Here is a 57,671-nt window from a genome sequence, read left to right as displayed (position 1 = left end):
CTTTATCTTCTTGTTCTAGCACTTTAGTCATGAACTGATCATCTGCATCCGTTCTTGAGCAAAAAAGAATTACATGTGAGGCATCCAGGACCTTCTTCTCATTAAATTGAAAAAAGCCTTGCGTTCCTTTAGCAATACGTTTTTTCCCCTCTTCATTATCCGCAATAATAAAATGCCAAGGCTGAATATTTGTGCTTGAAGGACTCATTCTCAGAAGCGCTTTAATCTTTTCAACATCTTCTGCAGAGATTTTTTTCTCAGGATCAAACTCTTTGGTTGAATATCTCCAATTTAATGTCTTAATAATATCCATTAGTCTACTTTTATTTTGTTACGCCAATTTTTGATTGACTTCAATTAGATAATTACTTTCTATCAGGGCTTAACAAGCTTTTTTATACAAAATATATACAGCTCACTAGCTCAATTTTTTATTGGCTAATAGCAACTATAATTTTTATAGTAACAAATGTAAGTATAGTTTGCTATCTTTGCAATAACGGTCAAAAAGGATAGTATCAAGTTTTTTTAAAAAAAAGAGGCAATATGTATAAAGTGAAAGGCGTGGAATACCCCTGCTGTACAAGTGTTACGATGGGAATTATTGGCGGAAAATGGAAAACGGTTATTCTTGCACATTTAACTATTGATGGGACATTGCGGTATAGCGAATTACGAAAAAAAATGAAAGGAGTAACGGAGCGTACCCTTAGTCTTCAATTAAAAGCTTTGCAAGAAGCCGGAGTGATAAACCGTAAAGTATATACTTCTAAACCACCATTAAAGGTAGAATACTCCTTAACTGAGTTCGGAGAAACTCTTGTCCCGCTCATCAATGCTATCATTGATTGGGGGGAAATGGTAATTGATAATTATTCAGATGAATAGTTTTTTTGGGGCCTCCGCTGCGGCTTCGCCTTGCGGCGCTGCGGTCCGCAGCTCGCAGGCCTGCTCGGCCCTGCGCAAAAAAACAAGTTTTTTGCTTGGTCTGCGGCTTCGCCGCACTGCTCCCCATCGCTAGGCCAAAAGGCTCGCTTCGCTCTCCTTTTTTGCACAACTTTAGTTTTTTCTCTGGGCTTTTTTCTTCGGCACTTAAATTCCCCTTTCAAATAGCGGTTTTCAATTAGCAATGGGGTAAAAAAACAAGGACAAAAATTTCTCTTGGAAAAAAACTGGCCTAATGGCGATGAATAATTTTCTACCACAATTTTTTCTGCGGCATTTCATGGGCCGATGGTTTTAACCATCGGCTCATTTTTTTTGGATGTAGAACGGCCCTCTTTTTTGCTGTGGGTTTTAACCCACTGGTCTAGAAAACCATCAAGAAAACACCCCTTTCAAATAGCGGCTTTCAATTAGCGATTGGGTTAAAAAACAACCGTTCAACCACCCCCAAAAGAAAAATCCCCTCGAATGAGGGGATGATAATTTTTTGGCTAGCCTAGGGCCTTGGCCCTGGGGGTCCTATGAAATTTAAAAAACAAAACCGTTGAATAAAAGAGCTGTTATGTTTTTGTTTTATGGGCTCCTTTAGGTAGTTTTACTATAAGTTTTTAATGATGGAATATATGTAAAATAATATGGATAATATAAAGAAAATGCTTTTGTCTAAAGAGCTTGAGGAGTATATAAAGGTTAATGATAATGTCTCAAAAGAGAAAGACAAAAATGCTTATAACGTATTTACTATATCTTCCCAGAATACTCAATATGAAAATTTTCACTCAGATGTTATAGGGGACTTGTTAAGTCCTAATGGAAAACATGGACTAGGAAATGTTTTTCTTTTAAAATTTATCGATTTTCTAAATTGCCATTATGGTACAGCTATAACCGCTCAGGATTTTTCAGAGGCAAAGGTTTCAAGAGAGTCAGGAAATATTGACATACTCATTAAAACAGCAGAAAAAGCCATAATTATAGAGAACAAGATGAATTTTGCAAATGATATGGAAGAACAGCTAGTTCGATATTATCAAAAATGCAAAGAGGATTATAAACTTAGTGTAGAAGCTATTATTTACCTGAGTTTAGATGGATCTCAAACAGCTCCTAAGTTCGGAGAAATAGATAAAATAGTATATAATATTGCAGCATTCAATGATAAACCTAATGATCTTGTATCAGCTTGGTTAAGGCCATGTAAAGGTTATTGTAGTGATCTAGGTCAGCTCTCTTTTTTACATGAATACACTAAATTAATTCAACATTTAGCACAAAATAGAATGGGAACAGAAAATGAAAGTAAACTGTATGATTTTTTAGCTGAGGATAACCGTATGTCTTCGGCAAAAGAATTAGTAGATTTTTATAATAAAATACCAGTTTATAGACTTGATAGATTGCAGGAAAGACTAAAGAATGATCATCAGCCTTTTAATAAGTTAAAAAGATGGGAACCTACGCAGTTGGCCTTGATAAAATGTAGTAAAAATGGACTTAATTATGAGATATACATATTTACGACTCATGAAGGTGCTACTATATTTTTGGAATGTAAGGGAGACGAGGAAATGGTAAAAAAAGAATTTCCTGAAAAGATTAAAAAAATAGGTATTTCAGAGAAAGACTATAAAATAGATAATTATAGTAGATATGTTTTTGATTTTGGAGGTGCTTTAAAAAAAATAGATGAGGAGATCTTTGATTTTTTACGCAAAATACTAGATCATATAAAGTCTTGGAAATAGACTTTCATGGGCCGATGGTTTTTACCATCGGCTCATTTTTTTGGATGTAGGATAGCCTCTTTTTTGCTGTGGGTTTTAACCCACTGGTCCAAAATCACCAAGAAAAAAAACAACTGTCCAACCACAACCGCAAGAAAAATCCCCTCGCAAGAGGGGATGACAATTTTTTTGCTAGCCTAGGGCCTTGGCCCTAGGGTTCCTATGAAATTTATGTGGGATGAAAAACACCCCTTTCAAATAGCGGCTTTCAATTAGCAATGGGGTTAAAAAACAAGGACAAAAATTTTTTTTTGGAAAAAACTGCGGTGGTCTGTAGGTTGAAACCTACAGCCAGGCAACAAAAAGGCATTTCATTTTAAATGGAGGTTTAAAAACCTCCATAAAAAAACAGGGATGAAAATTTCTCTTGGGGAAAATCAATGGACCAAAAATCATCATGTTCAAAGCGGCAGAGGATTTTAATCCTCTCCGCACTATAGATGTAGAATGGAATTGTTGTATGGCTGTGGGTTTCAACCCACAGGTTCAAAACAACAACCGCAAAACCGCCGAAGAAAAAAGCCCAAAGAAAAAAAATGGATGAGCGGCCTAGCGATGTGCAGCAGTGGCCGTTAGGCCAGACCAAGCAAAAAACTTGTTTTTTTGCGCAGGGCCGAGCGAATAGCGAGCTGCGAAACGTAGCGCCGCAAGGCGAAGCCGCAGCGGAGGCCCCAAAAAAAAACAACAGAAAAAATCCTATTTTAAGGGGCCTAAAATGAAATAGATAAAGCAGAATGATGTGGAGACCGATTAAGCCATTTTTTAGTTATCATTTTGCTTTGGAATAAAAAAGCAGTAAAGATGGAAACAGCCTTGAAACTAGCAGAATTAAAAGCCGCTTTTCTAAAAGAATGGCCCTTAGAGCGACTCGAAAAAATGAGTCTGGAGGAATATAGTGATGACTCAGGCAATTCTTTTTGCGATTGGCTAGATACAAAAACTATTGAATTGGGGCCAGTGTCTAGAGGGTTAGGCCATCAGTTTGGAATTGTTTTTCATTATATGGAGGATGAGCATTATTGTCCAATGGAAAAAGGGTGGAAAGAAAAAGAGGGCTATGCTTTTCCCTCTTTTTTTGGAGAGGATTTAAAAACGGCCTACGAAACTGTTCGAGCTGAAATTTTGAGAATTGCTAAGGCGGCCGAAAATGGAGATTGGGAAACCATAGCAGAAATTAAGTTAGGCAGCCATGAAGAGGTCTATTTAGGTGACAAAGAGGATGGGAAACAAGCTTTTAAATGGAAAATTGCTTTTTTATATGATAAAACTAATTATTTGCCCCCTATTTTTCGATTGGATGAGCTAAAAGCAGCCGTGAAAAAATTGGGAGGAAAGGCAGAGGATAATTATTTGGCCAACTATGAATACCTAGCGAAAAAAAGAGGAGCTGAAGATGTATACCGTTTTAGCGAAGATCTACAGTATCTACCTCTTATAAAAGTGCTATCAAACTATAAACAGCAGGCTTTGCAGCAACTTTTTGAGGCCCTGAAAGAAAAATTCCCTTCAGAAAAAGGGCGATTTCCTGCAAATGTGGTTTTTACGATTAATAATGACAAAAAAATTCAGCTCAATATAAATGGAGGGGCTATTTCTGAGCTCTGGTCTAAAGAAGGAGATTTTTTAAGAGCCAATTTTGATGAATGCTTAGTAGAAAGACAGGCTGAGAATAAATCCATTGCTTATCAACCCAATAATGTTCGCAATTTAGAGCGAATGGTCTATGACATAAATTTTAGAGAAAAAATTTTGGATAAATTAGATGTTCAAAGCTCAACAGATAAAGAAATGAAAAAGAACGGCCCAAGCAAAAGTCTAGAAAATAAGCAGCCCAACAACCAAATTCTTTTTGGCCCTCCTGGCACCGGAAAAACCTACAACAGCATCAATTATGCACTGGCCATTTTGGCGGGAGTAGATTTGGAAGAGCTAAACGCAATAGAAAAGGAAAATAACTTAGAAAAAGCCCAGCAGATTTTTTCTGAGCTTGATTTAGAAGGCCCTTTTACTACTGGTCGAGAAATTTTGCGGGCAGCTTATACGCAGTACAAAAAGTTGGGACAGATTCAGTTCACTACTTTTCATCAAAGTATGAGCTATGAAGATTTTGTAGAGGGGATCAAGCCTGTATTGGAAGAAGAAAGTGAGGGGAATTTGTCCTATGAAATTAAGGCGGGGATTTTTAAGCAGTTGGCCCAACTTGCTGCACAAAATTACTCGGGCGAAAATCGTCTGCATGCCGAAAGTAGTTTTGATGCTGCCTTTGCAAAATTTTTGGCGGCTTGGGAGGCCGATCCAAAAATGGCCTTTTCTTTACGTCGAGCAAATTCAGAATTTCAAATTTATGCGATCGATCAAGAAAGGGGGCGGATTCATTTTGAAAAAGCTAGTGGTAGCCGAACACACTATTTGAGGCTAGCCACGCTAAAAGAAATATTTACTGGCGAGCGAGACTTTAATTTAAAAGAAGGATTGGGAATTTATTATCAATCCATTTTGAATACCTTAGAGCAATATGCTACGGATTCAAAAATAGAGGCGCCCAAAAACTACGTCCTCATCATTGATGAGATTAACCGCGGAAATATTTCAGAAATTCTGGGCGAACTCATCACTTTATTGGAAGAAGATAAACGTTTGGGCCAAAAAGAAAGCCTAGAAATTGTCTTGCCCTATAGCAAAGACGAATTTTCGGTGCCACCCAATTTATATATTATTGGAACGATGAACACGGCGGACCGCTCCGTAGAAGCTTTGGATGCCGCTTTGCGCAGAAGATTTAGTTTTGTAGAAATGCCGCCTCGTCCAGAATTGCTTGAAAATATTTTGGTTTATGGCTATGCGATGGAAAAATTGCTATGGACCATCAACCAACGGATAGAGCGGCTACTGTCTAAAGATCATTTGATTGGCCACAGTTATTTTTTGCCTATAAAAAATGCGGAAGCGCCAGAAAAAGAGTTGGCCTTGGTCGTGCGGCATAAAATTCTTCCACTTTTGCAGGAGTATTTTTATGGCGACTTTGGAAAAATTGGGTTGGTTTTGGGCCAGGGATTTGTCCGTAAAGAAGAAGAAACCCAAATTTTTGCCGCTATGGATTATGAGCCCTTGATGGAAGAGGAGCGTTTTCAGTTGATCCCTTGGGCGGAAGTAGATTTGGAAATTGCTTTGGCGCAGCTTGGGCTAGAAAAAGAAGCATAAAATAAGGCCTTATGAACAAGCAATTTACTGTTTATGAGCATGAAAAATTGTATTTGGGCGAAAATGGCTTGACGAAAAAGCAGTTGGAGCAACTACAAGTTTTTCATGAGCGGGGCGGACATCCTTATTTTTCTTTGGGCCATAAATATGTCAAGTTTTGCGAGCAGGTAGGTGTTTTGCAACTGGCTGATTTTAGCATTGAAATTTTGCCCAAGGCCGATAAATCAGCGGATAAAAATCACTGGCGAAAAATGTTGATTGATATTTTGCGTGCTGTGGATAGTTTGCCCATTCAAACGCCCAGCAGCAGCCAGTTGAAACTCAAACCCAATGCAATTTTATCGCTTTACTTTGATTTATATATCAAAGAGTTGCAGTATTTATTGCATAGAGGATTGATTAAGCGCTACAAAAAAGTGGAGCGAAATCAAACGGCATTAAAAGGGAAGTTAATTTTTGCCAAGCAGCTTCAAAAAAATATTTGTCAGCAGCAGCGCTTTTATGTTCGCCACAGTCAATATAATAAGGAGCATTTTATTCATCAGATTTTGTACAAAGCCTTGATTTTATTGAGTAAAGTTAATCGAGAGGCAAATTTGAAGAGTAAAATTGGCTCGCTATTGCTTGATTTTCCGCCCATGCCCGATCTTTTTATTTCGGAGGCCAGTTTTCAAAAATTTTCTTTTCATCGCAACAATGAGCATTATCGGCGGGCGCTGGCCATTGCGCGGCTATTATTATTGCATTATCATCCAGATTTGCAGCGGGGACAGCAAGAAGTTTTGGCCCTGATGTTTGATATGAATGCTCTTTGGGAGCGCTTTATTTTTAAGAGTTTAAAAAAACAATTGGGTCCTACTGATCACATTTGGGCCGAGCCGCGAAAAAAGTTTTGGCAATTTTCGGATCAAAATTCATCCGTTTACATGAAGCCCGACATTATTTTGCAGCTCAACAACAAAAAGTATGTTTTAGACTGCAAATGGAAGCGATTGGAGCAATCCAAACCTTCTCCGCATGATTTGCGGCAACTTTATGTCTATCTAGATTATTATGAGGGCCAAAAAGCGGCTTTAATTCACCCCAATGGAGTTTCAAAATTAGGTTTTTTTCAGTCACAGAAAAAATCGGCTGCAAAAGACTGTAGTATTTTAGGCGTTTCTATTCCCCACGATAAAAATATAAGGGCTTGGCAGCAAGAAATATTTAGGCAGGTGAAAAACTGGGCGGAGGAATAATTTTTTGATTTTTTGGGGCCTGCGCTGCGGCTTCGCCTTGCGCCGCTGCGGTCCGCAGCTCGCAGGTCTGCTCGGCCCTGCGCAAAAAAACAAGTTTTTTGCTTGGTCTGCGGCTTCGCCGCACTGCTCCCCATCGGTTACTCCCTTTGGTCGTCGAACTGCGCCCTAAAGGGCTTGTTGTGGCCGCTCATCGGTCTTTTTCTCTGGGCTTTTTTCTTCGGCCCTTAAATTCCCCTTTCAATTAGCGGCTTTCAATTAGCAATGGGGTTAAAAAACAATAGAATTTTTTCTTCGGCGGAAAAACTAATGGATCCAAAACCATCAAGAAAAAAACAACCGCCCCAAAAAAGCGAACAAGGACTTTAGTCCGCTCTTTGCTCAAGTCTACAAGCCTAGGCTTCAGCCCAGGGCAGAAACAATAGCAATTGTTTTTATCCCTGAATTTTTTAGGGCCATGGGCTAAAGCCCATGGTTGCGGGTTTATGCAAACTGGCGGGCTGAAGCCCTTGTTTGCTGAAAAATGGGAAAGGATTTTAGTTTAATTTTCATGGGCCGATGGTTTCAACCATCGGCTCATTTTTTTGGATGTAGAATGTCTTCCCTTTTTGCTGTGGGTTTTAACCCACAGGTCCAAAAAAATTTCAAACAACAACCACCCCAACCACAACCCCAAAAAAAATCCCCTCGCAGGAGGGGATGACAATTTTTTCCTTAGCCTAGGGCCTTGGCCCTGGGGTTCCTATGAAATTTATGGGGCAGAAATAATAGCAATTGTTTTTACCCCTGAATTTTTTTGTGGAGTTGTTTTTTATGGCCATGGGCTGGAAAATGGGAAACATTTTAGCTCCAAGAAAAAAACAAAACCAAAACCGCCGAAGAAAAAAGCCCAAAGAAAAAAAATAGATGAGCGGCTGAGGGATAGATAGCAGTGGCCGCAGGCCAGACCCAGTTTTTTTGAGCGCAGCGAAAAAAAACGCAGGGCCGAGCGAACAGCGAGCTGCGACATAGCCCGACCCAAGCGAAGCGCAGGGGCAGCCCCAAAAAAAGAAATCCTAAAAAAGGGCAGTGATTTGCCAAATTGTTTATTCTCGCTTAGTTTGGAGAAACGTTTAAAAAAAGAACTCATGAAAGAACAAAAATTAACGATTGTCGCTCAACTAGAAGTGAAGGCCGAAAAAGTTGAATTTATTAAGGAAGAATTATTTAAATTGGTAAAAGCCACTCGATTGGAGGAAGGTTGTATCGTTTATGACTTAAATCAGGATTTTAAAGATCCGAATTCATTTTTAATTTATGAGCTTTGGGAAAGTCGCGCACTTTGGGAGCAGCATATGCAAAGCGAACATTTGTTGGCCTATCGAGAAGCTGCTGCGGATGCGCTTGTTCAGTTTTCTGTGCAAGAAATGCAGGGCTTGGAACCATAAACAAAACTAAATGCACAGCCTTTATTTAAGTAAACGCAAAGACAAAATTATTTTGGCCAGCAAACCTTTTGCGGCTGGGGGAGAAGGGCAGTTGTTTAAAATTAGAACGCCAAAAATTTATCAGGATCGGGTAGCAAAAATTTATCATCCGCATAAATTGACGGAAGAAAAAATAGCCAAGCTCAGGCTTTTATTAAAAGATCCCTTGGCGCATTATCGGCCAGAGGAGCAGCCGAGTTTTGTTTGGCCCGAAGATATTATAGAAAATGAGCGGGGCGAGGCCATTGGTTTTATTATGCGAATGGTTAGTGGAAAAAAGCTAGAGCTCTTTTGTTTGCCCACTTTGCCCAAAAAAATGCGTGAAGAATGGGGCCGTTTTGCTTTATCGGCTAAAATGGGCCGAGAATTTCGCTTGCGCATTGCCTTTAACCTAGCCAATGCGCTTTATCGTTTGCAGCAATCGGAAAAATATGTTTTGGTCGATTTTAAGCCCGAAAATGTTTTGTTGCAAAGCGATGGGCAAATTTCTATTGTGGATGTAGACTCGCTGCAAATTTCGGAAAATGGAAAATTGCGCTTTAAAGCGGCGGTAACTACGCCAGAATATGCCGCAGCAGAATATTATCGGCGACCAAGAAGTAATTATTTTTCTCCAAGTTGGGATAATTTTGCCTTGGCCGTTATTATTTACAAATTATTATTGGGCATTCATCCTTTTGCGGCCTCGGCCAAGGGGAAATGGGAAAACCTAGCGAGTTTGCATCAAAAAATTGAGGCCGGCTTATTTGTTCATCATCCCAAGGCGGATCAACTTTTTTCATCTGTTCCGCCACCGCATCAAAATTATCATAGCTTTTCGGCAGAGTTTCGAAATTTGTTTCAGTTAGCTTTTGTAGAGGGACATAAATCGCCCGAACTTCGCCCTAATGCAGAGAAATGGTGTTGGATAATCTTGCAAGAAATGCAAGATGGAAAATTGCGGACTGCTTTTGAGAAAAAAATGAGCGCGCAGACTTTTGCCGCCTATCGCTTGCCTCCTTTAGAACGTATTATGCCCAATTTAAATCAGTATGCAAGCGGAGAGTTGTCTTTATCGCCGACTTTGCGCATGGCTATAGATTGGAAAACGCCCATTCATTTTAAGCAGTTTTTGGAGGCCGATCCAGCAAAGAAGTACTCTGCTGTTAGTGAAGTTTGGCTGTTGAATATTTTGATTGGTCTATTTATTACGTTTTCTCTTCGCATGCTGTTGATTTTCATCAGTTCCTCTTTTGCGAGTTGGTTAGAAGAGATGGGGCAAAATCGGCTTGCTTTTTTGATCTTCTTATTTTTTGTGGCCTGGTCCATTATTTCTCTGTTGATTGGGGGACTATTTGGGGGGGCTTATCCGCGTCAAAAATTACAAAATAGCATACACGATCTTATTCAAAGTTTGGAGCATCGAGAAAAACAAATGCTTAGAGAGCAGGAGGTTTTGCAAGAAAATATTAAAAAAAGCATGCAAAAGCATCGGCTAAGTTGGCAAAAGAAGTTTGGAGTGGCTCTATTGGATTGGGAAGCAAAGGAAGAGGCCTTAGCTGCAACTTACCAAGAACTACTGACCGCAGAAAAGGAGTTTGAAACTGCGGCTAAAAAAGAAGTGGTCCATTTAATTCAGGCGGTACATCCGGCCTTGCAAAATGTTCGGACTCTTTGGCGGGCGGAAGAAATTTTGGATAAAAAAGAACAGCAGGCTGTTTTGGCCCAAAAAAATAATCCAGAGGAAAAAGGACGCATTAAAAAACAGTTTGCTGCTTATCGAGCGGCTTTAAAAAAGGTTAATCTCAAGCTGCAAGAAAAAATGAAGGCCTATAAATTATCGCAAGAAGAGCGTTATGAGGAATTTCGCGATCGGATGCAGCTTGAATATGAGGAAGAAGAGCAAAAAATGAAAGCCCTTTATAGAGAGACTTATGCCGACATTTGGAAAAAAGAGGAGCGTTTTCATCGAAAAAGTTTAGCCTTATGGTCGCCAGCAGCCTTAGAAGAAATTGATTCGGATATAGTTAAGGCCAAAAAACTAAAGGATAAATTGACAAGATGGTAGTGATCTCTGTTTTTTTGGGGCCTGCGCTGCGGCTTCGCCTTGCGCCGCTACGGTCCGCAGCTCGCAGGTCTGCTCGGCCCTGCGCAAAAAAACAAGTTTTTTGCTTGGTCTGCGGCTTCGCCGCACTGCTCCCCATCGCTAGGCCAAAAGGCTCGCTTCGCTCTCCTTTTTTGCACAACCTTAGTTTTTTCTCTGGGCTTTTTTCTTCGGCGGTTAAATTCCCCTTTCAAATAGCGGCTTTCAATTAGCAATGGGGTAAAAAAACAAGGACAAAAATTTCTCTTGGGAAAAAACTAGCCAAATGGCGATGAATAATTTTCTACCACAATTTTTTCTGCGGCATTTCATGGGCCGATGGTTTCAACCATCGGCTCATTTTTTTGGATGTAGAACGGCCCTCCTTTTTGCTGTGGGTTTTAACCCACTGGTCTAGAAAACCATCAAGAAAACACCCCTTTCAAATAGTGGCTTTCAATTAGCAATGGGGTAAAAAAACAAGGACAAAAATTTCTCTTGGGAAAAAACTGGCCTAATGGCGATGAATAATTTTCTACCACAATTTTTTCTGCGGCATTTCATGAGCCGATGGTTTTAACCATCGGCTCATTTTTTTTGGATGTAGAACGGCCCTTTTTTTTGCTGTGGGTTTTAACCCACTGTTTCAAAAAAAAAACCGCAAAACCGCCGAAGAAAAACAATGGCCTGAAAAAATTAGATGAGCGGCTGAGGGATAGATAGCAGTGGCCGCAGGCCAGACCCAGTTTTTTTGAGCGCAGCGAAAAAAAACGCAGGGCCGAGCGAACAGCGAGCTGCGCCATAGCCCGACCCAAGCGAAGCGCAGGGGCAGCCCCAAAAAAAAAGAAAAAAAATCTAGCAATTTAGATAGAGTGGATAGTTGAGCTACACTTTTGTGAACTAATCATTTTAAATAAAAAAATATCATGAGAGGATTTTTCTTACTTATCTTTTTAGCCATTGGTTTTATGGGCCAGGCACAATCTTTAGCTCAATTAGATCAGAAAAAAGGCTTTAAGGAGTTTCAGCTGGGGGACAGCTACACAAAATGGAGCGATGCCTTAAGTTATAAAGGCAGTTATAGCGATGGGGCAAAAGAATATTTATATACGGGGGCCTGCTGCCAACAACTATTTAATTATGAGCTAGATCGGATTTTGCTCCGATTTTATGAAGGAAAGTTGGTGGGCATCCATTTGAGAACCGAAAAAACGCAGGAAAGCTATGAAGTAAGCGGAAAATATACGAACTGGCAAATTGATGACTTAGAAAATTTGGTCGGTTTATTTTCCAATTTATTTGGCAAACCCTCAGATGTGGGCAAAAATGAAGATGGCGTCTCTTTTTTTTGGCAAGGAAAAAAAGTGTTGCTGGTAGCGACTTATAAATATCTAGGCGTTTCTTATGGCGATCGCCTTGAGGTTAAGGTTTTAGATGACCCATATTTTAGAGGATTTTTGGGGAATGGGTTTTAGAAAACAAAATGGGCTAGCAAGAAGGTTTTGCTAGCCCGGTTTTTTATAGCTGGAAACAATGCCATGTTTTTATTGGATAAGACGCATTTTTAAGCAGTTTTTTTTGGTAGTGTTGGTCGCTGGTGGTATTATTGGGGGATTAGTTAACTAAAAACTTGGAACATGAAAAAAATTGTCATTAGAAATATTCGGCACATCAAGGAATTGGAGTTTGAAATTCCTACTAAAGCGGGAGTTTATGTTTTAGCAGGAGGAAATGGTGCTGGTAAAACAACCTTATTAACAACACTGCATAAGATTGTTGATAAAGATGCCTTTAAAAGGCTATTTATAAATACAAATGAGGAGGAAACTTCTTTTGCAGGAGAAGTAGAGTATACTGTTGGAAAAGAGAAAAAAACGTATAGAAATGGAGGTGCACGCTGGACTCCAAAACCTAAAAAAGGAGTAAATGAATTTTTTAAAAAATTTGGATTTTCAGCAACAGATTTTTTATCGGCAGCTGGAGATGGTCGGCGCTTTTTTTCTCAAAAGGGAGATATCCCAACCAAATCTTTTTTTAAAGCAGAACCAGAGGAGTTTCAACAGCAATTAAATGAATTGTTAGAGACTAATAAATTTAGCGACTTGATGTCGGCTAAACTTAAATTTAGAGGTAAAATACCTGCAAAAGAACAACGAAATAGAAAAGTATATGCAATTAAAAACAGAAATACTTTTTATACAGAACGTAATTTTTCTTTAGGGGAGTTACTTGTTTTGAATACTATTGCAGTGATTGAAGATATAGAGGAAAACTCTATGTTGGTTATTGATGAGGTCGAAATGGCTTTACATCCTCGTTTGCAAATGAGATTGTATAAATACCTAGAACAAAAGGCCAAAGAAAAAAATCTTGTCATTTTGTTATCTACCCACTCTAGTAGCTTGATAAAAATAGCGAAGAATATTTACTACTTAGAAAATGATGGTAGCGGAAAAATTGAAGTTTTAAAAGGTGTTTGCCCAACTTATGTATTGAAAGAAGTTGCTATTGAAGAGGATGAACATCCTGAACAAGTGTTTTTTGTGGAGGATGTCATGGCTAGAAAACTACTAGAAGCTACTCTTGATTATTATTTTAATCTAACAGGTTTAGTGCGCCCAACTTATAAAGTTCTACCTATTGGAGGCTACACCAATATTTTAAACTTTGCAGAGCATGTTGAAGGATATTTGTTTGATGAAAAAATTGGGCAACATATTTTCTTTGACGAGGATGTAAAGGATGCGCTAAAGAAAATTAAGGAAAAGAAAAGTCTAGAAAAGGGAGAGGAGAAATTGTTAAAACAGTTTAAAAACAAGAAAAAAACAATTAATTATCTTCCGATAACTCCTGAGCATGGGCTTTGGAATTATTTGAAGTCAGGAGCTGCTGATGATAACTTTAAAGAGCAATATGGACTGCGGCTAAAAGATTTAGTGGAGAAGATAGAACAGCAAATACCACCTACTGCAGATGCAACAATAAACAATAGTGATAACCGAAATAAAGCCAAAAAACAGCTAGCTAGTTTATTAGAAAAAGTAGCCACGAAAAAATCTATACAAGAAGATGCTGTATTGGACACTCTTTTTCAGTTTTATGTTGAGTCTTATTATAGTGAAGCTCAACATAAGAATAGTTTAAAAACAACCTTTGGGAAAATTTTCCCGAAAAAGACAAAACGAAATTAGAGCTGATACAGCTCTCAACCCCCACCAGGCTAGCGAACCCTCGCTAGCCTATTTTTTTTTCTACTCCATAAACCGCCCAACAAAGTCCTCCAGCTCTTCTCTTATGCCCTGGGCAATTTTATTTCGCTCTAATAATTTAGGTTTTTCTTTTCGGCTGGCGAGTAATTGATCGCTAGAGGGCATTTTCTGGCTATACAAATAGTTTTTGACCAGCTGCTCAAATTTTTCTTGGTCCAAATCATATTGCTGACAAATCGCCTGAAAACTAGCGGCTTGTTCCTTGCGCATGAATTCTTCAAAGGCATCGGGAATATCATCGGCCTCTTCGATCTTTGGCAGGTTGTCCCGAATAAATTTCTCAATTAAATCTTTTTTGCTGCGCAAACTGACTTCTGCCTGCAGCTGCTGAAGCAGCCGCTCAATGGCCAAGCTTCTTTTTTCTGCCGAAGCTGAAGCAGCCTTTTGCAAAAGCTGCAAAATATAAACGACATTGATTTCATCGCGCTGAATCAATTCCAACTCAAAATCAACCTCTTCTAAAACAGAAGTTTTATTGAGCTTCCGATTTTGCCGAACTTTTTCATAGAGGTCCAAATATTTCGATTTATAATCCGCAAACTCCTGCTCTTGCATGGCCGTTTGCTCCAAATCAAAATCGACAAAGGCCGAAAGCATGTTCTGCAAACGAATTAACTCCCGAAAACCCTGCACAAAAGCCAGCTCTTCCTCTTCCGAAGGTAAAAAATCTACCGAATCGACTGTAGGGACCAATTTTTTTAAGGCCATGATTTTCTCGTCAAATTTTTCTCGCTGTTCTTCATAACTGGGACTATAAGCCAGCTCCGGAGCGTCTTTGTCCGAATATAAAAGAAGCGCATCATCGGTGGCCTGCTTCAAGTTGCGAAAACAAACAATATTTCCCTGCGATTTTTCACTGCCCATCAAACGATTGGTCCGAGAAAAAGCCTGAATCAAACCATGATAGCGCAAATTTTTATCTACATATAAGGTATTGAGCCGCGGACTGTCAAATCCAGTCAAAAACATATTGACCACCAATAAAATATCGATTTGTCCATCGCGCAGCCGTTTTGCAATGTCTTTATAATAATTGTCAAAAGATTGACTGCTCTGGCTGTTGTAGTTCGCATTAAAACTCGCATTATAATCCATCATCGCTTCTTCTAAACGATCTCGACTATGCGCCCGATAAGTATAGCCATCCTGAGTTTCATCCTGCCCTTCTGGCGATTCATTGCTCCCATAACTAAAAATGCAAGCAATATTTAAGTCATGCGCGCCCTCGGCTTTTTTTCGCTTGAAAATTTCATAGTACTTATTTAAAACGGGAATGCTGGGCAGACAAAAAATGGCATTGTACTTTTTATTTTTGGTCTTAATCGGGTGGTACTTAATAATATAGTCGACAATTTTTTCCAAGCGATATTCATGCTCTAGCAATTCTTGGCGATCAATATCCTCTACTTCAATGTCAATTTCATTGGCCGTGGCCGTTTTTTTATAGCGCCCCACATATTCCACCAAAAAACGAAGCACATTTTCATCTCGAATAGCATCCGTGATGATGTATCTATGCAAACATTCATCAAAAAGACTTTTTGTGCTTTGTTTGCCCCATTTGGTATCCATGGCGTTTTTTGCCTGAATGGGCGTGCCGGTAAAGCCAAAAAGCTGCACCTTTTTAAAAAAGTCCTTGATTCGGCGATGGCTTTCTCCAAATTGCGAACGATGGCACTCATCAAAAATGAAAACCATTTCTTCCTCTTGTAAGGGCAGGAGTTTTTCTCGCTTCTTTTCTTTATGAATGACGGAATTTAGCTTCTGAATGGTCGTGACAATCAATTTGTCTCGGCCCAAAAAACGTTGAATTAGTTGCTTGCTATTTTCTGTAGCCGACACACAATCTTTAGAAAAACTATCAAACTCTTTGATCGTCTGATAATCTAAATCTTTGCGATCTACAACAAAAACAACTTTTTTCACTTTGGGCAGCTCTTGCAAAAGTTGGCTACTTTTAAAAGAGGTCAATGTTTTTCCCGAGCCTGTTGTGTGCCAGATATATCCATTGCCCCCATTATTTTTCACTCGATTTAGAATAGCTTCTGTAGCATGGCACTGATAAGGTCGCATCACTAAAATCCGCTTATTTGCTTCAGAGAGCACCATATAGCGGCTAATCATTTTAAAAAGCTGAGGCGGAGCCAAAAAATGCTGCGCAAATTCTTCTAAGCGACTAATTTTCTGGTTTTCTTTATTGGCCCAATAAAAGGTCTGCTTAAAATTGAGCTCGCCTGTTTTATTGTTCGCAAAATATTTAGTGTTTACGCCATTCGAAATCACAAAAAGTTGTGTGTAAGAGAACAAAGCTTGGCCCATCAAAAAAGATTGATGGCTATAACGATGAATCTGATTAAAGGCTTCTTTCATCTCGATGCCTCGCCGTTTTAATTCAATATGCAGCAAGGGCAGCCCATTAATCAAAATATTCAGGTCATAAATATTTTTATAGCGCCCATCCATCCGCATTTGTCGAATCAATTGGAATTTATTTTCTGCCCAATTTTTTTGATCCCACAAACTCAAATAGATCGTTTCTTGATCATCTTTTTGTAATTCCAGTTTTTTGGCCCGCAAGCGTTTTGAGCGCTCAAAAATACTTCCCTGATTCAATTGCAGGAGCAAACGTTGCATTTCTGTTTCCGACAAAGAAATTCCATTGAGGCGCTCCAATTGCCGCTTAAAATTGGCTACTAAATCACTTTCTTCCTTAATGGGCAGGTATTCATAGCCCAGGCCAATTAGTTGCTCTACCAATTCATTCTCTAGTATTTGTTCTGTTTGCGTCGTCATTTGTCTTTTTATTAGATTTTTTTGGGGCCTGCGCTAAATTTATGAGGGTTTCAACCCTCATTCATAGATCATCGCAAAGCGATACCATTTTTGCGGTGGGTTTTAACCTACCGAAAAAGGCCTATTAGATCGCTAGGCCAAGGACCGCTGAGCAAAATAGATTGCTTTTTGGCTTGGGTCTTATCTTTTGCTTGTTTAAAAGTAAAGAAAAAAAATAAAGTTGGAGAAAAAGAGATTTATTTTCTCGCCTAGTTTTTGGCTCTCTTTTGAAAAAAGGCAAACTATTTTTTTGGACCAAAAAAAGGGCGGCAAAAAACAAGTCGTTTTTTGCCGCCCTCACTAATTGAAAGCCGCTAATTGAAAGGGGAGGAGCAGCGCTAAAAATAGTTGGGACTAAAAAAAGCTCTCGCTTCGCATAAACTAGAAAAAATGCGCCTAAAAAGCTAATAAATTCACCCTCAGCATAAAAAACTAAATATTATTGCGTTAATAACTTGCATACACAAAAGTTTATCTATAACTTTATCTAACAACAAAAACGAAAGACTATGCAGCTCGACCAAAAACTTCAGGACTATAAGCTCAGCAAAAAAATGCTCAAGGCATTTTACGGCATTTCTTATCCTACTTTGCGCAAGCGTTTGCGGGCGGCGGGTTTGGAGGAGTTTATTGGCCGCAGAAAATTTTTGTTTGCAGAGTTTCTCCTCATTTTTAAGGCTTTGGGCCAACCTCAAGAAATTATGCGGGAGCTGCAAGAATTGGCCTATTTATATGAGCAACTTTTGGCGCTGGGCCTATTGCAGGGACAATCTCAAAAAGAGCTGCCCCAAAAAGCAAATATAAAAGAGGAAGCGATGAATAACTTTAGTTTATCGACTTATGAGGGACCGCTAGCCCTGCTCAATAAATTTATTGGCCTTTATTACCGTCTATATTTAGCTGGTCTAGCTGCTTTATATCCTAAAAAAGAGGAAGAGGGCCAAAAAACATTGGCCATGGCCGCCTAAATAACGGGCAGGCAAAAAAAAATTATTTTTTTTTGGGCTTTGATGCAATTATTTTGTTGAGCCCTCAGTTATATACTTGAATCGCAACAAAAAATGATTTTTAGTTTGTAGATGGCTCAGAGCTGTGTTCCTCGCACAGCATTATTTTTACCCTGAGATATAACATATACCACTATTTTAAAGCAGAAAATATTAGCCATCAACATAAAAAATAATTTTTTTGGCTTTTGATGCAATTATTTTGTTGAGACCTCAGTTATATACTTGAGTCACAACGAAAAATGACTTTTAGTTTGTAGATGGCCCAGAGCTGTGTTTATCGCACAGCATTATTTTGGCCCCACTATATAACGTATAATACATTTAGAAAAAGTTCTTATTGAATCATATAGTAATCCTCGTAGCGAGAGCTACAATTATTTTACCTTTAAACCTATAAAATTATGGTTTATGATTTTTCTGTCATCACGACTACTGATGAGTGTGATGAATTGGAAGCCCAGCTTCAAACTGAATTGGATGCTGTAAACTATCGTTTGCAGGGCCGCATTTTGCGCCGCGAAAAAAACAGCGACAAGGCCGTCAACCTCAAAGTAGATGAGCAAAGCTTGTTGAACGAGCAGCAAATGTTGGATAACTTTCTGCCCACGCTTCAGGCGGGTACTCCCCAGCATGAAGAAATGAGCGACCGCAAAACCACTGTAGATTATCGCCTCTTCAAGGTGCGCGATCAGATGGAGCGCTTTGGTCCCGTTGCCCAACTTATGTTGGATAGCAATATTGATCAGCTCAGCCGCAGTCAAACTTCTTTGCAAGATATGATTGCTCAAGTGCAAGCGCATCGCCTTACGCTTTAGTCCATTTCTTACTGATTTACTGCCGAGGCAGTAATTTTAAAAGCAGCCCGAAAGGGCTGCTTTTTTTTTGGCCAAAAAATATTTTTCAATTAGCGGTGTTTTGATAAATATTGAATAACTTTGTTTTTTTTACAAAAAAAAAGATATGAAACAAGGGGAAAAAGTTTTAATGTGGGTGGACACATCTGGATCAATGTTAGACTGCTTTGATAAAGTTGATGCTATTATTGCGGAAATAAGAAAGCATAGGGATTTAGTTGTAAAGACAAAGAACGGGGACAATATCATTGAAATTTCAAAGTTGAAAGGTTTTAATAAGAGAAAAAACTATCGTGGAGATATAGATTTAGCAATGATTCCAGATAGCGATTATAGCGAATATAGCCATGTGATACTAATTACAGATATTGAAAATAAATATAGTTCAGAAGAAATTTTTAATATTAAAGGTGATAGTTTTGATGAAAGTAAAGTTTATTCATATTTAAATATGGAAAACAAGAGAATATACTCACGAAAACTTGTAATATACCTTGTGTCGTTGGTTTTTCTCGTTACTCTATATTTTGTATTCTTTAGTAATAATAAAAATAGTATAAAAGTAGATAAGGGTGATTATTTAATTAAAGATAGTTTAAAAACTTTAGACGATTTAAAAGACTCTATAGATATAGAGCTTCAAAGTAAGTTAAAGAGGGCACAGGACGAATGGAACAGTTCAAAAAATGGTGAAATAATAACTTTAAATTATGATAGTAAAGTTATTATTGATTCGATAGGTAGACCTTCTTTAAGAATAAAAGCAACACTTGATTATCAAAAGGAAGAGTATGATGAATATATAGTTAATTATCCTTCGGGGGTATTTACGGTCCCTGAAAAAATGGTAGTAGTGATTAATAGAGTAAGGAAAGATATTGATAGCGAGTTTAGTAAGTATAAAGAAATAGATTTATTTGAAGTTACTTTAATAGGTTCTGCAGATGCTGTACCCTTTTCAAAACGATATCTCTATAATAAAGCGGATATAGATGCAGTTAAGTTTTATGACACTACAAAGGACCTTGTAAAAAGCATGGAATTAAAAAAAGGTGATTTCTATACAGGAAATGATACGTTAGCTTTTTTAAGACTGAGGGATATTGAAGAAACTTTAATAGCAGATCCTAAATTTAAAATAGCTCAAATATATAGAAGGATAGAAACTAGAGATACCACTAATGAAGTGGGGGAATTTTATAGACGAGTTCAAATCCAGTTTAATATAGAAGGTAATAGGACGCCTCGAGGTTAACAAAAAAATCAGCCCTCTCAAGAGAGGGCTGATTTTTTTAGATTGAGGATGGTCTTTCTTTTTGCTCAGAGATGAATTGTTTCATAGATTAACACAAAAATTAGGGGATTTATTTTTAGGAAAAAGAAGATTTCAACTAAACTTGTTGAATCATAAACAAGAATTCAATTAAGAAGAGAATAATTGGGTCTAAGGGGATTTAAATGAAGATGCCTGTAGTAAGCAATTTGTGTAATTGTAGGTTGGGTAGGGCCTTGTCGCATAAATCGTAATTTACTGATTAGCAGCAACTTCTAGCTTGACGGCATTAAGCTCATTTAAAATTTGAATACGCATCAGCACTTCTTGTTTCTGCATTTTGAAGCTGATCGAAGAGAGCCGTTCAGAGAAAAAGTGCTTGAGTCGCATCATTGCCGTTTCGCTTAAATTTCGACGATGATAGCCTAAATCTTGTTTCCAAGCAGCCGCTCCTAACTCCCAGATATATAAAATATCATCATTGCGATAACTATCGACTAGCTCTCCATTTTTTCCTTTTTTTAGGCGAGCATTTTTACGTGGGGGAATCAATGGAACCGCCCCAGCATCACAAATTGCTTCTCGACATTTTGTTTGGTCATAGGCGCCATCTGCATAAACTTGCTTAATATTAAATGGCTTCAATTTTTTTATCATTTTGAGGAGTTGAGAAGCATCGGTTTTTTGCTCTGTGGTAATCTCTACAACCAGGATTTCTCCTGTTTTGTCATTTACGGCCAAATGTACTTTAATCCAGCCAGAACGGTACTTTTCGGTATGTTTTATTCTCCGCCATTCTCCCTGTCCTTTTATTTTTAGTCCTGTACTATCTATTGCTATAGACAGCTCGTCATCCGTTTTTTTAGGCTTAATATTCAGCTTTAGTTTTTTGACTCTACGGCATATTTGGCTGTAAGATATTGGATTGACATCCAAATTATATTCGGAAACAACGCATTTTAGAATACCTTCTAATTGTCGGTATCCAAACGAAAAAAGCACTTTTAAGCGGAATAAATAGCGAATAAATTCATCAGAAATTGTTTTAGGTCTGCCGCGTTTTGGGCGCTTAGCGATGAAGTTTTTGCTTGCCAAAGGCGGGAACCAAACATTAAAAATAAACTCCCCTTGGGCGGTATAAAATCTGTTGGTTAGTGCGTAATTCTGTAAGGTTTTTTCTACATTTGTCATGGGACAGCTCGAGGTTTTATTGTTCGTCGAAAAAACTTAAATCTACGGGGCTTGTCCCTTTTTTTATGCCTAATTCGCAAGGTTTTTTGTAATTAACTGATTTGAAGGGTTTTATTTATGCAACAAGGCCGTTGGGTAGGATAAATATTACGATAATAATAATTTAGAGCTAATGAATCGAAGTAAAAATTTCTTAAAAAGGAAAAAATTGTTTGATAAATTTTCAAACCAACTTCATCTATTGAAAGAGAATGGTCTTATAAATATTGATCTAAAATATGATAAAACCTATATATGTCCACTATGTGTAAGGCAGTTTAATGAAGATGATTTAATGTCAAAAAATAAAAACTTTTTGACAGAAGAAGATGCTCCTCCAAATAAGCTAAAAGGGACACGAATAGCTTTAACCTGTAAAGAATGCAACTCAACAGCAGGGCATCAAATTGATGCAGACCTCATACATGCCCTTAGAAATTTAGATGATGTTTTTTCTTTAAGAAATGAATCTCAACATAGAAAAATTCAATTTGAGAGTGGGCTTATTTCGGGAAAATTTACACCTAAAAGTAATGGTTTGATTGAGGTCCAACATTCACTCAATAACAACAACCCTAGTTTATTAAGCAAATATTTGGATTCATTGAAAAATAATTCTGTAGGACAAAAACTGAGTATTACTCCAAAATACGGAAAGATAAATATTGAATCTATAGACAGAGCATTATTAAAAACTTCCTATATTTTAACTTTTGCAAAATTTGGGTACATATTTTTATTGGATAAATATTATGATTTGTATAGAGAACAAATTATGGACATCAATTCAAAATACAAGAAGGAGATATTTGTTAGAAATCAATTCTCTCGTGATAGTATAGGGACTTACTATGTAATTAACCCTGGTATAAAATCTATTTTTAACATTTTTTCTCTTAAAACAAGTTATTCAGAAACACTAATTGGTTCTATCATCCCTATTCCAGGAATAACCCCTGAACAAATTCATAAAAATCTAGTGAGTAACGGATTTAGTACTAGAGAAAAAGGAAAGGTTAAGACCAACCTTAATACTACTAAGTATGATCCTAATGCAGATTTGTTTTATGATATAAATGAGATTAAAAAAATAGTTCAATGGCTGAGGAAATGTGAAGCTTGAAATTAGCCTCCCTTTTACTGTGGGTTTCTAAAACAACCAAGAAAACACCCCTTTCAAATAGCGGCTTTCAAATAGGCTCAAGCCTAAAAACAACAAAATAAAAAGAGGCCCTCTTTAGAGGGCTGACAAAAAAACTTAGCCTGGGGGCTTGTCCCTAGGCGATGAATGGATTTTTTTACTGCAATTTTTTCCTCGAGGAAAAAACTAATGGATCCAAAACCACCAAGAAAAAAAACAACCGCCCAAACCACCCACAAAAAAAATCCCCTCGAATGAGGGGATGATAATTTTTTCCTTAGCCTAGGGCCTTGGCCCTAGGGTTCCTATGAAATTTATGGAGGATGAAAAACACCCCTTTCAAATAGCGGCTTTCAATTAGGCTCAAGCCTAAAAAACAACAAAATAAAAAGAGGCCCTCTTTAGAGGGTTGATAAAAAAACTTAGCCTGGGGGCTTGTCCCTAGGCGATGAATGGATTTTTCTACCACAATTTTTTCTGCGGCATTTCATGGGCCGATGGTTTCAACCATCGGCTCATTTTGTTGGATGTAAAATGGCCCTCTTTTTTGCTCTGGGTTTTAACCCACTGGTCCAAAAGCACTAAGAAAAAAAACAACCGCCCAAAAAAAGCGAACAAGGACTTTAGTCCGCTAGTTCGCTCAAGTCAGCAACCCTGGGCTTCAGCCCAGGGTAGAAATAATAGCAATTGTTTTTATTCCTGAATTATTTTAGGGCCATGGGCTGAAGCCCATGGTTGTGGGTCTATGCAAACTGGCGGGCTGAAGCCCTTGTTTGCTGGAAAATGGAAAAAATTAGCTTCAAGAAAAACAACCACCAAACCACAACCGCAAAGAAAAATCCCCTCGCATGAGGGGATGATAATTTTTTGGCTAGCCTAGGGCCTTGGCCCTAGGGTTCCTATGAAATTTATGTGGGATGAAAAACACCCCTTTCAATTAGCGGCTTTCAATTAAGCTCAAGCCTAAAAAATAACAAAATAAAAAGAGGCCCTCTTTAGCGGGCTGATAAAAAAACTTAGCCTGGGGGCTTGTCCCTAGGCGATGAACGGATTTTTTCCCCACAATTTTTTCCACTGCACTTTATGGGCCGATGGTTTCAACCATCGGCTCATTTTGTTTGGATGTAGAACGGCCCTCTTTGTTGCTGTGGGTTTTAACCCACTGGTCCAAAACCATCAAGAAAAAAAACAACCGCCCTAAAAAAGCGAACAAGGACTTTAGTCCGCCAGTTCGCTCAAGTCTACAACCCTGGGCTTCAGCCCAGGGGAGAAATAATAGCAATTGTTTTTATCCCTGAATTATTTTCTGGGGTTGTTTTACGGCCATGGGCTAAAGCCCATGGTTGATTGTCTATGCAAAGAGCGGGCTGAAGCCCTTGTTTGCTGGAAAATGGGAAAAAATTGGCTCCAAGAAACAAAACAACAACCGCAAAACCGCCGAAGAAAAAAGCCCAAAGAAAAAAAATAGATGAGCGGCTGAGGGATAGATAGCAGTGGCCGCAGGCCAGACCCAGTTTTTTTGAGCGCAGCGAAAAAAAACGCAGGGCCGAGCAGACCTGCGAGCTGCGACATAGCCCGACCCAAGCGAAGCGCAGGGGCAGCCCCAAAAAACTAAACCAATAATTCTTGCAATAATCCTTTCTTCCAACTTTCTAATTGCGCTACCGATTGCTCCACCAATTTGATCCGATCATCTATAGCCTCCAAAAATTCCGCAATCTTTTTTTGCTCCGCTATGGATGGGAGAGGGATTTTGATTGCAGAAAATGCAGAATAGCTTATTTGTTTGCCATCGCGAATACCGATTACCGCACTACTTAGTCTTCTGATAAATCGTTCTTTTTTAAAGTAGTGTTTGAAAAAATTACTATCGATAGCAACCTTAGGTTTAAGTATGGTATAAGCTGGGCTGCAAATTCCTTTTACATCAGAATGTTCCAATCCACCTTGAAATGAGCGAAGACTAATAACAAAATCACCTGGTTCTACAATTTTATAGGACTGGACACTAGCCTGAGATGTATGAATAGTTTTTTCTAGACTATCTCGCAAAACAACTCCTTGGTCTTGAGTAACGGCTACAATAGGAAGCTCGCCATTATGATTTTTATTACTATGGTTTTTAAAAATATTTTTAGCCGCAACCCACTCCCAAGCAGGAAACTCCCCGCCCGCATCAGGCTGAAAACGTTTTTGCCCAGAAAATAATTGCTGCATCATGCCCCGCTTGTATTCTTGCAGCAACGCTAAACGCTGCTTTTTTTGCCCCAAATAGGCATCAAGCGTACTGAAAAAATCAGCAATTTTTTCTTGCTCCGCTAAAGAGGGGAGATGGAGTTGGATGCTACCTAATCGTTTTGTAGATATTCCTAATACTTTTGTTCCTTGGGCTTCAATTTTTATTTGATATCGAATAGATTCCGACTGCATAAAAATTCCACCAAAACCACTAGCAATTAGTTTTTTGTTTGGTCTTGCAAGAAAGGTATGTAATCCAGATAAAACTTTGGTGTTGCCAATATTACATATCTCTGTAGCTTTTCCAATATCATCATAATTCTCAGAAGCATCTGCGATAGCTAAATCTTGATTTTGACAGTAGTTGTCTGCTCCTATTTTAGATAAATCAATACTTGTCTTAACAAATGGGAGTTTTTCTTTAGAAATATCTAATAGCGCTGAAAATTTAGTATGAATATCACCGTAATGAATATTTTTGACAACTCCATGATGACTATTGAGCATAGCTCTTGAAAAAGAGTTTGTTTTTTTAAATTGATAGGCTGCATTAAAGGTAACCTCTTCCCAATCCCCATCAAACTGAGGGAATCGAAGTTTAGGCTGTTTATTTTTTTGTTTCATTTTGCTTTAGGCTAAAAGGGTGTTGGAATATTTAGGCTTTGGCAAAAGGCCTGCAATTTATTTTCGCTTTCTTTTTCGGCTGCGCCCAAATTTTTGAGCGCCAGGGCAACGGCTTCCAGATCAACAGCTTCTTCTTCTTCAAAAGTATCGACATAGCGAGGGATATTGAGATTGTAATCATTCTCTGCAATTTCCTCTAGGCTGGCCAAATAACTAAATTTGTCGCTTTCCTTTTTTTCCTGATAATGGCTAATAATGCGTTCTACATCCTCATCGCGCAAATTATTTTGGTTTTTCCCTTTTTCAAAATGGGCCGAAGCATCCATAAATAAAATGGGGGCATTTTTTTCTCGATCTTTTCGGAAAACCAAAATACAGGTAGGAATAGAGGTGCCATAAAAAATATTGGCTGGCAAACCGATCACGGCATCCAAAAAGTTTTGTTCCAAAATAAATTTTCGGATATGGCCTTCTGCGGCTCCTCTAAACAAAACGCCATGGGGCAAAACCACCGCCATTCGGCCTTGCTCATCCAAATGATGGAGCATATGTTGGACAAAGGCAAAATCGGCTTTAGATTTTGGGGCCAATTTTCCGTAGGCAGAAAAACGCTCATCATTATGATAAGTCGCATTATGTTCCCATTTGGCAGAAAAAGGAGGATTGGCAACAATCGCCTCAAATTTTTTGTCCAAATGTTGGGGGCGGGCTAAGGTATCATCTTGCGCAATAGAAAAATGATCGGGCTTTTGGCCGTGCAACAACATATTCATGCGGGCCAAGTTATAAGTTGTTCTATTGAGCTCTTGACCAAAAACATCGGGCGAATTTGCCTCCGCATCTTTTTTCAGTTCTCGAACAACCCGCAATAAAAGCGAACCCGATCCGCAACTGGGGTCATAAACAGAGCGCAATCTTTTGCGTTCGCCCACAACTAGCCGCGCCAAAATTTTAGATACTTGTTGGGGCGTATAAAATTCGCCTGCTTTTTTGCCTGCACCGCTGGCAAACTGTCCAATCAAATACTCATAGGCATCGCCCAAAACATCATTTTCGCTATCTTCTAGCTTAAAATCAATTTTTTGCAATTCTTTTAAGATGTTGCTAATTAAAGCGTTGCGTTCATCGGGATTGCGGCCCAATTTTGTAGAATTTAAATCTACATCCTCAAAAAGTCCGGCAAAAGCTTTTTCATTATCGGTGCCCAAGCTACTATTTTCAATCAAGCTAAAGGCTTCTTGCAATTTTTCAATGATAAAGCCATCATGCTGCGCCAACTGCTTAAATAATAATTGGGGACTAAGAAAAAAGCCATGATTTTCAACGGCAGAAGTTTTAATGGCGGCTAAAATTTCTTGATCTTTTTCTTCCTGCAACTCATCGTATTTCATTTTATACTCGCCCGCCAACAAAGCATTGCCATAATGCTCCACTTGCTCAGAAAGGAACTTAAAAAAGATAAAGCCGAGCATATAGTCTCTAAATTCATCGGCATGCATTCGTCCCCGAAGCAAATCCGCAATATTCCAGAGTCTTTGCTCCAATTGTTTTTTTTGATTATCCTGTTCACTCATGATATCTAGATTTTGGGCGGAAGATAAGGAGTTGCTAGAAGAAAATCAGTTTTATTTTGGAGTTGATTTTTTTTGGGGCCTCCGCCTCGCTTCGCTCGTCGGCGCTACGGTCCGCAGCTCGCAGGTCTGCTCGGCCCTGCGCAAAAAAACAAGTTTTTTGCTTGGTCTGCGGCTGCGCCGCACTGCTCCCCATCGCTAGGCCAAAAGGCTCGCTTCGCTCTCCTTTTTTGCACAACCTTAGTTTTTTCTCTGGGCTTTTTTCTTCGGCGGTTAAACTACCCTTTTCAAATAGCGGCTTTCAATTAGGCTCAAGCCTAAAAAACAACAAAATAAAAAGAGGCCCTCTTTAGCGGGCTGATAAAAAAACTTAGCCTAGGGGCTTGTCCCTAGGCGATGAATGGATTTTTTCCCCACAATTTTTTCTGCGGCATTTCATGGGCCGATGGTTTCAACCATCGGCTCATTTTTTTGGATGTAGAATGTCTTCCCTTTTTGCTGTGGGTTTTAACCCACTGGTCCAAAAAAACTTCAAAAAACAACCACCAAACCACAACCGCAAAAAAAATCCCCTCGCATGAGGGGATGACAATTTTTTCCTTAGCCTAGGGCCTTGGCCCTGGGGTTCCTATGAAATTTATGGGGCAGAAATAATAGCAATTATTTTTATTCCTGAATTTTTTTGTGGAATTATTTTATGGTCATGGGCTGAAGCCCATGGTTGCAGGTCTATGCAAACTGGCGGGCTGAAGCCCTTGTTTGCTGGAAAATGGGAAAGGATTGTATTCTATTTTTTATGGGCCGATGGTTTTAACCATCGGCTCATTTTGTAGGATGTAGAATGTCTTCCCTTTTTGCTGTGGGTTTTAACCAACAGGTCTAGAAAACCATCAAGAAAACACCCCTTTCAATTAGCGGCTTTCAATTAGCGCTGGGGTAAAAAAACAATAGAATTTTCCCTCGGCAAAAAAACCGTTGTAATTATTTTTCTTCTAGGGCCTGTTTTTGAATCAAAATTTGTTTTTTCTGATCTTGCAGCTCATCTAGTTCTTCTAAAAAGTCATTTAAAGCTAAATCTTTAAATTTAGCTTGCGTTTCAATTTCTTTTTGAGCAGAGCGCAGGTAAATGGCTCTATCTTTTTGGTATTGCTGCTGCTTTTCTTTTTTCCAATTGGCTACATCTTGAAGTAGTTGAGCGTATTTTTCTTGCATTTTATGAAAATAGGCCAAATCGCTTCTTTCTTTTTCTTGCAATAATTCTTGTAGCCTAGTTTTTAGTGTTTCTCTTTGAGTGGGGGAGAGCATTGCGTTTTTTTCAAGAGCTGTAATTTTTTTGCTGAGGTCCGAGAGGCTGCTTATCTGTTTTAGCTTTGGAAAATCGGCACTAATTTGTTCAAGCAAATGATTTGAGCTTCTATTTTGGGCCTGCGCAGCATCTTCTTGAAGTGCATCATAGCGTTTTTCGAGATCTTCATTACTTTCTAGCGCTTTATTTTTCCAGTGGGCAAAAAAGCGCTCTTCTTTTCCTTTCTGATTTTGCAGTAGTTGTTGCAAATTTGCTTCTAATCCGGTATAAGCTTGTTGTAGGCGGCTCATTTGGAGATTATAATCTTCTATCAGGCTATTTACATGAGTGGAAGAATGGGAACTTCGTTTTTGTCTGCTAATGAGCTCTAAGAGGTAGCCTACAAAGTAAAAAATTGCAATTAGAGCGTTTGCAGGCAAATAATCTTTAAAAATGGACCAAAAAATAGTGTATTCCCCCTCAATATAATTCGCCATACTCAGGTCCAACATATCAAAAGCATTTATGGTCCAAACTGTTAGCGTAATCATTTTCAAAAAGACAGCTAAACTATCTAAAGAGAAAAAATGACCTTCTTCTTGTTTAGAAAATAGTTTAGCTACGCCAAAAGTACTCAGCGTCCAGATACTCCAATAAAAGGGAGCATACATATATAGTATGGAGTGAATGTAGAGGGTTTTTACTCCGCCCCAAATAAGTAGAGCGATTGCTCCAAGTCGACCAGCAATTTGCAAGAAGTTATTAAAAGGAGGGGCAATTTGTTTTGATTTTTTCCAATGCGCTCCGAGCATCCATAAAGTTAGGGCGCCGGGAAAATACCAAAAGAAAGAAAGCCAGCCATCTGTGGACATAAAGAAAAAAAAAGCACTAACAAAAAGTAGAATGTAAGCGGCTATATAGATAAAAAAGCCTAGAGCAGCCAAACAGCCTTGATTTTCCTCGATTTGTTTTTCGGCCAAAAAATTATTTTTGAGCGCCATTAGCTCTCTTGCCGCATTGGGCAATACTTCTTCGATTTCTACCTCTTGAGGTTGAAAAGCGGTAAAAATTTGTGTTTTATCAGCTAACTGCAAAGCTTTGCTTCGTTCTAATATTTTTTGCTCTTCAAAAGAGATAATGAGTGTCCAGCCACCAATTGCTTGAAGTAATTGGTAGCAAAAATCTTCCGGACTCGCTCTTTTTTCTGGCTGATCTAGCCCTGCCACAAAAGTTTTGGCGAATAAATTTTGCAGCCCCTGCGGAAGTTCATGGTATTTTTTGTGGGGTGGCGGCAAAAATTGCAGCCATTCTTTAGCTTTTGGATGATGCACATATAATTTGGCCTCAATTTTTTCATGCAAACTGACGCGCTTGGCATATTCTCCTTTGGCCGAGGCGGCAAAGGGATGAATTCCTAAAAATAATTTATAGAGGATAACGGCCAGGGCAAAATTATCCCAACTAGCTTCAAAGCGTTTTATTTTTGGCGATTGATAATATTCGGGGGCAGAATATTCGGGGGTAGCTACGGCGGCCTTAAAAAACTGCTCGCCATCAGAAATTTGCAGCGAATCCACGTCCACAATAGCGATTTGTCCATTGGGTTGGACCAAAATATTTTCGGCTTTTAGATCGACCAGTACATATTTTTTTTTCGCCTGCAGTTGTCGAATTGCATTAGCCAAATTAAAGGCAATTTTTAAGCGAAGTTTTTGGTTGCCTTCCTGATCAAAAGCCAAGCGTTTCCAGGCCCCGTCAATTTTTTTGGGCAATTTGGGTAAGCAAAGTAATTCTAATTTTTTTCCTTGGGCTAGCGGCATCATGACGCCAATTTGCTCCTCTTTTTCATTTTGCAAAATGGCTTGGGGCCAAATAAAACTGGGCGCAAATCCTTCTTCTCCTTGGCCCAAAGGATCTTTTATCAAGAGCTCCAATTTGGCCAATTTTTCGGCTGTCCTTTTATGCGGATGATAAATTTTTGCTACCCGATCACTATACTTTTCTGGCGATAAAATGCGAAACAAGCTGCCTTCGCCACCCGAGGCAAAAGCTTCAGGGGCCAAAGAGAGGGCTTCTTTGGTCTCGCTCAAAAAAAGAGTGATTTTTTGTTCGGGGCTGTTCTTTTCTTCCATAATCTTGCAGTTGGGGCAAGATAATGAACTTTAGGAAAAAATAATTTTTTGCCTTGGCAAACTGCTTTTGATTTTTTTTGGGCCCGCGGCCAGCTTTGCTGGCCGCCGGTTACTCCCTTTGGTCGTCGAACTGCGCCCTAAAGGGCTTGTTGTCGGTCCGCAGCTCGCAGGTCTGCTCGGCCCTGCGCAAAAAAACAAGTTTTTTGCTTGGTCTGCGGCTTCGCCGCACTGCCTACCATCGCTAGGCCTGCGGCCCTAGGGGCTTGCTATATGGGCCTGTAGGTTGAAACCTACAGCCAATTAACGAATGCATTTTTGTGTTCAATGGAGGGTTGAAACCCTCCATAAATAAACATTTTAGCCCTTCTTTGCTGATGGAGTCTAGTGGAACAGAAAATCCCCTCGAATGAGGGGGTGGCGTTTTTTTCAATAGCCTAGGGCCTTGGCCCTAGGGATGGCCGAAGGCCAAACGGCCTAGGGGCCTGCAAGGGGGCCGCGTAGCGGCAGACCAAGGGCGAAGCCCGCAGGGCCGAGCAGACCTGCGAGCCCTGCAAGGGCCCGGCCGCCTTTGGCGGCAGGCCCCAAAAAAAGAACTAATCTCTCCAGAGAAAGGGGAAGAGCAGCAAGACAATACTGCCCAAAATGAGATCAATGGCCAAAAGGATGAAAATGTCTTTATAATACATCGTGTCGGTCATTAGGCCCAGGGCAATTTTGCTAAGGCGCAAGAGGGTCATCAGGATCGGAATGACGATCGGAAAGCTGAGAATGGCCATCAGGGTGGCGGCTTGCTGGGCCTTGGCGGCAATGGCAGCCACAAAACTAAAGGCAATAGAAAAGCCAAGGCTGCCTAAAAACATCAGGAGAAAAAAGAGGCCCTGAAAGCGGATGGGATTGTCCATAATGAGCGAAAAACTGCCATAGGACAGGAGGCAGACTACAAAAAGTAGGAGCGTATTGTAGAAAATTTTGGAGAGAATGAGGGCCGCAGGTTGTAACAAAGAATAATAATAAAGCTGTCGCTCTTGGTTCTCTTGCACAAAGCTTTTGGCCACTGCATTGACCGAGGCAAAAAGCACGATAATCCAGTAGAGGGCCGCCCAAACCACCCCAGAGGTTTTTTCGCCCACAATGCTATAGACCACAAAAGTGGTGGATAAAACATAGAGCAAAATGCCACCAATAGCTTGTCGCTTTCTCCATTCGATGCGGGCATCTTTCTTAATCAGGGCCCAAGTTTGTTGCAAGATATTCATGGGGCGAAATTAGTAAAAAGGGAGCGCAAGCCGCCAAAAAATCAGCAAAATTCTTCCTCATTTAGGCCTTTGACAAAGGCATAGCGGCAGTGGTCCTCCCATTTTCCATTGATGCAAATAAATTGCTTGGCGGTGCCTTCTAGCTCAAAGCCCAGTTTTTCGATTAGGCGTCTGGAGCCCTTGTTTTGGGGCATAATATGGGCCTCTATGCGCTGCAAATCAAAGCGCTGCATGATGTTGGGATTGCTCAGTTTTAGGGCCTCTGTGGCCACGCCCAAATTATTAAACTGCTGATCTACCTTATAGCCCAAAAAACAAGAGCGCATGGCCCCATAAATAAAGTGGCTATAAGAAATATCGCCAATGATGCGATGTTTTTGGCTGTCGCTGCGATGAAAGATATAATAGCGAATAAAACGCCGCTGCTGATACAGCCATTTTTCTTCATTCAGACGCTTCTGAATCTCTTCGATTTGACAAAAAGCTTGAGGCCAGCGCGGCATATAGCGCTGAAAAAAGTAACGATTTCGAACCAAATACTCCTGTACCTGCTCGGCATATTCACTGCTCAGTTGGGTGAGGCCCAAACGCTGGCTTTCAAGCTCAAAAAGCATAAAATGACTTATTTAAATTGCATGGTATATTCGGCTACCGCCTTGATGGCCGCCTCAGAAAGTACCCCCTCATAGGCTTGCATGGCGCCTTTCCCTTTTTTGATCTGCATAATGCGCTCTTCTAGCGTCATGGTTGATTCGGGAAGAATTTTGGCGCCATTTAGGGCCATGCGGCCATTGGCCCCATGACAAACTACACAGTTTTTCTTATATACCATCGCTCCATTAACGGCTTTGGGTTTGGCAGGCGTTTTTGTGCTGCTGCTACTGCTACTGCTGCTACTACTGCTGCCATTATTGCTGTTGTTGTTGGGGCCCCCACAGGCCACAAAAATAGTGGCGAGGAACAAACTGCTGATAATTAGTCTTTTGCTCATAATCTACATTTTTGATAGCTGGAAAATATGTTTTTTCGCTCTAAAGCTGAACCCTTAATAAGACTTTTTGCCTTATATTGTATGTGCAAGATAGCACAAAAAGCAACCCCGATTTCTTTTTTAGAACCAATACAAACTAGAAGTATGGAATTTATCCCCTTAATCGCCTTAGGCGCTATTTTATATGTGCTCTTCTCATCTTTCAAAATGGTCCGAGAACGCTCCGCCCATATTGTAGAGCGTTTGGGGAGCTATAATCGCATTTTGCACCCCGGACTCAACTTTGTGGTCCCTTTCTTAGATAAGGTCAGTAAGCAGATTAACCTCAAGATCCAGCAAATGGATGTACAGATTGAGACCAAAACAAAGGATAATGTCTTTGTCAAGCTACAGGCTTCGGTGCACGTCCAAGTCATGGATACCAAAGTAAAAGAGGCCTATTATGAACTGGATAATCCCTATGGCCAAATTTCTTCCTATATCTTTGATGTGGTCCGAGCCGAGGTGCCAAAAATGGACCTAGATGATGTTTTTGCCCGCAAAGATGATATCGCCACAGCAGTTCGTATGGAGCTAGCCGAACATATGGAGAAATACGGTTATCGTATTGTCAAAACCCTAATCACAGATATTGACCCCGACCAATTGGTCAAGGATTCCATGAACCGCATCAATGCCGCCCGCCGAAATAAAGAAGCCATTGCGGAAGATGCCGAAGGGCGCAAAATCTCTAAGATTAAAGATGCCGAAGCCGAAAAAGAATCTAAACGCCTGCAAGGGGAAGGGGTGGCCGAACAACGCCTGGCCATTATTAAAGGTTTTGCCGATTCGGTAGAAGACTTTAGCAATACCCTTAGCGATGTCTCTCCCTCCGAGATTATGCAGTTTGTGCTGCTCACCCAGCATTATGACACGGTTAAGGAAATTGGAGAGAAAAACGCCTCTATTTTAGTGCCTTATAGCCCAGGTACGCTCTCTGGCCTCCAACAACAAATTATGGAGGGTACCCAATTGAGCGATAACCTCAATAAGCTGAAAATCTCTTCTCTAGAAGAAGAGGCCATCAAGAAAGCAGAGAAAAAACACTAGCCTAATGCTAGAAAATACAAAAGCGGATCAAGGAGCTAACTCCCTGATCCGCTTTTCTTCTTTATCCCTTCCAGAATGGAGGACGCTGCAGCTTGGCCGCAAAGCGCTTGCCTCTAATCTCTACCAAAACTTCAGTATCTTTTTTGGCCCAATTCGACTGAATATAAGCCAAGGCAATAGATTTTCCTAAACTAGGAGAGGGGCCACCAGAGGTAATCCGCCCAATCTCTTCTCCCTCTACAGAATAAACCAAATAGCCTTGTCTGGCCGGACGTTTCCCCTCCATGACCAATCCATAAAGCTTTTCTGTAGGCTTGTTTTCCTTAACCGCAGCAATTTTTTCCTTGCCCACAAAATCGCCTTTTTGCAATTTGGTGATCCAACTCAAACCCGCTGCAATAGGAGAGGTGGTATCATCAATGTCATTGCCATAAAGACAATAGCCCATCTCCAAACGGAGGCTGTCGCGAGCCCCTAAACCCACGGGCTGAATATCATAAGCAGCTCCAGCTTCAAAAATAGCGGCCCAAAGGGCTTCCGCATCTTCATTGCGAATGTAAATCTCAAATCCACCAGCTCCCGTATAACCCGTTGCCGAAACCAATACGTTTTCCAAGCCAGCAAATTTTCCTTTCTGAAAGCTATAGTATTTCATCTCGCCCAAGGCAATTTCGGTCAATGATTGTAGGGCCTCGACCGCTTTGGGACCTTGCACGGCCAATAAAGTCGTTTTATCCGAAATATCAATGAGCTCACAGTCAAAGCGATTTTGAGATTGCAACCAATCCCAATCCTTTTTCATATTCGAGGCATTGACCACCAACATAAAGGCTTGCTCTCCTGCCGCGCATTGGTCCTCGCCCAAACGATAAACCAAAAAGTCGTCAATAATTCCCCCTTCTTCATTGGGCAGACAGCTATATTGCACATCGCCCATCTCCAAACGGCTAGCATCATTAGAGCTCACCCACTGCACCAAATCCAGCGCTTCTTTTCCACGCACAATAAATTCGCCCATATGCGAAACGTCAAAAACACCAACAGAGGAACGTACGGCCAAATGCTCGGCTTTGATTCCAGCATAAGAAACGGGCATATCATAACCCGCAAAAGGAACCATCTTGGCCCCAAGTTCTTCATGGATATGGTGTAAGGCTGTTTTTTTCATGATCTATAGTTTTGTTGTGCAGCCCTAAAGCTGCCTGCTGTATAGGTTGTTTGTTCTTGCGGCACGAAACTACAAGTTTTTATGTTTTTGCCGAGCTTCTCTTCCCCTTTAATTTTTTCTTTTCTGCTGTTTTGGGGCCCGCGGCCGGCTAGGCTTCGCCTAGGTCGGCCGCCGCTATGCTGCGGGGCTCGCTGTTCGCTCGGCCCTTCGTTTTTTTCGCTTTGCTCAAAAAACTCGGTCTGGCCTGCGGCCACCCCTCCGCAGCGCTGGGCCAAATAAAACGCCCGTTTTTTGCTAATTGGCTGTTAGTCTATCAATTATATATAATAACTATCATTTTTTGATGAGTTATTTTTGGCTTTTGTCTTGATATTCAGTCTTTTATGTTTTTGCACGCTTTTCGGAAGCCTCCAACTCATGCAATTATATTTAGACTCATATGGGGCCTTTTTAGGCGTAGAAAATGGCATGTTTTGGTTCAAACCCAAGCATTCAGAAGGCCGTGCAATCGCTTGTCAGCGAATCAATTGTATCTTTTTAACCAAAGGAGTACGCATTAGTAGCGATGCCATTCTTCTGGCCCTCTCTCATAATATTCCTATGGTCTTTACCGATCAGCTGGGCCGCTCGCAAGGCTATCTCTGGTCGGGCCAATATGGCTCTATCTCTACGGTCAGAAAAAAACAAGCCCGCTTTGCCGACCATCCGCTGGGTATGGATTGGGTGCGAGACCAATTGCTCCAAAGGGCCAAAAATCAACTCAGGACCCTAGAGCTTTTGCAAGAGCAACCCTATGCCCGCAAAGATAAACAAGGCCAAAGCGATTTTGTCAAGGACCAAAAAAACCTGAGCAAACTGATCCAAAGATGGGAGAAACTCCCCATTTCTCCCCGAGCCAATTTGAAAGAATTAGCCGCCTCTTTTAGAGGCTGGGAGGGCGGCGCTAGCCGAACTTATTTTCAGGCCTTTGCCAGAGTCTTGCCCGAAAAATGGGGCTTTGCTGGCCGTATGCGCCGCCCCGCCTACGATCCCTTTAATGCCCTGCTCAATTATTTGTATGGAATGCTCTATCCCTTGGTCGAACTCAGCCTCATCAAAGCAGGCCTAGATCCCTATATGGGCGTCTTGCATACCGACCGATATAATCGGCCTACCCTGGTCTTTGATTGTATCGAAATTTATCGGCATTGGGCCGAATGGACCGCCCTGCAATTGGTCTTTGAAAAAGGCTTAGATCCCCAACAGCATTTTGAAGAACGCTCTATCCGAGAGGGCATTCGCCTAGCCCCCTCTGGCAAGAAAAAGGTGATTGCCGCCATGTTGGGCCATCTGGAGGAACGCTCTATTTATCAGGGCCAAAAAAGAAAAAGAAAAACCCAGATAGACTTAGGCCTCCAAAGCTTAGCTAGCTATCTGAAAACCCTCGATTTTTAACCAAACTACATACAAATGTCAACATTTAAACTAGACTGGTGGAAGCTACTAAGCTATTTTTTGGGCCTAAGTACTTTGGGCGGAACGCCTCTGCTCCTCTGGGAGGTCGGCGAATGGATGGAGGAACCCCAGACTTCTTCTGCTCCATTGGCCCTCAATCAAGGCCCCGAAAAAAAAACCTACCCCCTAATCGATTCTATAGAGGCCGATGCCTGGGAGGAGGAGCTGCGCTCTTCCGATTTGGAAAAAGAACGACCAGTCGCTCCGCCTGCCGATCCACCCAAAACAGCCCCAGCTACACCCAAATATGTGCAGTCCAATCGCCCCGAACCCGATAGAACAAAACGCCTAGGCTGTATTTGTATGGATGAAGAACAACAGGACCTCAAAGGAAGGGGCGCCTGTAGCGGCCATGGCGGGGTGCGCTATTGGGTCTATGCCCAAGCCAATTCCGATGTCCTTTTGCGCTATCCTACCGAAAGGCACGAACTGCACCCTCAGGCCCTCTCCACCGATGAGCTAAGCCAGTTGGCCGCTCATCAGGAAGATTTGAGGCAACCCAAGGCTTCTCCCGAAAAAATTAGCCCTAAAGATGCACAGGATTATTGGCAAAAGAAGAGAAAGCAACAAGAAGGACAGGCCGCCGCCGCAACTCCAAGATTAGAAAGGCTGCAGATAGAACCGCAGCAACAACAACAGCAGCGGATGGATCAAGAACGCTGGAATTTTTATCAATTGGTCATTGTCTTTATGGTTTGCGTGACCATTGCTTTTGTGACCTACACCATGTTTAGAGCCCGATGAAGAAGAGTCACTATATTATGTCCTACGATATTTCTTCTAATCGGCTGCGGCTGGCTGTTTGCAAATTGTTGCAGCGCCAAGGGGCCGAGCGCCTACAAAAGTCGGTCTTTTTTGCCCCCAATATGCTGCTAGAGGAAATCCGTGAACTCAGGGCCGATCTCCAACAACTGATGTTGCACCACCCCGAGGCCCTGCCTCAAGATAGCCTCATTTGTTTTCCCATCCGCAAGCAAAGCATAGAGGAAATGGTCTGGGCTGGAGAATCAGAAGACCTCCGCCGTTTATTAGATGAACTACTATTTATTTTATTGTAATTTTTTGGGGCCCGCGGCCGGCTAGGCTTCGCCTAGCTCGGCCGCCGCTATGCTGCGGGGCTCGCTGCTCGCTCGGCCCTTCGTTTTTTTCGCTTTGCTCAAAAAACTCGGTCTGGCCTACGGCCACCCCTCCGCAGCGCTGGGCCGCTCCACTTGCATTTTTTCTTGGGGCGCTCTTCTTTGGCGGCTAATTGCTCCCTTAAAATGGCATTCGTCGCTTCGCTCCTCATCCGTGATGACGACCCCGCCCACCCGCCCCTCCTCGGGATTCCCTAAGGAATCCCTTCGGGGGACCTTTGGCGGCTCGTTTTATGGACCAAAAGCTAAAGATCAAAAAGTCAGTAGAATAGATAAGCATTTCTTTCCACTAGAGCCAAGGCCGCACCGCCTTGGCTCTTTTTTACTTCGTAGATAGGAGCAAATTAGCTTAGAAAAAGCCTAATTGAATCTGGGAAAGAGCAGGGGCATGCCCTTTAAAGGAAACTAAAAACTATTGTCGGTCCAATAAAAAAGCTGTACCTTAAAATGACCAACCATTTTTTCAGTTACTTAAATAGATTTATGCGAAGCATTAGATTATTCATGACTGTTTTGGCCCTTTTATGCTTTGGGCAAACGGCAGTAAAAGCACAAATTGTCAAGGGAACTTATAAATTGCGCATTGCGGCTATGAGTCAGGCCATAGATAGTAGTGTATTTGCGCCCTTAGCCAAATATGGAGTGCTTAGTTTTGAGCCAACAGATAAAGGCCTAACTCGGGTATACCTAGGTAAGTACATGGGCAAGGCCACAGCGGCCAAGGTGCTGGCCTTGGTCAAAAAATCTGGGTTTAAGCAAGCCTATATTGTGCAAGAAGACGTCTTATTTGAGTCGGTAGATGGAGATGCCCTCACGCATAGCTTACAGTTTTCGGCCGATCGCTTACTAGATCTGTCAAAATTGCAAGCGAAGGCGGCTTGGAATGAAGCCTTGGCCAAGCAATTGCACATCAGCTATGCGAATGGGCATTATCGCTTATCCTTTGGTCTATTAAACCCTAGTTTTCAGGCTGTAGAGGTAGAGGAATTTCGGAATGCCTTGTTGAGTTTGGGCTATAAAGAGAGTTTTCTGCGTCGCTTTTCTAATAAAAAGACCGCCAACAAATAATTAGATGACTCGTCTTTTAGATTATTGGGAAGAAGAGGAAGAGCGCAGCAACTTGATGAGTTTCTTGTTGTTGGACCTGCTCTTTTTCTTTTTGATGGAAGCTAGTCGTCAGCTATATAATTCTTGGGGCCTAGATCATCCTGAGCTAGTCTATTTATACTTGCTGGCCTTTTTGCTTTGGAACAGTTGGCGGGGCTTATCGGTCTTTGTCAAGCGGCCCAAATTTGATGCTTATTGGATCTGGACGGGCCCGCAACTGCTAGGGCATTTTATTTTGTTGGTAGCGGCCTTATTTTGGTATTGGGCTTGGCCAGCTTTGGACCGGGCCATTTTGTGGGCCACGGCTAGTTTGTTATTTTCGGCTTTATTTCTGCCCCTAAGCAATTTGATTCGGCAACCGAGGCCGGCCCTTTTGATGTCTCCTTTATGGCTCTATTTTTTGGCCCATTGCTTTGGGCTAATTGGCCTGAGTTATACCCTTTTGGGTTGGGCAAAAGGAGGCGTATTTGTTGATTTGGGGTTTATCTTATCCGCTGCAGCGGGGGCACTATTTTTTGGATTATATTACTTTAATAAAAAAGATTTTGGGTATCTGCTCTATTATTTGGGGCCTTTATGGGCCTTGACGTATTATTGTTATTTGAGTGAAGAAAAAGCGATTGTCAATTATTTGGATTTGATTCCCTTGAAGGAGCTCATCCACTAATTGCAAAATTGTAATTTTGGGCAGAGAAGGGGCCAATGGCCTAGCGATGTGCAGCAGTGGCCCGCAGGGCCAGACCGAGCCGCTGAAAGCGGCGAAGGGCCGAGCAGACTTGCGAGCTGCGAAACGTAGCGCCGACGACCGAAGGGAGGCGGAGGCCCCAAAAAAATAAAAAATAAAAAAGAGATGAAGCAATTAACAGTATTGATGGGCCTGCTATTTTTAGTGGGCAGTCTTTGGGCGCAAGGGGTAAACACCGACCCCTTTGAGTCGACAGATCGGGATAAATTATATAAGGAAATTGAGGATGTATTGACTCAATTTAAGCGAGATGACTGTGAGCAGACGCTCAAGCGCTTTAAGAAAGCGATTAAAGAGCGGCGGGTAACCGAGCAGCATTATGAGGGCTTTTTGAAGCTAAGCAACCAAATGGTGGGCTTAAAAATGAAGCGATACAACTACATTCGGCCCTTATTAGAGACCATTGTGTCCTTTGCGGAAGATGATGGTTTGACCCAAAAATACTTTGATCGTTGGATTGAGATTTCCTTGAAAGTATTGGAGGGAAAAGAGATTCGGGACAACTACCTATTTGAGAACTACCTCAAGTGGTCCTTAGGGTTTTGGATTGAAAACAACCTCTATAAAGTGAGTCGAGGCAGCCATACTTGGAAGGCCGACAGCCGGAACTTTGTGATTAAGTTTGAGAACAATGAGTTGGGGATACAGTATAAAAACACCACCTTATATTGTTTTAATAAGGATGACTCTTTGACCATTGAGGAGGCTTCTGGCACCTACTATCCTTTGCGCAAAGAAGCCGTATGGGAAGGCGAGTCAGGAGTTGTTCATTGGCGGCAGGAAGGGGCCGAAGATGCCCGTTGTGAGATTGCGGACTATGATATTTTGGCCAAGCAAACCTCTTACAAAGTAGATAGCTCTACCTTAATTTACCCCTCGGTATTTAAGGAGCCGATGGTGGGGATTTTTGAGGATCGGATTTCGAGACGCTCCGAAGTATATACCTATAAGGATGAAGAAACGGGCAAGAAAAAGGAGGGGATTCGGCAGCCGGCCAACCTATCTTATCCTCGTTTTTACTCTAGCTCTAAGCGGGTAGCCATTGAAGATATTGGAGAGGGAGTAGACTATCGGGGAGGATTTAAGCTAGAAGGAAACTATGTGCGGGGATATGGCGATAAGAACAACCGTTCGGTCATTGAGATTACGAATAGCAAAGGCGACTTAGTCGTGCGGGCCTTTTCGGAGTCCTTTGATATTACCAAGGGGCAGAAAGTAGAGTCTTTTTCTGCGGAGGTGAGTATTTATTTTGAGACCGAAAACGGGATCGACTCTATTTATCACCCGAATATTTTGATGCGTTATGACATCAAGAAGAAGTACCTCAGTTTGGAGCGAGGGAAAGACAAGACCTCTAAGGTACCTTTTTACAACTCCTTGCAAGATGGAGAAATGCGGACCAACTCGATTCGTTGGCAGATAGATAGTGATGAAATGGAATTGGGCGACAACAAAGAGAACATGGAAGTTACCTCTGATGAGTACTTTGATGATGATGTCATGCACAAATACCAATTGATTGGGACCACCAACCCCATTATTAAATTTGCCCTGATTTCAGAGGCCTTAGGCAGCAGTTTGGAGCAGCGCGCCAATGGCGAATGCCCAGATGACGAAATGGCCAATTGGGATATGGAATTGACCCTACAGGTAGATGACAGCAAACGACTGCCCCCAGAGTTTTTATTGGGGATGTTGGATAAGCGGATGGAAAAACTGCATATTATGGACTGCAAAACCATCCAGAAAGCGAAAATGAACCCCAAATTTAAGATCATTAGAAATTATGACGATTGGAACCAGTTTGAGAAGGGCTTTCCCTCTGTCTTTTCTCAGGGAATGATCGATGCCTATTACTACTGGGACTTTATCAATGATGTGCGTTCGCCCTCTCATAGTCGAGACAATGGCTCTACCTTGATTCAGGAAATGATTGCCGATGGTTTTATTACCTATGATCCCGAAGAGGATTTGATCGTTTTGCGTAAAAAGCTATTTCACTATAAGGAATCGGCCCGTAGAAGTGACTTTAATGTACACAACTACGACCAAATTAAAATCAAATCGGTCCCTTCAAAGGCCAAAAAACGGTCTTCTAATGCCACCTTTAATTTGAAAGATCAGAGCATGGAGACCATGGGCGTTATTGCCTTCACCCTTTCTGATAGTCAGCAGGTCTATGTGTCTCCTTTGGAGCAAAAGGTAGAGATGTTGGCCAATAAAGATATGCTCTTTAATGGGGTGATGGAAGCAGGCTTGCTCAAGTTTACAGGGCAGAATTTCCGCTTCTTCTATGAAAGTTATGAAGTGGCCATGGACAGTATTGACTTCATTGACTTTTATGTATATGAGCGGGAGAAATACTCTTCTGGTCCTTATGCTGGTTTTAATAGCGATGCTAGAGCAACTACCGATGAGGGACAACCCTCTAAGAAAACCCTACTCATCAATAACCAGCTGAGAAATACCAAGGGCGTATTATCTATTGATGCCCCTAGTAATAAATCGGGTAAGCAGGAGAGCCCAGCCGATATGCCCTCTGTTTTTGTGAGCGATACGGCCTATGTTTATTTTGAACGGGAAAGCCGCCTGAATGAGATTTATGGCGAACAGGTTTATCCGCAAGAAGATTTCTATTATCAGGTTTATCCAAACTTTGAAATACACACCTTAAAAGATTATGACTCGGATAATTTGCGCTTGCGGGGCTGTTTGACCCCGGCCGATATCTTTCCGAAGATTTATGAGCCACTAAAAATTATGTATCTGGACCTTTCCTTGGGCTTTGAGTCAGAAACCCCCGGAGAGGAAGGTTACCCCATTTACCTAAGAGAAGATCCTGGAAAAGGAAAAGGCCAATTTAAAGGCGCCTTTGGGATCAGTAACCAAGGGTTTTTGGCCAATGGTACCCTTGACTATTTAGGCGCCACCATCTCCTCGGAGTATATCGAGCTCTTGCCCGAGCGCTTTGTGGCCGATAGCGTAAAAGACTTTGCCCTAGAGGAAGAAGTAATTGATGGCGTAGAGTTTCCTAAAGTAGATGGACAATCTGTATTTATTGATTGGGCCCCCTATAGCGACTCTATGTATATTGAGTCGGATATGGAAGAAGGGGTCCCTTTTCAGTTCTTTGAAAGTGGAGAATATGTCCTAGATGGCTCGCTAAACTTGACGCCCAACGGCTTGTTGGGTAGAGGAATCTTTGAATGGGATGAAGCGACCCTGAAATCAAACCCCGGCGGAGACTTTAAGTTTGGGCGAAATAGCGTGACCTCCCCCTCTACAGCCGTCTCCATTAAACAACAAGGAGAGGTGGCCTTTGCCTTTGATAACAACAATGTAGAGGCGGTGGTCGATTTTGATAAACGAACAGGCGACTTTATTGCGCGAGAAAAAGACCTCAGTACCGACCTGCCCTATAACTCTTATAAAACCTCTTTGGACCGCTTCCACTGGGATATGGATAAACGCAATATTCATATTGATGCCACCGAGGGAAAAGCGGGCTTTTTCTTGGCCACCGAAGAAAGCCAAGATTCTCTTTACTTTATGGGAGTGTCTGCAGATTATGACCTCAATACCGGGCTCTTGCAAGTAGATGGCGTAGAGTACATCCGTGTAGCCGATGCCTTTATTTACCCCATCAATGAGCATATCGAAATTGAAGGACATGCCCATATGCGTACCCTAGATAGCTCTAGAATTGTGGCCGATACCTTTAACCAAAATCACCAAATTCTAGATGCTACCATCAACATTATTAGTAAGCGGGAGTATACGGCAGATGGCTTTTTGGAATTTAATGTAGACAATTTTAAGGACCAAAAAATTAAGTTTGACAATATCCGTGTAAAACAAAATGAGGCCCAGTTTATTACCTTTGGTAGTGGTGCCTTAGATGAACAAGATAGCTTTTATCTCGACCGCCGTACCCGATTTAAAGGGGATGTGGAGATGAGCGCAGAATCTAAAAACCTGACCTTTAGAGGCTTTGCCAAACTGACCTCTTCGGTGATCCCTCGCCCGCAATGGTTTGGTATTGACGCCCGAATTGATAAGAAGAATGTAGCCATTGATTATGATCTACCCATTAACCCAGAAGGTGAGGCCCTTTATGTTGGCCTTTATTTGGGAATGGACTCTTTGTATCTCTATCCCTCTATCTTAGCCCCCAAAAGAACCGTCAAAGACCGAGGAATCTTTGAAGCCCGAGGCCTAATTAAGTTCCATCAGTTCAAACAGATGTATATGTTTGGCGATTCGCTCAAGGTGATGGACCCCGACACGCTCGGTAACCTGATGACGGTCTCAGAGAAAAATGCCAAAGTAGAAGCGGTCGGTAGCTTTAACCTAGATGGTGGCTTTAAAAATCCCGAAATGCCCCCCATTAGCATTCAGTCTTATGGCGACTTTAGCTTTTTCCTCAATAAAGAGTCGGAGTTCCGCTTCGATATGGCTTCCTTGATGGATTTCTACCTCCCCGATCAATTGGCCAACCTCATCATTGAAGATTTACAGTCTAATGAGGAAACTATCGAGGAAATTTTGTATACTAGTGTACGCAATCGTTCTTTTAAATCTAGACTCAAGGAGTTTGTGCCCGAAAACCAAGCCTTTGATAAGCTGTGGAAAAAAGTGGCCAATGATAACCGCCTCGTCTTGCCCAAAGATTTAAAACATACGCTTTTCTTCTCTCAGATGATTATGAAGTGGAGCCCCAAAACACAGTCTTTTGTCTCTAATGGCCGATTGCAGCTGGCTTCTATGATGGGCACCCATATTGGCCAAATTGTTAAAGGAGCGGTAGAAGTACAAATGGATCCCGCTAGAGGAGATGTACTGAATATTTATTTTGTTTCTCCCAACGGAGAGTGGTATTATTTTCAATACACCAATGGCGTGCTCACTACGGCCTCTTCTAAGCCAGAGTACAACAATGCGGTGGCTGGTCTGAAACGAAAGTTTGCCAAGGTGAAAATCAATGGCAAAACTTATTCGGTTGAGGCTGGAAACTCTGGAATGTATTCTCAGTTCCGTCTACGTGCCAATTCGGCATTCTAATGTATAGGGGGGCTTTGGCCCCCTTTTTTTTGGCCCAAACACAAGCTCAAATGCTTCAACTTATATTTGCCTATTTTATTAGCCTTTTGGCCATTTCTGTCTTTAGTAACTTGCTGGCGCTACTGATTAAGATTGTCTTTAGCTTTATGCTTTTGCTCTTGGCTATCCCTTTTGTCAAGGCTGGAGACCGTAAGTTGTTTAGCGAAAACACTCTGCTGATTCAGGGCATAGAGTTTTTGGCAGCCTTGGCACAGGGCGCAATTATGTTGCCTATCGCTATCTGGATTTTTAATTATTGGGAGGTCGATTTAACCAGAAGTTTCCCTTTTGTCTTAGCTATTTATCTGGCTTGGTATAGTTGGCAGCAGTATGCGCAAGCCCGCAAAAAAATTAGGGCCTTAATTGCCGCCAAACAACCCCCAAAAAAGGGCCAAAGCTATGAGGAGTTGCTCAGAGGAAAACTCAATAGTAGCCTCACAAGCCTTTTTGGCCAGCTAACAGGGCTTTTCCTTTATTATATTAATTATTATTAGGGGCTGCCCGCTCGCTTCGCTCGGGTCGGGCTATGCGGCAGCTCGCTGCTCGCTCGGCCCTGCGTCGCCTTCGGCTCCTTGGTCTGGCCCTGCGGGCCACTGCCTACTATCCCTCAGCCTGCGGCCCTTCGGGCCTCTAGGACGCAGATAAGAGCGTATTCCTCGCTGCAGTCCTTATCCCCGCCCAGAAGATGCTCTAAGGAATCCCGCAGGCGCTTCTGCGCAAAGCGAAACTTGCCCTCAGGGCAAGTTTCGCTTTTTTCTTTTGGCCCAGCGCTGCGCAGGGGTGGCCGCAGGCCAGACCAAAGCCGCCCTAGGCGGCTGCAGGGCCGAACAGCCCTGTGAGCCCCGCAGCATAGCGGCGGCCAGCTAGCCGAAGGCTAGCCGGCCGCGGGCCCCAAAACAAACAAAAAACTACTTCAATCGATAGCGCTCCGAAGGGCGACCATAGGGATCGTAGCTTTCAAAATAGAGTGGGGTAGAACATTGCAGCAGCGTATAGGGAAAAGCTTGCTGTAGCTCCTTATAATGCTCAATCAGATCATTGTATTCCTTTTGTTGGCTTTGGCTACTTGATTGCAAATCCTCTAAAGCACTGCTTAGTCTAGGGATCTCAAAATCAATAATAAACTGACGAAACCCCAGCCGAATCTCCTCCTGTGTTTTGGCAAAATCGGCCAAACTGCTGCTTGATTCTATATCTACCTCATAGAGTCCCTGCTCTTTTTGGCGAATTAGCTGTAGCTGTTTCTGGGCCTGCCTATCTTCTTGCGCAAGCAGTTCGGCTCGCTTAAATAGCTGGCCCAATTGCTCCTCATATTCTTTTTCTAGATGCTGCCATTGTTCTTCTATATCGGCCTGTTGTTGGGCCAAAGATAACTGCAAATAATTATAGTAGCCAAGGCCCAAAAGTAAAAGGAGCATAGGAAGAGCCAGCAACAAAAAATAACGAAACTTTTGCTTAGATAACATGGCTTAATTTAGATTAAAATGAAAAAAAGCCATTGAGTAATACTCAATAGCTTTCTTTTTTTAAGGCCTTAATTCTTTAAGACATCAGGATATTTTTTGGCTTCTGCCGTTGGGCTCAACCAAGGCGGAATCGTATGGCCTTTGTCCCCCTTGTAAGAAACTTCACCACCTTCATCAATGGAAAACTCCCAGCGATGCACCTTCTGACATTGATTGACACAGTTACCAAACTTTACGCTATAGACCAAGTCCCAGCCTTCTTTAGTTCGTTCAATGCTAATGTCATTGCCATCTCCATAGGGAAGCGTCTCTTCAATAGAACCAATTCCTTCTTCAGTATAGAACTTCATAGCCAAAGCCGCCATATTGATAAACTCGCGAGACTGTAAAACAAGACCTGCACGCTCTTCATCCAGATAAACCATATTGGTCATGACTAGATTATACTTGCGAATAATATTATTGATACTAGGGCTAGCCGTAGTATCTGCACGACGCTTAAGCGGCTCTAGCCAGTCGGCATCATGCTCGGCAAGCAAAATGATATTCTCCACATTGGGCTGCGGAAAAGTGCGCACATAATATTTAGAGGTAATGTCCTGAATGGCCCCATAATCACTTAGGCGAACTGCCACCAGTGCATTATAAATGGCTTGGACCAATTCTTCAGGGACAATAATCGTTTGCTTAGACATCCGCTGCTCGCGGTCAATCAAACGAAGGGCTAGGCGAGTCGCATCGCGTCGATATACCATTTTGAGGTAATCGGGTAGGCGGTTATCGTTTACGAAAAACTCGGGAAGGTTTTCCATGATTTCCAAACGGCCACTATTTCTACCTTTTTTGCGTCTTCTTTGGGCATCTGCGCTATCGACAATCATGACGAGCAGCAGAGCGATCAGCGCAAAAAGCTTTAACTCTTTAGGGAGGCGAAGATTTCTCATAGAATAGATTGGTGTTTTACTTTGCAATTGAATTTTTTTGGCGACCCGCAAACTGCATAAGTTTTGTTTCGAAATAGTCGCTAGCACTCAGTAGATGAGTTAGGGCCAAAAGCATTGCTCTGAAACTAGTTCTTTTAATAGTAAAGATAAAAAAAAATCTAGAGATCAACAATTTTAGTTAAGGACCTAAGCGACTTATCTGGCTTTTATCTGCTGCATCAATGCTTTAGCTTGTTCAATATAGTAACCTTCTTTAGCAGTACGTAGCAAATGCTCCAATTCTTTTTCGGCTGCGGTCCACTCTTCTGTTTTTACCAAAGTCAGTGCCAAGTACCAACTTGCAATCTGCTGTTTTTCTAAAGAAATAGATTGTTCTCGACTAAGTTCCCGAAAAATGGCTTTTGCTTCATTTTCTTTTTGGGTTTCTAGTAGAGCAATGCCTTGCATCAATTGGCAGTCTGTCTTTGGGCATTGGGCCAAAAGAGGAATTGCCTGAGCGTATTTTTTCTCCTTATAAAGCGTCTGGGCCTTCAATATGAGCTGGCTGTCTAAGCCCCCTTCCCCCCCTCTAGAGAGTAGGTTTAAGGGCTTGTAGGCCTCATAAAAATGGGCATAGTTGGCTGGGCTGCTCGTCTGTTGCTGAAAGAGATAGGCCCCTAAGGCAATAAAGAGCGAAACACTAGCCGCTACCGCCAGATGTTTTAGCTGGAAAAATTGGGGGAGCTGCTGCTCTTTATCCCAACGTTCCATATCAGTGCTGAGTTTATCAATCTGAAAGCCCTGATAAAGACGAAGATAAGCCTTGGCTTCTTTTTTATAGGCGCGATCTTCTTTCATTCGCTTTTCAATGGCCTTGCGTTCGCTAGAAGAAAGACGGTTGTACTGATAGTCTTCTAGTTGTTGGATGTCGTTTTCTGAAAGCATCTTAGGTTAAGCTTTTAAATGAACTTGTTTGTAAATTAAAGCACCTCCATTTTGGCAATAAGGGCTTTTTGTATTTTGATAGTTGGGCTGGCCAACAACAAGTTCAGCAAGCTATTTTAAAGACAGTCTGGGTTGATCCCCAATACATACTTTTTAACAACTTCAATCTCTGCTGCGGCCTCGGCCCCTAAGAATCCGTGGATGTCTTGATCCTTAATGTACTTTTTGTACTGATTTGTGAACTCTTTAGCCAAAGGAATATAAGACCAATGCCATTTTTCTTCCTGATAACCGTAAGGACGGCCCGCAGAATAGACCTGACAAAAACCAAATTCGGCAGCATGAGCCACTAACCAAGCGTACTCTTTGGCCCCCTGCCCCTTGAGCCAATAGGCTGGATTTATGTTGTTTATGTCAATGTCAGTCCCCCAATGATGCCTAGATGTACTCGGCATAGAGTTCCACTCCAAAATCTGCTCGGCCTTGGCTTTCTGAGGCGCATCCTGAGGAACAAATTTTCCGTTCACTCTTTGCTCTCCTCGCCATTTTCGCTCCCAAATGGCTTTTTGCACATTAAATGGACGGGTAGCCGACATGATTTTTAGCGCAATCCCATCTTCCTTGGCCCGAGCTTGCATCTCCTTGAATTTGGCCATGGCCTCCTTCCGAATAAAGATTTTTCGCTCTGGATAGACCAAATACTGACGCTCTATCCGCTCAAAACGTTGGTCTGTGGCCGGATTAAACTGGCCCATCAGGTATTCCTTGCTAATGATTTCCATAATCTTGGCACGTTCTTCTGCACTAGCCTTGGGCGATATCCGCAGCCCACTGCTGTCCAATTGCTCCAAAAGGCTAAGGCTGTCTTGTTCTTCTTTTTCTGCACTGCTGTCTATGGCAGACTGAATCAATTCTTGAGGCTGCTGCTCCTCTTCTGGGCCAACCGTAGGGGTACAGGCTACCAATAAACCTATGCCCCCCAGTCCGCTAAGTATTCTCTTTTTCAATCTCTCTTATTTAACGATGTTTGACCAGTTTTGGCTCACTGCCGACCAGTTAATAATATTGAAAAAAGAGTTAATATATGCTTTTCGTTGGTTCTGATAGTTAAGGTAGTAGGCATGTTCCCAAACATCTAGACCCAAAATAGGCTGACCAGCCTGCTCTACAATTTTGACCATCAAGGGGTTATCTTGATTAGGCGTGCTGCAAATATAGAGCTCTTTTTTTGCATTTACAGCCAACCAAGCCCAGCCCGAACCAAATCGACTAGCAGCTGCGGCCTTAAATTCTTTGGCAAAGTTCTCAAAAGAACCAAAGGCCTGGGCCAAAGCTTGCCCAAATTCCCCCTCTGGCGTTCCTCCGCCCTCTGGGCTCATATTGGTCCAAAATAAGCTGTGGTTGTAGTGCCCACCGCCATTGTTGCGCAAAGCAGTATGCTCCTCTTTGTCTTCTAAACGACCCAAAAGGTCCTCCAAATTATTGGCCTCTTTCTGCAAGGGATTATCCGCCAAAGCCGCATTCAATTTCTTTACATAACCCGCATGATGCTTGCCATGATGGATGTTCATGGTCTCCGTATCAATATGGGGCAAAAGGGCATCGGCCGCATAGGGCAAAGCCGGCAATACAAATTCAGCTAAACCGCCTGTGGCCTCTTCTTTTTGGGGCTCGCCCTCTTTTTTTGGCCCTTCTTCTTGGCAAGATTGCAAAAATAAAGGACTCAAACTGGCCCCCAAGGCTAGGGTAGCCGAACGTTTCAAAAATGTTCTTTTATTCATCATTAGATAGAGATGTTTTGGTTATATGTATAATGTCTTTGGTCTAGCTATGTTTATTTCTAGGCCTTAATTTTCTGCTCTCATTATACAGGATATATCCGAAAAATTAAAGTCTTTAAGTTTTCTTTTTTTGGGGGCTGCCCCTTCCGCCGGGTTGAAACCCAGCGCAAAGCGGCATCGCTTTGCGAGCTTATACAAAATGAGGGTTAAAACCCTCATGAATTATTGGGCGGGTCGGGCTGTCTCGCAGCTCGCTATTCGCTCGGCCCTTCGCCAGCTTCGCTGTCTCGGTCTGGCCTGCGGCCACTGCTGCCCATCCCTCAGCCTGCGGCGGCTTCGCCGCCTGCTGGACCTGAAAAGCAAGTAAAAAGGGAGGTCGAGCAAGCAAAAAGCTAGCTCGAGCAAGCAAAAAGGGAGGTCGAGCAAGTAAAAAGGGAGGTCGAGCAAGCAAAAAGGGAGGTCGAGCAAGTAAAAAGTTAGGTCGAGCAAGCAAAAAGGGAGGTCGAGCAAGCAAAAAGGGAGGTCGAGCAAGCAAAAAGGGAGGTCGAGCAAGTAGAAGGCTAGCTCGAGCAAGTAGAAGGCTAGGTCGAGCAAGTAGAAGGCTAGGTCGAGCAAGCAAAAAGCTAGGTCGAGCAAGTAAAAAGGGAGGTCGAGCAAGCAAAAAGAGAGGTCGAGCAAGTAAAAAGCTAGGTCGAGCAAGTAAAAGGCTAGGTCGAGCTAACAAAAAGCTAGCTCATGGCTATTAAATAATAAGTTCGTCGAATCCCTTAATTAACTTATTCCTAACAATTGGGCCTAAAAAAAGGAGGGTTTAGGATGTTGTCTGCCTGTATAAAATTTGGGCGTTTAGCTGGCTAGGATTTGGCCAATAGTCACCTAGGAACAAGCCCCTAGGCGAATCCAATGGAGTCAGCCCTAAAGGGCCTGAAAGGTTGATATACAGGGGTTTGCTAAGTAGTTGTGGCAGAGAAGGAGCTTGTCCAAAGATCCTCTTTAGAGCGCTGTCTGAAAGCAGCAAAAAGGCGAAACACAAAATTTTAAACAGCGCATAAAAAAAGGATCAAAACTTCAGTTTTGATCCTTTTGGGTCCATGGGCTTTGCCATGGGCCTATAGCTAACTGCCTTTAGAAGGAGCTGGTCACAGCAAGGACTTTAGTCAGCAGCTCGATGACCAAAGGGAGTAACCGATGCGGCAGTATAGGAGCGAAGCGACTGGCCTAGCGATGCGGCGGGGTGGCCGTCAGGCCAGACCAAGCAGGCGAAGCCTGCGCAGGGCCGAGCAGACCTGCGAGCCCCAAAGCGTAGCGCCCGCAGCTTGCTGCGGGAGGCCCCAAAATACAGTTAAAAACAACTACTTATTGGCCAATTGGCCGCAGGCGGCATCAATATCTTTTCCTCTAGAGCGGCGGACGGTACAGGGCACCCCTCTACGGTTGAGGTATTCTGAAAAGCGGTCAATTTTTTCGGCAGCGGCTTTGGTTAGAGTGACGCCCTCCACGGGATTATACTCAATAATATTGACCTTCACCTTGGGCAATTGTTGGCAGAGGGCCAGCAATTTTTGGGCATCCTCTATGCTATCATTAAAATCCTTGAAAGCGATGTACTCAAAGGTCAGTTTGCTGTCTTTGGTCTGCTCATAGAAATATTGCAGGGCCTCGATGAGCGTTTCTAGATTATTTTGCTCATTAATAGGCATAATTTCATTTCGCTTACTATCGTCGGCAGCATGCAGGGAGAGGGCCAGATTGGTTCGGATGCCATCATCGGCTAGGCGTTTGATCATTTTGGCAATGCCCGCCGTGCTAATCGTGAGGCGGCGAGGGGCCATATCCAAGGCCCAGGGAGCTGTCAGCAACTCCACACTTTTGAGGACGGGCCGATAGGCGAGTAGAGGTTCGCCCATGCCCATATAAACCACATTGGTAATGGGGTGGCCGTAAGTTTCTTCGCATTGGCGGTTGACCAAAAGGACCTGATCATAAATTTCGGGAGCATCTAGATTGCGCAGGCGCTTCATTTTGCCCGTAGCGCAGAAACTACAGCTCAGGCTACAACCCACCTGAGAAGAAATGCAGACCGTAAAGCGGTTTTGGCTAGGGACGGGAATCAGCACCGATTCGATGAGGTGGCCATCATGTAGGCGAAAGCGATTTTTGATGGTGCCATCATTGGAGCGCTGCTCCATATCGAGGGTAATGGGGCGGATACAGAAATCCTCCTCTAATTGTTCGCGCAATTTTTTAGAGAGGTTCGTCATTTCGGCAAAGCTGTGAGCGCCTTTTTTCCACAGCCATTCAAAAACTTGTTTAGCTCTAAATTTGGGAGCGCCTTTCGCTTTAAAATAGGCGAGTAGGTCCTCCATTTCTAATAGTCGAATATCTTGTTGTAAGCCCATTGTAGTTAAATTTGAGGCCCAAAGGTACGGATTATTCTTGGGGCAGACTAGCTTTTTCCTGATTAACTCCAGAGGAGAGATAAGAAGGCCATAGTTTTCATTTAGCCTATTTGAAAAAAAAATATTTTTCAGAAGTTATTGATAAATAGATTTTTGTGTTTTAGGTTTTCGCTTAGCTAAAAAAAACTTTTCCCTAGCTTGGAACTGAATCCCATCCCCCGCAGTTTGGCAATCGTAATTTATCGGGATCACCCCCCAAAAATTAACTATGCTTCATTTTTCCAACCTTATACAGGATGCCGCCACAGCCCTAGCCGGACAAAGCCCATGCTTTGCCCACTATCCCGCTATGCGCCAAATTCACCTCAGTTGGAAAAACAGCAAGCACGCTAATTAAGTAAGCCCCGGCGCTTGCTTAGGCAATCGCCAAAATATACACCCTCCATATATTTAGCTTTTGTCTACGCAAGCGCCAAATTGACAGCCAAATTAAACGGCTATATGTCAATTTGGCGCTTTCTTTTTTGAGCTTTCTTTAACCTTTTTCTAAATGCCTAATAATAAGGAGCTTGACGGCCAGCACTAAAAAAATAAAGCAACTGGCCCAGCTTTTGACTCAAGTCAACTAGCAAAAGTTCTTTTAAGCCCTTATACTTCCGTAGCATTTTATGCAAAAGAAGTTTTAGACAAAATATTATTTCACCCAAAAGCTGAATATTATGAACAAGCAGCGCATTCTTCAAGCAGGAATTACCACCAAAACGAACAGCCTAGCACAGGCCGCTCCTGCTCTACAGCCTCATGCAGTAAGCCTTACCTTGGTCCTCGATCAGGGCAAGCAGCGCCAGCAGCCTTTTGGGCAAATGAATGCTCATTGGGCAAGCCAAGCCGTCAAAGGCCGTCAACGTTAAAATTATTCTGTTTCTTAAGTAAGTATAGTCGCTCTTGGCCCCGCCAAGGGCTTTTTTTTTGCCCCCAAGACCCAGACAGAATCCGCCTTTTTTCAAGGATTTTCTTATATTTAGTAGGTATTTTGGGGCCCGCGGCCAGCTCTGCTGGCCGCCGCTATGCTGCGGGGCTCGCAGGTCTGCTCGGCCCTTCAGCCGCCTGCGGCGGCTTCGGTCTGGCCTTCGGCCACCCCTCCGCAGCGCTGGGCCAAGGCCCCCTTTTCTACCCTTGTTCTCCTTAAAATGGCTTTGCATGAAACAGTTCTACCTATTTATATTTTTTTTGGGGCTTGGGCCTTGGCTCTCTGGCCAAGATTTGCATTTTAGCCAATTTGACCGTAGCCTCTGGACCGCCTCGCCCGCAGAAACAGGCGCCTTTGATGGCCGCTACCGAGCCAATCTACAGCTCCGAGAACAATGGTCGGCAGTGCCCGTGGCTTACCAAAGTTTGGGCCTGGGATTAGAGCAAAAAGAGGCCTTGGCCGGCTTTCATTGGGGCCTCTATCTCCAAGCCGATCAGGCCGGAGATTTGGGCCTAGGACAATCGCTCTTGCGCCTGAGCTTGGCCCGAACACAGCCTTTAGCCGCAAATTGGTCGCTGAATATAGGAGGCTATCTGGGCGCAGGCCAGCGCTTTCTCAATTATAAGGTCGCTAGCTTTGATGAGCAGTTTCAGGGCGATCAGTTTGACCCTAGTTGGCAGCTGCAAGAACCCGCTTTAGCTAGGGCCCAAAGCTTTTTGTTTAGCGATCTGGGCGCTGGCTTGGCCCTAAATTATCAAGGCAAAAAATGGCAGCTGAAATGGGGACTGGGCCTTTTTCATCTGCATGAACCCAAGCAGAGCTTTTTAGGAGAAGAAGACCGCTATCTGCCTATCCGACAATTGCATTATATCCAATTAGCTTATGGCTGGGGCCAAAAATGGAAGGCCCAAACAGCGCTTCAGTTCCAACAACAAGGACCTTATCGGGAGTGGAGCAGCAGCCAGCTCTTTTTTTATGCCCTAGACCAACGCCCCGGCCGAGAACTCAGTCTGTATACCGGCCTCTCTTGGCGCTTCCAAGATAGCTGGCAGCCCCGCCTAGGTATTCAATATCAAAATAACTGGGAGCTGGGCCTGAGCTATGATGTCAATTATTCCGATTTTCAGCCAGCAACTTTGGGCCAAGGCGGCTTTGAACTCTTATTTGTCTATATTTGGCGGCCCCTACCCAAATTTCCTAGCAAAAAGAATTGTCCTATCTTGTAGGTCGCCAAGCGTTATTTTGGCCCAGCGCTGCGCAGCCGTGGCGCAAAGCGCCAGACCAAGGAGCAAAGCGACGCAGGGCCGAGCAGACCTGCGAGCGGCGTAGCATAGCGGCGGCCGCCCTAGCCGAAGGCTAGCCGGCCGCGGGCCCCAAAAAACAGCTAAATTTTTACACATAAAAAAGAACCAACTATGAAAACATTTTGGAGTCTGCTACTCCTACTTAGCCTAACTGTTGGGCAAACGATGGCCCAAGAAAAAGAAGCCTATCAACTTTATGATAGCAAAGGCAAAAAACTGAAGTACAAAAAAATGCTTAAGCAATTGAGCAAGCAGGATATGGTCTTTTTTGGCGAACTGCATAATAATACAATTAGCCACTGGTTGCAACTTGAGCTCAGCCGCGACCTTTACGCCCAAAGAGGAGAGGAGCTGGTGATGGGGGCCGAAATGTTTGAGGCCGATAATCAGGTGATTATGAATGAGTACTTTTTTGGCTACATTAGTAGCTCCAATTTTGAAAAAGAAATGCGCCTTTGGCCCAATTACCGCACCGATTATAAACCATTAGTCGAGTTTGCAAGAGAAAATGGCCTGCGCTTCGCCTGCACCAATGTCCCCCGCCGATATGCCTCTATGGTGAGCCGCCAAGGCCTAGACCAACTCGATAATCTGCCCGAATATTCTAAGGTCTTTTTTGCCCCCCTGCCCATTGCCACCAATATGGAACTAGGCTGCTACCAAAAAATGCTCGATATGGCCGGCGGAGACGAAAGTTTTCCGCATGCCCAAATGCTAAAAGATGCCACTATGGCCCATTTTACCCTCTCTAACTGGAATGAAGGCGAGCTGTTCTTACACTTCAACGGGAGCTTCCACTCCGATTTTCATGAGGGAATCGTCTATTATATTAAAGAGGAAAAACCCGAAATTAAACTGGCCGTAATTACTACCGTAGAACAAGAAGATATCTCGAAATTGGACCGAGAACACTACAAAAAAGCAGACTATATCCTTGTCGTCCCTAGCCGAATGACCAAAACTTATTAGAAAAATGGGGAAATAGCTGTTATCAGAGATATAAAGTAGGTGAAAAACTAAAAAAAATTAGTAAATGCTTGTTTAGGCAATAAAGATGCCTTATCTTTAAGCCAAGATAATTACAGAACAGCAAAGTTTTGTATCTTTAATGAGTGCCTAACTCAGACAACTTATTTTTTTACTTAAAATCTCCTTGTCCAATGGATGCAAGTCAAAAAGTGACCACACTTCCCAGTGAAGTTTGGCAAAAAGTAGATTTTGGTCGCCCAACTCTACATTTCGAATACTATATCTCTAATATGGGCCGCATTAAGAGCTATCATAAACGCACCACTGGTGAGCGTTTATTGAAAGGTTCTGTAGATCATCGTGGTTTCCGTCGTTTGCATATTCGCTTGGCGGATAAAACCTATGGTGAGTTAGCCCTACATATCTTTATCGCTACTCATTTCTGCGAAAAGCCCTCTGATGAGTTTAATCATGCGGTGCATGTAGATTATGACCGTTCAAATAATAAATGGACCAATATTAAGTGGCTCAACCATGACGAATGGAGAGAGTACATGCAAAATAGTCCTAATTATAAGGATACCCGTAGCCGCAAAGAACGTCACTACCGCATGAGCCCCGCTAAGGTGCGCTTGCTCAAAAGTGCTTCTAAACGCAGCAAACTCAAAAAGAGAGAGTTGGCCGAGGCTTTTGCCATTACGCCTATGCAAATCTATCGTATCGAGCGTGGCCTAAACTGGTCTCATGTTCATCCAACAGAAGAAGATTTGGCTGCGGCTAAGGATATTAGCCTAGAAGATTTAAAAGAGCGTGTACTTCAGCTAGATAGTGAAAAACAACGCCGCCTAGCCGAGGAAGATTAGGTTTTAACCTGCTTTTTCGCAAAAGAGCCCCTGAATTTTCAGGGGCTCTTTTTTTATGGCAACCAAGCCAAGGCCGCTAAGCCTAAGGCCATATATATTTTGAGTAACAGACTGAGTTGGCGCCAATCTTTTTTAGTTTTTGCTCGGATTAAGACAAAAATAAGCAAAAATAAAAGCGCAGCTAGCAACAAAAAATGACCCCAAAAATAGCCTGAAAATAAACCGAAATAAGGCCAAACTAAACCCACTCCTGTACCCAAACTGCCCAAAAGAAGAAAAAAGAGCAAACTTTTAAGGGCCCAGCTAGGCAGGTAATAGGCTAAGGTAAAGGTCCCTTTGGCTTGGTCGCCTGCTAGATCTTCTCGGTCTTTGGCTATTTCTCGGACCAAATTGCTGCCAAAGGCAAATACCAAATAGGCCTCAAAAAAGGTTTTGGCCCAGCGGTTTTCTCGCAAATAGGGTAGGGCTTCTAGGTAATAGAGGCCCAAACTCGCCAAGACTAAAGCCGCCACCAATAAATTTCCTAGCAAAGGCCAAGCCTTAAGATGAGCAGAATAGGCCCAAAGCAAAAAACTAATGCCCAGCAAAATGGGCAAAAGAAAGCTTGGAGAATAAATAGCGGCCAAACTTAAGGGCAAGAGCTGTAGCCAAGCATAATGAACAAAGCCCCAAAAAATAGAAATTTCTTGGCCCAATGGCCCTTTCCGCTCATTCAAACGATCTATCTCCAAATCATAATAGTCGTTGATGAGGTAGCCTGCAGCGGCCAAACTAACTGTTGCCAAAGCATAAAGTAGATAAATGGACCAATTTTCTTCGCCTAAGGGGCGCAAAAGTAGGAGGTAAAACAAAGCTTGCCCAATCCATAACAAGAGTAGATTGGGCCAGCGAATCAGGCGAAAAAAAGCGCCTATTAGAGCTCCGTAATTTTTTCCTGCGGCCATTGGTCCTGCACTTTTAAGACTCGCTCAATGACGTCACGCACAGCACCCAAGCCCCCTTTTTTAGGCGAAACATATTGGCTAACGGCCTGAATTTCAGGCACGGCATCGGCTGGGCAGCAAGCCAAAGCCACCAAGCGCATAGGCGCATAATCTGGCAAATCATCGCCCATATATAAACAGTGGTCCAAATTGATGCGCTCGGCCTCAATCAGCTCTCGCATACAAGAAAGTTTGTCGTGCTGCCCCGCAAAATAATTGCCAGCAGGCAGGCCCAAACCCTCAAAACGGCGCCAAACGCCCTCAGAACGGCCGCCCGTAATGATAAAAATCTCATAGCCTTTTTCTAGGGCCAGCTTAAAGGCAAAACCATCTTTAACGTTCATGCTGCGCAGCAAACGGCCATCTTCTTGCACCAGCAGTTCGCCATTCGTAAAAACGCCATCTACATCAAAAATGAAGGTCTTAATTTCAGATAAGTAGTTTAGAAAACTCATAAGTAGTAGTTTATTGATTTTTTGGGGCTGCCCCAGCCTTCGGCTGGGTCGGGCTGTGCGGGGCTCGCTGTTCGCTCGGCCCTGCAGTTTTTTCGCTGCGCTCAAAAACTTGGGTCTGCAGCTTCGCCGCCCCCCTACCATCCCTCAGCCGATAGGCGCCGGGCGGGGCGGGGAAGGCTGGGCAGTCATTAACATCCCGCTATTTTTTGTCAAAGGCGGCCCAATCGGAGGGGGAGATATGTGGGTAGTTTTTGCCAGCTTCCAAATTTAGAATAACTGGCCGATGCGACTTGCAATTTGGTCCTTCTCCGCAAAGCATATATTCTGAGTAATAGGCCTTTTGGCCGGGGCGACTTTGAGTGAGCGAAAAAATTT

Annotated in this window: 46 protein-coding genes (2 of these 46 running past the window's edge); 27 read left to right on the top strand and 19 right to left on the bottom strand. The window is 42.4% G+C overall.

All coding sequences use genetic code 11. From position 1 onward, the window contains the following. Nucleotides 1-313, bottom strand: the 5' portion of a protein-coding gene (nfsB, locus tag OP864_RS01090) for an oxygen-insensitive NAD(P)H nitroreductase (protein WP_014373297.1). The gene continues 341 nt to the left of window position 1, outside the view; the window shows 313 of its 654 coding nt (coding positions 1-313); the start codon lies at nucleotides 311-313; its stop codon lies beyond the left edge, outside the window. A 233-nt stretch (nucleotides 314-546) separates the two neighbouring features. Here nfsB and OP864_RS01085 point away from each other — a divergent pair, with 233 nt between their 5' ends. The 10 genes from OP864_RS01085 to OP864_RS01040 all read left to right on the top strand — a co-directional run bounded on the left by OP864_RS01085 (nucleotide 547) and on the right by OP864_RS01040 (nucleotide 13,884). Continuing rightward, nucleotides 547-888, top strand: coding sequence for a winged helix-turn-helix transcriptional regulator (locus OP864_RS01085; RefSeq protein WP_002656524.1), 342 nt, complete (start codon nucleotides 547-549; stop codon nucleotides 886-888). A gap of 692 nt (nucleotides 889-1,580) precedes the next feature. After that, complete coding sequence (locus tag OP864_RS01080; protein WP_270099477.1) at nucleotides 1,581-2,690, top strand: PDDEXK-like family protein; 1,110 nt, start codon at nucleotides 1,581-1,583, stop codon at nucleotides 2,688-2,690. A 406-nt stretch (nucleotides 2,691-3,096) separates the two neighbouring features. After that, on the top strand, nucleotides 3,097-3,273 hold the full coding sequence (locus tag OP864_RS01075) for a hypothetical protein (RefSeq protein ID WP_270100813.1): 177 nt from the start codon (nucleotides 3,097-3,099) through the stop codon (nucleotides 3,271-3,273). 257 nt (nucleotides 3,274-3,530) lie between these two features. Continuing rightward, on the top strand, nucleotides 3,531-5,930 hold the full coding sequence (locus OP864_RS01070) for an McrB family protein (RefSeq protein WP_270099476.1): 2,400 nt from the start codon (nucleotides 3,531-3,533) through the stop codon (nucleotides 5,928-5,930). An 11-nt stretch (nucleotides 5,931-5,941) separates the two neighbouring features. Beyond that, the gene (locus OP864_RS01065; protein WP_270099475.1) at nucleotides 5,942-7,168 is read left to right on the top strand and encodes an McrC family protein; all 1,227 of its coding nucleotides are present in this window, start codon (nucleotides 5,942-5,944) and stop codon (nucleotides 7,166-7,168) included. 581 nt (nucleotides 7,169-7,749) lie between these two features. Next, nucleotides 7,750-8,094, top strand: a complete 345-nt coding sequence (locus OP864_RS01060; protein WP_270099474.1) for a hypothetical protein — start codon at nucleotides 7,750-7,752, stop codon at nucleotides 8,092-8,094. 198 nt (nucleotides 8,095-8,292) lie between these two features. Beyond that, the gene (locus tag OP864_RS01055; protein WP_270099473.1) at nucleotides 8,293-8,592 is read left to right on the top strand and encodes a putative quinol monooxygenase; all 300 of its coding nucleotides are present in this window, start codon (nucleotides 8,293-8,295) and stop codon (nucleotides 8,590-8,592) included. A 10-nt stretch (nucleotides 8,593-8,602) separates the two neighbouring features. Then, the gene (locus tag OP864_RS01050; protein WP_270099472.1) at nucleotides 8,603-10,678 is read left to right on the top strand and encodes a protein kinase domain-containing protein; all 2,076 of its coding nucleotides are present in this window, start codon (nucleotides 8,603-8,605) and stop codon (nucleotides 10,676-10,678) included. Nucleotides 10,679-11,619: 941 nt separating this feature from the next. Continuing rightward, the gene (locus OP864_RS01045) at nucleotides 11,620-12,168 is read left to right on the top strand and encodes a hypothetical protein (RefSeq protein WP_270099471.1); all 549 of its coding nucleotides are present in this window, start codon (nucleotides 11,620-11,622) and stop codon (nucleotides 12,166-12,168) included. Nucleotides 12,169-12,330: 162 nt separating this feature from the next. After that, a complete protein-coding gene (locus OP864_RS01040; RefSeq protein ID WP_270099470.1) occupies nucleotides 12,331-13,884 on the top strand; it encodes an ATP-dependent nuclease in 1,554 nt (517 codons plus the stop codon). 60 nt (nucleotides 13,885-13,944) lie between these two features. Here OP864_RS01040 and OP864_RS01035 read toward each other — a convergent pair whose 3' ends face one another. Further along, nucleotides 13,945-16,755 (bottom strand): type I restriction endonuclease subunit R, encoded by a 2,811-nt coding sequence (locus tag OP864_RS01035; protein WP_270099469.1) that lies wholly within the window; start codon nucleotides 16,753-16,755, stop codon nucleotides 13,945-13,947. Between the two features lie 548 nt (nucleotides 16,756-17,303). On the opposite strand from OP864_RS01035, the gene OP864_RS01030 reads away from it, so the two are divergent. The 3 genes from OP864_RS01030 (at nucleotide 17,304) to OP864_RS01020 (ending at nucleotide 19,913) form a co-directional block, all read left to right on the top strand. Continuing rightward, on the top strand, nucleotides 17,304-17,762 hold the full coding sequence (locus OP864_RS01030; RefSeq protein WP_270099468.1) for a hypothetical protein: 459 nt from the start codon (nucleotides 17,304-17,306) through the stop codon (nucleotides 17,760-17,762). Nucleotides 17,763-18,205: 443 nt separating this feature from the next. After that, entirely contained in the window at nucleotides 18,206-18,619 is a 414-nt protein-coding gene (locus OP864_RS01025; protein ID WP_014373277.1) for a hypothetical protein, read from the top strand. A 145-nt stretch (nucleotides 18,620-18,764) separates the two neighbouring features. Continuing rightward, the gene (locus OP864_RS01020) at nucleotides 18,765-19,913 is read left to right on the top strand and encodes a hypothetical protein (protein WP_270099467.1); all 1,149 of its coding nucleotides are present in this window, start codon (nucleotides 18,765-18,767) and stop codon (nucleotides 19,911-19,913) included. A 273-nt stretch (nucleotides 19,914-20,186) separates the two neighbouring features. Here the strand turns inward: OP864_RS01020 and OP864_RS01015 are convergent, their stop codons facing one another. Next, nucleotides 20,187-21,122, bottom strand: coding sequence for an IS5 family transposase (locus OP864_RS01015; protein WP_270099466.1), 936 nt, complete (start codon nucleotides 21,120-21,122; stop codon nucleotides 20,187-20,189). 172 nt (nucleotides 21,123-21,294) lie between these two features. On the opposite strand from OP864_RS01015, the gene OP864_RS01010 reads away from it, so the two are divergent. Continuing rightward, on the top strand, nucleotides 21,295-22,284 hold the full coding sequence (locus OP864_RS01010; RefSeq protein ID WP_270099465.1) for a hypothetical protein: 990 nt from the start codon (nucleotides 21,295-21,297) through the stop codon (nucleotides 22,282-22,284). Nucleotides 22,285-23,913: 1,629 nt separating this feature from the next. On the opposite strand, the gene OP864_RS01005 is transcribed toward OP864_RS01010, so the two are convergent. The 6 genes from OP864_RS01005 to OP864_RS00980 form a co-directional block, all read right to left on the bottom strand. Beyond that, on the bottom strand, nucleotides 23,914-25,164 hold the full coding sequence (locus tag OP864_RS01005; protein WP_270099464.1) for a restriction endonuclease subunit S: 1,251 nt from the start codon (nucleotides 25,162-25,164) through the stop codon (nucleotides 23,914-23,916). Nucleotides 25,165-25,175: 11 nt separating this feature from the next. Continuing rightward, complete coding sequence (locus tag OP864_RS01000) at nucleotides 25,176-26,738, bottom strand: type I restriction-modification system subunit M (RefSeq protein WP_270099463.1); 1,563 nt, start codon at nucleotides 26,736-26,738, stop codon at nucleotides 25,176-25,178. 978 nt (nucleotides 26,739-27,716) lie between these two features. Next, nucleotides 27,717-30,152: a protein kinase domain-containing protein gene (locus tag OP864_RS00995; protein WP_270099462.1), complete on the bottom strand. Its 2,436-nt coding sequence runs from the start codon at nucleotides 30,150-30,152 to the stop codon at nucleotides 27,717-27,719. Nucleotides 30,153-30,745: 593 nt separating this feature from the next. After that, on the bottom strand, nucleotides 30,746-31,408 hold the full coding sequence (locus OP864_RS00990) for a heme exporter protein CcmB (protein ID WP_014373269.1): 663 nt from the start codon (nucleotides 31,406-31,408) through the stop codon (nucleotides 30,746-30,748). Nucleotides 31,409-31,449: 41 nt separating this feature from the next. Continuing rightward, entirely contained in the window at nucleotides 31,450-32,022 is a 573-nt protein-coding gene (locus OP864_RS00985; protein WP_270099461.1) for a GNAT family N-acetyltransferase, read from the bottom strand. Nucleotides 32,023-32,030: 8 nt separating this feature from the next. After that, nucleotides 32,031-32,399 carry a c-type cytochrome gene (locus OP864_RS00980; RefSeq protein ID WP_270099460.1) on the bottom strand — a complete coding sequence of 123 codons (369 nt, stop codon included), beginning with the start codon at nucleotides 32,397-32,399 and terminating at the stop codon, nucleotides 32,031-32,033. Nucleotides 32,400-32,543: 144 nt separating this feature from the next. Here OP864_RS00980 and OP864_RS00975 point away from each other — a divergent pair, with 144 nt between their 5' ends. Further along, nucleotides 32,544-33,488, top strand: coding sequence for an SPFH domain-containing protein (locus OP864_RS00975; RefSeq protein WP_270099459.1), 945 nt, complete (start codon nucleotides 32,544-32,546; stop codon nucleotides 33,486-33,488). A 61-nt stretch (nucleotides 33,489-33,549) separates the two neighbouring features. Here OP864_RS00975 and gcvT read toward each other — a convergent pair whose 3' ends face one another. Beyond that, on the bottom strand, nucleotides 33,550-34,656 hold the full coding sequence (gcvT, locus tag OP864_RS00970; protein WP_270099458.1) for a glycine cleavage system aminomethyltransferase GcvT: 1,107 nt from the start codon (nucleotides 34,654-34,656) through the stop codon (nucleotides 33,550-33,552). Between the two features lie 417 nt (nucleotides 34,657-35,073). Between gcvT and cas1 the strand changes: the two genes are divergently transcribed. From cas1 to OP864_RS00935, 7 genes are all read left to right on the top strand, one after another. Then, nucleotides 35,074-36,090: a CRISPR-associated endonuclease Cas1 gene (gene cas1, locus OP864_RS00965; protein WP_270099457.1), complete on the top strand. Its 1,017-nt coding sequence runs from the start codon at nucleotides 35,074-35,076 to the stop codon at nucleotides 36,088-36,090. Nucleotides 36,091-36,105: 15 nt separating this feature from the next. After that, complete coding sequence (locus OP864_RS00960; RefSeq protein WP_270099456.1) at nucleotides 36,106-36,894, top strand: hypothetical protein; 789 nt, start codon at nucleotides 36,106-36,108, stop codon at nucleotides 36,892-36,894. After that, nucleotides 36,891-37,208, top strand: a complete 318-nt coding sequence (gene cas2, locus OP864_RS00955) for a CRISPR-associated endonuclease Cas2 (protein ID WP_245538611.1) — start codon at nucleotides 36,891-36,893, stop codon at nucleotides 37,206-37,208. The genes OP864_RS00960 and cas2 overlap by 4 nt, the downstream gene beginning before the upstream one ends. A gap of 561 nt (nucleotides 37,209-37,769) precedes the next feature. Beyond that, nucleotides 37,770-38,354 (top strand): hypothetical protein, encoded by a 585-nt coding sequence (locus OP864_RS00950; RefSeq protein WP_270099455.1) that lies wholly within the window; start codon nucleotides 37,770-37,772, stop codon nucleotides 38,352-38,354. A 4-nt stretch (nucleotides 38,355-38,358) separates the two neighbouring features. Beyond that, nucleotides 38,359-39,060, top strand: a complete 702-nt coding sequence (locus OP864_RS00945) for a hypothetical protein (protein WP_270099454.1) — start codon at nucleotides 38,359-38,361, stop codon at nucleotides 39,058-39,060. A 183-nt stretch (nucleotides 39,061-39,243) separates the two neighbouring features. Further along, nucleotides 39,244-44,199 (top strand): hypothetical protein, encoded by a 4,956-nt coding sequence (locus OP864_RS00940; RefSeq protein WP_270099453.1) that lies wholly within the window; start codon nucleotides 39,244-39,246, stop codon nucleotides 44,197-44,199. 50 nt (nucleotides 44,200-44,249) lie between these two features. Continuing rightward, entirely contained in the window at nucleotides 44,250-44,732 is a 483-nt protein-coding gene (locus tag OP864_RS00935) for a hypothetical protein (protein WP_270099452.1), read from the top strand. A gap of 414 nt (nucleotides 44,733-45,146) precedes the next feature. Here OP864_RS00935 and OP864_RS00930 read toward each other — a convergent pair whose 3' ends face one another. From OP864_RS00930 to rlmN, 6 genes are all read right to left on the bottom strand, one after another. Beyond that, nucleotides 45,147-45,704 (bottom strand): hypothetical protein, encoded by a 558-nt coding sequence (locus tag OP864_RS00930; RefSeq protein ID WP_270099451.1) that lies wholly within the window; start codon nucleotides 45,702-45,704, stop codon nucleotides 45,147-45,149. A 68-nt stretch (nucleotides 45,705-45,772) separates the two neighbouring features. Further along, nucleotides 45,773-46,648, bottom strand: a complete 876-nt coding sequence (locus OP864_RS00925) for a hypothetical protein (RefSeq protein ID WP_270099450.1) — start codon at nucleotides 46,646-46,648, stop codon at nucleotides 45,773-45,775. Nucleotides 46,649-46,843: 195 nt separating this feature from the next. Continuing rightward, complete coding sequence (locus tag OP864_RS00920; RefSeq protein WP_270099449.1) at nucleotides 46,844-47,572, bottom strand: hypothetical protein; 729 nt, start codon at nucleotides 47,570-47,572, stop codon at nucleotides 46,844-46,846. A gap of 116 nt (nucleotides 47,573-47,688) precedes the next feature. Further along, a complete protein-coding gene (locus OP864_RS00915) occupies nucleotides 47,689-48,579 on the bottom strand; it encodes a M15 family metallopeptidase (protein ID WP_270099448.1) in 891 nt (296 codons plus the stop codon). Between the two features lie 6 nt (nucleotides 48,580-48,585). Continuing rightward, nucleotides 48,586-49,356: a superoxide dismutase gene (locus tag OP864_RS00910; RefSeq protein ID WP_270099447.1), complete on the bottom strand. Its 771-nt coding sequence runs from the start codon at nucleotides 49,354-49,356 to the stop codon at nucleotides 48,586-48,588. A 1,349-nt stretch (nucleotides 49,357-50,705) separates the two neighbouring features. Next, the gene (gene rlmN, locus OP864_RS00905; RefSeq protein WP_270099446.1) at nucleotides 50,706-51,752 is read right to left on the bottom strand and encodes a dual-specificity RNA methyltransferase RlmN; all 1,047 of its coding nucleotides are present in this window, start codon (nucleotides 51,750-51,752) and stop codon (nucleotides 50,706-50,708) included. 268 nt (nucleotides 51,753-52,020) lie between these two features. Here rlmN and OP864_RS00900 point away from each other — a divergent pair, with 268 nt between their 5' ends. The 5 genes from OP864_RS00900 to OP864_RS00880 all read left to right on the top strand — a co-directional run bounded on the left by OP864_RS00900 (nucleotide 52,021) and on the right by OP864_RS00880 (nucleotide 55,858). After that, nucleotides 52,021-52,149 carry a hypothetical protein gene (locus tag OP864_RS00900; protein ID WP_270099445.1) on the top strand — a complete coding sequence of 43 codons (129 nt, stop codon included), beginning with the start codon at nucleotides 52,021-52,023 and terminating at the stop codon, nucleotides 52,147-52,149. Between the two features lie 322 nt (nucleotides 52,150-52,471). Then, complete coding sequence (locus tag OP864_RS00895; RefSeq protein ID WP_014373245.1) at nucleotides 52,472-52,663, top strand: hypothetical protein; 192 nt, start codon at nucleotides 52,472-52,474, stop codon at nucleotides 52,661-52,663. Between the two features lie 289 nt (nucleotides 52,664-52,952). Further along, nucleotides 52,953-53,948 carry a PorP/SprF family type IX secretion system membrane protein gene (locus tag OP864_RS00890; RefSeq protein ID WP_270099444.1) on the top strand — a complete coding sequence of 332 codons (996 nt, stop codon included), beginning with the start codon at nucleotides 52,953-52,955 and terminating at the stop codon, nucleotides 53,946-53,948. 189 nt (nucleotides 53,949-54,137) lie between these two features. Next, nucleotides 54,138-54,995 carry a ChaN family lipoprotein gene (locus OP864_RS00885; protein ID WP_014373243.1) on the top strand — a complete coding sequence of 286 codons (858 nt, stop codon included), beginning with the start codon at nucleotides 54,138-54,140 and terminating at the stop codon, nucleotides 54,993-54,995. A gap of 191 nt (nucleotides 54,996-55,186) precedes the next feature. Next, complete coding sequence (locus tag OP864_RS00880; protein WP_270099443.1) at nucleotides 55,187-55,858, top strand: NUMOD4 domain-containing protein; 672 nt, start codon at nucleotides 55,187-55,189, stop codon at nucleotides 55,856-55,858. 53 nt (nucleotides 55,859-55,911) lie between these two features. Here OP864_RS00880 and OP864_RS00875 read toward each other — a convergent pair whose 3' ends face one another. The 3 genes from OP864_RS00875 to OP864_RS00865 all read right to left on the bottom strand — a co-directional run. Next, nucleotides 55,912-56,802, bottom strand: a complete 891-nt coding sequence (locus OP864_RS00875; RefSeq protein WP_270099442.1) for a UbiA family prenyltransferase — start codon at nucleotides 56,800-56,802, stop codon at nucleotides 55,912-55,914. Continuing rightward, the gene (locus tag OP864_RS00870; RefSeq protein ID WP_014373240.1) at nucleotides 56,772-57,296 is read right to left on the bottom strand and encodes a KdsC family phosphatase; all 525 of its coding nucleotides are present in this window, start codon (nucleotides 57,294-57,296) and stop codon (nucleotides 56,772-56,774) included. The genes OP864_RS00875 and OP864_RS00870 overlap by 31 nt, the downstream gene beginning before the upstream one ends. 199 nt (nucleotides 57,297-57,495) lie before the next feature. Beyond that, nucleotides 57,496-57,671, bottom strand: the 3' end of a protein-coding gene (locus OP864_RS00865; RefSeq protein ID WP_270099441.1) for a hypothetical protein. The gene runs 280 nt beyond the window's last position; the window shows 176 of its 456 coding nt (coding positions 281-456); the start codon falls outside the window, past its right edge — the gene reads right to left on this strand; its stop codon occupies nucleotides 57,496-57,498.

The sequence above is a fragment of the Saprospira grandis genome (genome assembly GCF_027594745.1).
Taxonomy (GTDB): domain Bacteria; phylum Bacteroidota; class Bacteroidia; order Chitinophagales; family Saprospiraceae; genus Saprospira; species Saprospira grandis.
The sequence above is the reverse complement of the archived record's forward strand: the minus strand, read 5'-3'. Positions and strand labels throughout refer to the sequence as shown.

What these genes read in the sequence shown, in the direction of transcription:
- OP864_RS01040 (WP_270099470.1), top strand. Translation starts at nt 12,331, where the DNA reads ATGAAAAAAATTGTCATTAGAAATATTCGGCACATCAAGGAATTGGAG.
- OP864_RS00935 (WP_270099452.1), top strand. Translation starts at nt 44,250, where the DNA reads ATGCTTCAACTTATATTTGCCTATTTTATTAGCCTTTTGGCCATTTCT.
- OP864_RS01080 (WP_270099477.1), top strand. Translation starts at nt 1,581, where the DNA reads ATGGATAATATAAAGAAAATGCTTTTGTCTAAAGAGCTTGAGGAGTAT.
- OP864_RS00870 (WP_014373240.1), bottom strand. Translation starts at nt 57,296, where the DNA reads ATGAGTTTTCTAAACTACTTATCTGAAATTAAGACCTTCATTTTTGAT.
- OP864_RS00880 (WP_270099443.1), top strand. Translation starts at nt 55,187, where the DNA reads ATGGATGCAAGTCAAAAAGTGACCACACTTCCCAGTGAAGTTTGGCAA.
- OP864_RS00910 (WP_270099447.1), bottom strand. Translation starts at nt 49,356, where the DNA reads ATGATGAATAAAAGAACATTTTTGAAACGTTCGGCTACCCTAGCCTTG.
- OP864_RS00980 (WP_270099460.1), bottom strand. Translation starts at nt 32,399, where the DNA reads ATGAGCAAAAGACTAATTATCAGCAGTTTGTTCCTCGCCACTATTTTT.
- OP864_RS01065 (WP_270099475.1), top strand. Translation starts at nt 5,942, where the DNA reads ATGAACAAGCAATTTACTGTTTATGAGCATGAAAAATTGTATTTGGGC.
- rlmN (WP_270099446.1), bottom strand. Translation starts at nt 51,752, where the DNA reads ATGGGCTTACAACAAGATATTCGACTATTAGAAATGGAGGACCTACTC.
- OP864_RS00940 (WP_270099453.1), top strand. Translation starts at nt 39,244, where the DNA reads ATGAAGCAATTAACAGTATTGATGGGCCTGCTATTTTTAGTGGGCAGT.
- gcvT (WP_270099458.1), bottom strand. Translation starts at nt 34,656, where the DNA reads ATGAAAAAAACAGCCTTACACCATATCCATGAAGAACTTGGGGCCAAG.
- OP864_RS01035 (WP_270099469.1), bottom strand. Translation starts at nt 16,755, where the DNA reads ATGACGACGCAAACAGAACAAATACTAGAGAATGAATTGGTAGAGCAA.
- OP864_RS00985 (WP_270099461.1), bottom strand. Translation starts at nt 32,022, where the DNA reads ATGCTTTTTGAGCTTGAAAGCCAGCGTTTGGGCCTCACCCAACTGAGC.
- OP864_RS01000 (WP_270099463.1), bottom strand. Translation starts at nt 26,738, where the DNA reads ATGAGTGAACAGGATAATCAAAAAAAACAATTGGAGCAAAGACTCTGG.
- OP864_RS00925 (WP_270099450.1), bottom strand. Translation starts at nt 46,648, where the DNA reads ATGAGAAATCTTCGCCTCCCTAAAGAGTTAAAGCTTTTTGCGCTGATC.
- OP864_RS01010 (WP_270099465.1), top strand. Translation starts at nt 21,295, where the DNA reads ATGAATCGAAGTAAAAATTTCTTAAAAAGGAAAAAATTGTTTGATAAA.
- OP864_RS00945 (WP_270099454.1), top strand. Translation starts at nt 38,359, where the DNA reads ATGACTCGTCTTTTAGATTATTGGGAAGAAGAGGAAGAGCGCAGCAAC.
- OP864_RS01070 (WP_270099476.1), top strand. Translation starts at nt 3,531, where the DNA reads ATGGAAACAGCCTTGAAACTAGCAGAATTAAAAGCCGCTTTTCTAAAA.
- cas1 (WP_270099457.1), top strand. Translation starts at nt 35,074, where the DNA reads ATGCAATTATATTTAGACTCATATGGGGCCTTTTTAGGCGTAGAAAAT.
- OP864_RS00895 (WP_014373245.1), top strand. Translation starts at nt 52,472, where the DNA reads ATGAACAAGCAGCGCATTCTTCAAGCAGGAATTACCACCAAAACGAAC.
- OP864_RS01015 (WP_270099466.1), bottom strand. Translation starts at nt 21,122, where the DNA reads ATGACAAATGTAGAAAAAACCTTACAGAATTACGCACTAACCAACAGA.
- OP864_RS01025 (WP_014373277.1), top strand. Translation starts at nt 18,206, where the DNA reads ATGGTTTATGATTTTTCTGTCATCACGACTACTGATGAGTGTGATGAA.
- cas2 (WP_245538611.1), top strand. Translation starts at nt 36,891, where the DNA reads ATGAAGAAGAGTCACTATATTATGTCCTACGATATTTCTTCTAATCGG.
- OP864_RS00875 (WP_270099442.1), bottom strand. Translation starts at nt 56,802, where the DNA reads ATGGCCGCAGGAAAAAATTACGGAGCTCTAATAGGCGCTTTTTTTCGC.
- OP864_RS01050 (WP_270099472.1), top strand. Translation starts at nt 8,603, where the DNA reads ATGCACAGCCTTTATTTAAGTAAACGCAAAGACAAAATTATTTTGGCC.
- OP864_RS01030 (WP_270099468.1), top strand. Translation starts at nt 17,304, where the DNA reads ATGCAGCTCGACCAAAAACTTCAGGACTATAAGCTCAGCAAAAAAATG.
- OP864_RS00995 (WP_270099462.1), bottom strand. Translation starts at nt 30,152, where the DNA reads ATGGAAGAAAAGAACAGCCCCGAACAAAAAATCACTCTTTTTTTGAGC.
- OP864_RS00975 (WP_270099459.1), top strand. Translation starts at nt 32,544, where the DNA reads ATGGAATTTATCCCCTTAATCGCCTTAGGCGCTATTTTATATGTGCTC.
- OP864_RS01020 (WP_270099467.1), top strand. Translation starts at nt 18,765, where the DNA reads ATGAAACAAGGGGAAAAAGTTTTAATGTGGGTGGACACATCTGGATCA.
- OP864_RS00960 (WP_270099456.1), top strand. Translation starts at nt 36,106, where the DNA reads ATGTCAACATTTAAACTAGACTGGTGGAAGCTACTAAGCTATTTTTTG.
- OP864_RS00885 (WP_014373243.1), top strand. Translation starts at nt 54,138, where the DNA reads ATGAAAACATTTTGGAGTCTGCTACTCCTACTTAGCCTAACTGTTGGG.
- OP864_RS00990 (WP_014373269.1), bottom strand. Translation starts at nt 31,408, where the DNA reads ATGAATATCTTGCAACAAACTTGGGCCCTGATTAAGAAAGATGCCCGC.
- OP864_RS00890 (WP_270099444.1), top strand. Translation starts at nt 52,953, where the DNA reads ATGAAACAGTTCTACCTATTTATATTTTTTTTGGGGCTTGGGCCTTGG.
- OP864_RS00930 (WP_270099451.1), bottom strand. Translation starts at nt 45,704, where the DNA reads ATGTTATCTAAGCAAAAGTTTCGTTATTTTTTGTTGCTGGCTCTTCCT.
- OP864_RS00920 (WP_270099449.1), bottom strand. Translation starts at nt 47,572, where the DNA reads ATGCTTTCAGAAAACGACATCCAACAACTAGAAGACTATCAGTACAAC.
- OP864_RS01045 (WP_270099471.1), top strand. Translation starts at nt 11,620, where the DNA reads ATGAGAGGATTTTTCTTACTTATCTTTTTAGCCATTGGTTTTATGGGC.
- OP864_RS00900 (WP_270099445.1), top strand. Translation starts at nt 52,021, where the DNA reads ATGCTTCATTTTTCCAACCTTATACAGGATGCCGCCACAGCCCTAGCC.
- OP864_RS01085 (WP_002656524.1), top strand. Translation starts at nt 547, where the DNA reads ATGTATAAAGTGAAAGGCGTGGAATACCCCTGCTGTACAAGTGTTACG.
- OP864_RS00950 (WP_270099455.1), top strand. Translation starts at nt 37,770, where the DNA reads ATGCGAAGCATTAGATTATTCATGACTGTTTTGGCCCTTTTATGCTTT.
- OP864_RS01005 (WP_270099464.1), bottom strand. Translation starts at nt 25,164, where the DNA reads ATGAAACAAAAAAATAAACAGCCTAAACTTCGATTCCCTCAGTTTGAT.
- OP864_RS01055 (WP_270099473.1), top strand. Translation starts at nt 8,293, where the DNA reads ATGAAAGAACAAAAATTAACGATTGTCGCTCAACTAGAAGTGAAGGCC.